Origin of the sequence: Yinghuangia seranimata, assembly GCF_029953285.1 — a bacterium.
Lineage (GTDB): Bacteria > Actinomycetota > Actinomycetes > Streptomycetales > Streptomycetaceae > Yinghuangia > Yinghuangia seranimata.
Genome location: NZ_JASAOI010000058.1, coordinates 56688 through 114358, shown reverse-complemented (window position 1 = coordinate 114358; position 57671 = coordinate 56688). Strand labels below are relative to the sequence as shown.

The 57671-nt window shown below is 72.4% G+C and carries 52 protein-coding genes and 1 riboswitch (2 of these 53 cut by a window edge); of the genes, 20 read left to right on the top strand and 32 right to left on the bottom strand.

The features are described from left to right. Positions 1–336, bottom strand: the 5' end (the start) of a protein-coding gene (locus QI554_RS34500) for an FAD-binding and (Fe-S)-binding domain-containing protein (RefSeq protein ID WP_281475897.1). Its footprint begins 2487 nt before the window's first position; the window shows 336 of its 2823 coding nt (coding positions 1–336); it begins with the start codon at positions 334–336; the stop codon falls past the left edge of the window. Positions 337–1020: 684 nt separating this feature from the next. On the opposite strand from QI554_RS34500, the gene serC reads away from it, so the two are divergent. Further along, complete coding sequence (gene serC / locus QI554_RS34495; RefSeq protein WP_281475879.1) at positions 1021–2142, top strand: phosphoserine transaminase; 1122 nt, start codon at positions 1021–1023, stop codon at positions 2140–2142. Between the two features lie 100 nt (positions 2143–2242). Beyond that, positions 2243–3541, top strand: a complete 1299-nt coding sequence (locus QI554_RS34490; protein ID WP_281475877.1) for an MFS transporter — start codon at positions 2243–2245, stop codon at positions 3539–3541. On the opposite strand, the gene QI554_RS34485 is transcribed toward QI554_RS34490, so the two are convergent. From QI554_RS34485 to QI554_RS34450, 8 genes are all read right to left on the bottom strand, one after another. Beyond that, on the bottom strand, positions 3507–4655 hold the full coding sequence (locus QI554_RS34485; RefSeq protein ID WP_281475875.1) for a hypothetical protein: 1149 nt from the start codon (positions 4653–4655) through the stop codon (positions 3507–3509). The genes QI554_RS34490 and QI554_RS34485 overlap by 35 nt on opposite strands. 77 nt (positions 4656–4732) lie before the next feature. Continuing rightward, positions 4733–5755 (bottom strand): hypothetical protein, encoded by a 1023-nt coding sequence (locus QI554_RS34480; RefSeq protein WP_281475874.1) that lies wholly within the window; start codon positions 5753–5755, stop codon positions 4733–4735. Then, positions 5742–6248 carry a SigE family RNA polymerase sigma factor gene (locus QI554_RS34475; protein ID WP_281475896.1) on the bottom strand — a complete coding sequence of 169 codons (507 nt, stop codon included), beginning with the start codon at positions 6246–6248 and terminating at the stop codon, positions 5742–5744. The genes QI554_RS34480 and QI554_RS34475 overlap by 14 nt, the downstream gene beginning before the upstream one ends. Before the next feature lie 500 nt (positions 6249–6748). Further along, complete coding sequence (locus QI554_RS34470) at positions 6749–7468, bottom strand: maleylpyruvate isomerase family mycothiol-dependent enzyme (RefSeq protein WP_281475873.1); 720 nt, start codon at positions 7466–7468, stop codon at positions 6749–6751. A gap of 135 nt (positions 7469–7603) precedes the next feature. Next, a complete protein-coding gene (locus tag QI554_RS34465) occupies positions 7604–8890 on the bottom strand; it encodes an MFS transporter (protein WP_281475871.1) in 1287 nt (428 codons plus the stop codon). Between the two features lie 127 nt (positions 8891–9017). Further along, positions 9018–9449, bottom strand: a complete 432-nt coding sequence (locus tag QI554_RS34460) for a MarR family transcriptional regulator (RefSeq protein ID WP_281475869.1) — start codon at positions 9447–9449, stop codon at positions 9018–9020. A 56-nt stretch (positions 9450–9505) separates the two neighbouring features. Next, positions 9506–10072, bottom strand: a complete 567-nt coding sequence (locus QI554_RS34455) for a hypothetical protein (RefSeq protein ID WP_281475867.1) — start codon at positions 10070–10072, stop codon at positions 9506–9508. An 86-nt stretch (positions 10073–10158) separates the two neighbouring features. Next, entirely contained in the window at positions 10159–11625 is a 1467-nt protein-coding gene (locus QI554_RS34450) for an NCS2 family permease (protein ID WP_281475865.1), read from the bottom strand. A 210-nt stretch (positions 11626–11835) separates the two neighbouring features. On the opposite strand from QI554_RS34450, the gene QI554_RS43465 reads away from it, so the two are divergent. Beyond that, positions 11836–12582 (top strand): hypothetical protein, encoded by a 747-nt coding sequence (locus QI554_RS43465; protein WP_343230843.1) that lies wholly within the window; start codon positions 11836–11838, stop codon positions 12580–12582. Between the two features lie 72 nt (positions 12583–12654). Next, entirely contained in the window at positions 12655–15057 is a 2403-nt protein-coding gene (locus QI554_RS34440; RefSeq protein ID WP_281475863.1) for a cation-translocating P-type ATPase, read from the top strand. Between the two features lie 27 nt (positions 15058–15084). On the opposite strand, the gene QI554_RS34435 is transcribed toward QI554_RS34440, so the two are convergent. After that, a complete protein-coding gene (locus QI554_RS34435; RefSeq protein ID WP_281475862.1) occupies positions 15085–18243 on the bottom strand; it encodes a sacsin N-terminal ATP-binding-like domain-containing protein in 3159 nt (1052 codons plus the stop codon). 212 nt (positions 18244–18455) lie between these two features. Here QI554_RS34435 and QI554_RS34430 point away from each other — a divergent pair, with 212 nt between their 5' ends. Then, positions 18456–19364: a hypothetical protein gene (locus QI554_RS34430; RefSeq protein ID WP_281475860.1), complete on the top strand. Its 909-nt coding sequence runs from the start codon at positions 18456–18458 to the stop codon at positions 19362–19364. A 54-nt stretch (positions 19365–19418) separates the two neighbouring features. Here QI554_RS34430 and QI554_RS34425 read toward each other — a convergent pair whose 3' ends face one another. Further along, complete coding sequence (locus tag QI554_RS34425) at positions 19419–20234, bottom strand: DUF3027 domain-containing protein (protein ID WP_425528107.1); 816 nt, start codon at positions 20232–20234, stop codon at positions 19419–19421. 266 nt (positions 20235–20500) lie between these two features. On the opposite strand from QI554_RS34425, the gene QI554_RS34420 reads away from it, so the two are divergent. From QI554_RS34420 to QI554_RS34405, 4 genes are read left to right on the top strand one after another with little or no spacing between them, the layout of a single operon-like run. Further along, positions 20501–21901, top strand: a complete 1401-nt coding sequence (locus tag QI554_RS34420; RefSeq protein WP_281475858.1) for an MFS transporter — start codon at positions 20501–20503, stop codon at positions 21899–21901. A gap of 10 nt (positions 21902–21911) precedes the next feature. Next, a complete protein-coding gene (locus QI554_RS34415; RefSeq protein WP_281475856.1) occupies positions 21912–22364 on the top strand; it encodes a hypothetical protein in 453 nt (150 codons plus the stop codon). Between the two features lie 10 nt (positions 22365–22374). Then, positions 22375–23028, top strand: a complete 654-nt coding sequence (locus QI554_RS34410) for a futalosine hydrolase (RefSeq protein WP_281475855.1) — start codon at positions 22375–22377, stop codon at positions 23026–23028. Positions 23029–23045: 17 nt separating this feature from the next. Next, a complete protein-coding gene (locus tag QI554_RS34405; RefSeq protein WP_281475890.1) occupies positions 23046–23876 on the top strand; it encodes a 1,4-dihydroxy-6-naphtoate synthase in 831 nt (276 codons plus the stop codon). A gap of 37 nt (positions 23877–23913) precedes the next feature. On the opposite strand, the gene QI554_RS34400 is transcribed toward QI554_RS34405, so the two are convergent. Together QI554_RS34400 and QI554_RS34395 are read right to left on the bottom strand one after the other, a co-directional pair. Then, positions 23914–24684, bottom strand: coding sequence for an SDR family oxidoreductase (locus tag QI554_RS34400; RefSeq protein WP_281475854.1), 771 nt, complete (start codon positions 24682–24684; stop codon positions 23914–23916). A 193-nt stretch (positions 24685–24877) separates the two neighbouring features. Next, positions 24878–25261 (bottom strand): cold-shock protein, encoded by a 384-nt coding sequence (locus QI554_RS34395; RefSeq protein WP_281475853.1) that lies wholly within the window; start codon positions 25259–25261, stop codon positions 24878–24880. Between the two features lie 175 nt (positions 25262–25436). Between QI554_RS34395 and QI554_RS34390 the strand changes: the two genes are divergently transcribed. Then, positions 25437–25682, top strand: coding sequence for a hypothetical protein (locus QI554_RS34390; protein WP_281475851.1), 246 nt, complete (start codon positions 25437–25439; stop codon positions 25680–25682). A 210-nt stretch (positions 25683–25892) separates the two neighbouring features. Then, entirely contained in the window at positions 25893–26843 is a 951-nt protein-coding gene (locus tag QI554_RS34385) for a ferredoxin family protein (protein WP_281475849.1), read from the top strand. Positions 26844–26848: 5 nt separating this feature from the next. Here QI554_RS34385 and QI554_RS34380 read toward each other — a convergent pair whose 3' ends face one another. Continuing rightward, entirely contained in the window at positions 26849–27280 is a 432-nt protein-coding gene (locus QI554_RS34380) for a DUF4234 domain-containing protein (protein ID WP_281475847.1), read from the bottom strand. 150 nt (positions 27281–27430) lie between these two features. After that, positions 27431–28312 (bottom strand): hypothetical protein, encoded by an 882-nt coding sequence (locus tag QI554_RS34375; RefSeq protein ID WP_281475845.1) that lies wholly within the window; start codon positions 28310–28312, stop codon positions 27431–27433. 619 nt (positions 28313–28931) lie between these two features. Here QI554_RS34375 and QI554_RS34370 point away from each other — a divergent pair. After that, positions 28932–31373, top strand: coding sequence for a helicase-associated domain-containing protein (locus QI554_RS34370; protein WP_281475843.1), 2442 nt, complete (start codon positions 28932–28934; stop codon positions 31371–31373). Between the two features lie 35 nt (positions 31374–31408). Here QI554_RS34370 and QI554_RS34365 read toward each other — a convergent pair whose 3' ends face one another. Both QI554_RS34365 and QI554_RS34360 read right to left on the bottom strand, forming a co-directional pair. After that, complete coding sequence (locus QI554_RS34365) at positions 31409–32281, bottom strand: hypothetical protein (protein WP_281475841.1); 873 nt, start codon at positions 32279–32281, stop codon at positions 31409–31411. Next, entirely contained in the window at positions 32281–33228 is a 948-nt protein-coding gene (locus tag QI554_RS34360) for an ABC transporter ATP-binding protein (protein ID WP_281475839.1), read from the bottom strand. Before QI554_RS34360 ends, QI554_RS34365 begins: the two co-directional genes overlap by 1 nt. Before the next feature lie 244 nt (positions 33229–33472). On the opposite strand from QI554_RS34360, the gene QI554_RS34355 reads away from it, so the two are divergent. Next, complete coding sequence (locus QI554_RS34355) at positions 33473–35122, top strand: DNA repair helicase XPB (RefSeq protein ID WP_281475837.1); 1650 nt, start codon at positions 33473–33475, stop codon at positions 35120–35122. 113 nt (positions 35123–35235) lie between these two features. On the opposite strand, the gene QI554_RS34350 is transcribed toward QI554_RS34355, so the two are convergent. Continuing rightward, the gene (locus QI554_RS34350; RefSeq protein WP_281475836.1) at positions 35236–35451 is read right to left on the bottom strand and encodes a hypothetical protein; all 216 of its coding nucleotides are present in this window, start codon (positions 35449–35451) and stop codon (positions 35236–35238) included. Positions 35452–35662: 211 nt separating this feature from the next. Between QI554_RS34350 and QI554_RS34345 the strand changes: the two genes are divergently transcribed. Together QI554_RS34345 and QI554_RS34340 are read left to right on the top strand one after the other, a co-directional pair. Beyond that, positions 35663–37816, top strand: coding sequence for a HelD family protein (locus tag QI554_RS34345; RefSeq protein WP_281475834.1), 2154 nt, complete (start codon positions 35663–35665; stop codon positions 37814–37816). Positions 37817–37962: 146 nt separating this feature from the next. Then, complete coding sequence (locus QI554_RS34340) at positions 37963–38601, top strand: HD domain-containing protein (RefSeq protein WP_425528106.1); 639 nt, start codon at positions 37963–37965, stop codon at positions 38599–38601. A 51-nt stretch (positions 38602–38652) separates the two neighbouring features. Here the strand turns inward: QI554_RS34340 and QI554_RS34335 are convergent, their stop codons facing one another. Then, a complete protein-coding gene (locus tag QI554_RS34335; RefSeq protein ID WP_281475830.1) occupies positions 38653–39024 on the bottom strand; it encodes a hypothetical protein in 372 nt (123 codons plus the stop codon). 44 nt (positions 39025–39068) lie between these two features. Here QI554_RS34335 and QI554_RS34330 point away from each other — a divergent pair, with 44 nt between their 5' ends. Next, a complete protein-coding gene (locus tag QI554_RS34330) occupies positions 39069–39341 on the top strand; it encodes a DUF4031 domain-containing protein (protein ID WP_281475828.1) in 273 nt (90 codons plus the stop codon). 116 nt (positions 39342–39457) lie between these two features. Here the strand turns inward: QI554_RS34330 and QI554_RS34325 are convergent, their stop codons facing one another. The 6 genes from QI554_RS34325 to thrC all read right to left on the bottom strand — a co-directional run bounded on the left by QI554_RS34325 (position 39458) and on the right by thrC (position 46788). Beyond that, a complete protein-coding gene (locus QI554_RS34325) occupies positions 39458–40495 on the bottom strand; it encodes an ARPP-1 family domain-containing protein (protein ID WP_281475826.1) in 1038 nt (345 codons plus the stop codon). After that, positions 40492–42114, bottom strand: a complete 1623-nt coding sequence (locus tag QI554_RS34320) for a hypothetical protein (RefSeq protein WP_281475824.1) — start codon at positions 42112–42114, stop codon at positions 40492–40494. Before QI554_RS34320 ends, QI554_RS34325 begins: the two co-directional genes overlap by 4 nt. Positions 42115–42508: 394 nt before the next feature. Next, positions 42509–44134 (bottom strand): chaperonin GroEL, encoded by a 1626-nt coding sequence (gene groL / locus QI554_RS34315; RefSeq protein WP_281475822.1) that lies wholly within the window; start codon positions 44132–44134, stop codon positions 42509–42511. Positions 44135–44478: 344 nt separating this feature from the next. Next, positions 44479–44682 (bottom strand): cold-shock protein, encoded by a 204-nt coding sequence (locus tag QI554_RS34310; RefSeq protein WP_004986573.1) that lies wholly within the window; start codon positions 44680–44682, stop codon positions 44479–44481. A 491-nt stretch (positions 44683–45173) separates the two neighbouring features. Further along, positions 45174–45452 carry a ubiquitin-like small modifier protein 1 gene (locus QI554_RS34305; RefSeq protein ID WP_281475800.1) on the bottom strand — a complete coding sequence of 93 codons (279 nt, stop codon included), beginning with the start codon at positions 45450–45452 and terminating at the stop codon, positions 45174–45176. Positions 45453–45513: 61 nt separating this feature from the next. Further along, positions 45514–46788 (bottom strand): threonine synthase, encoded by a 1275-nt coding sequence (gene thrC, locus QI554_RS34300; protein ID WP_281475799.1) that lies wholly within the window; start codon positions 46786–46788, stop codon positions 45514–45516. Between the two features lie 13 nt (positions 46789–46801). Continuing rightward, positions 46802–46944, bottom strand: a riboswitch (SAM riboswitch). A 187-nt stretch (positions 46945–47131) separates the two neighbouring features. On the opposite strand from thrC, the gene QI554_RS34295 reads away from it, so the two are divergent. Both QI554_RS34295 and QI554_RS34290 read left to right on the top strand, forming a co-directional pair. Continuing rightward, entirely contained in the window at positions 47132–48121 is a 990-nt protein-coding gene (locus QI554_RS34295; RefSeq protein ID WP_281475797.1) for a glucosyl-3-phosphoglycerate synthase, read from the top strand. A gap of 78 nt (positions 48122–48199) precedes the next feature. Next, entirely contained in the window at positions 48200–49648 is a 1449-nt protein-coding gene (locus tag QI554_RS34290) for an alpha,alpha-trehalose-phosphate synthase (UDP-forming) (protein WP_281475795.1), read from the top strand. Between the two features lie 31 nt (positions 49649–49679). Here the strand turns inward: QI554_RS34290 and otsB are convergent, their stop codons facing one another. The 3 genes from otsB to QI554_RS43460 form a co-directional block, all read right to left on the bottom strand. Then, positions 49680–50513: a trehalose-phosphatase gene (gene otsB / locus QI554_RS34285; RefSeq protein WP_281475794.1), complete on the bottom strand. Its 834-nt coding sequence runs from the start codon at positions 50511–50513 to the stop codon at positions 49680–49682. Positions 50514–50527: 14 nt separating this feature from the next. Next, the gene (locus tag QI554_RS34280; RefSeq protein WP_281475793.1) at positions 50528–51241 is read right to left on the bottom strand and encodes a LytR C-terminal domain-containing protein; all 714 of its coding nucleotides are present in this window, start codon (positions 51239–51241) and stop codon (positions 50528–50530) included. A 168-nt stretch (positions 51242–51409) separates the two neighbouring features. Then, positions 51410–51805 (bottom strand): DUF3263 domain-containing protein, encoded by a 396-nt coding sequence (locus tag QI554_RS43460; protein WP_343230842.1) that lies wholly within the window; start codon positions 51803–51805, stop codon positions 51410–51412. A 211-nt stretch (positions 51806–52016) separates the two neighbouring features. Between QI554_RS43460 and QI554_RS34270 the strand changes: the two genes are divergently transcribed. After that, the gene (locus QI554_RS34270) at positions 52017–52382 is read left to right on the top strand and encodes a cupin domain-containing protein (RefSeq protein WP_281475791.1); all 366 of its coding nucleotides are present in this window, start codon (positions 52017–52019) and stop codon (positions 52380–52382) included. Between the two features lie 100 nt (positions 52383–52482). Here the strand turns inward: QI554_RS34270 and QI554_RS34265 are convergent, their stop codons facing one another. From QI554_RS34265 to QI554_RS34250, 4 genes are all read right to left on the bottom strand, one after another. Further along, entirely contained in the window at positions 52483–53403 is a 921-nt protein-coding gene (locus QI554_RS34265) for a carbohydrate ABC transporter permease (RefSeq protein WP_281475790.1), read from the bottom strand. A 1-nt stretch (position 53404) separates the two neighbouring features. Next, on the bottom strand, positions 53405–54364 hold the full coding sequence (locus tag QI554_RS34260; protein ID WP_425528105.1) for a carbohydrate ABC transporter permease: 960 nt from the start codon (positions 54362–54364) through the stop codon (positions 53405–53407). 128 nt (positions 54365–54492) lie between these two features. Continuing rightward, complete coding sequence (locus QI554_RS34255; RefSeq protein ID WP_281475788.1) at positions 54493–55815, bottom strand: extracellular solute-binding protein; 1323 nt, start codon at positions 55813–55815, stop codon at positions 54493–54495. 371 nt (positions 55816–56186) lie between these two features. Next, positions 56187–56972 carry a DeoR/GlpR family DNA-binding transcription regulator gene (locus QI554_RS34250; RefSeq protein WP_281475787.1) on the bottom strand — a complete coding sequence of 262 codons (786 nt, stop codon included), beginning with the start codon at positions 56970–56972 and terminating at the stop codon, positions 56187–56189. A 196-nt stretch (positions 56973–57168) separates the two neighbouring features. On the opposite strand from QI554_RS34250, the gene QI554_RS34245 reads away from it, so the two are divergent. Beyond that, positions 57169–57671, top strand: the 5' portion of a protein-coding gene (locus QI554_RS34245; RefSeq protein WP_281475785.1) for an SIS domain-containing protein. 430 nt of this gene lie beyond the right edge of the window; only the first 503 of its 933 coding nucleotides appear in the window; it begins with the start codon at positions 57169–57171; its stop codon lies beyond the right edge, outside the window.

The window sequence follows — 57671 nt, the reverse complement described above, 5'->3', positions numbered from 1 at the left end:
GATCGTGCAGCGGCTGTGTGTGGACGGATCGGGCCCGAACGTCAGCCCGTACGGCGCGGCCGCCGCCCTCAGGTCGTCCAGCACCACCCCGGGCTCGACGACGGCGACCCGCGCGTCCGGATCGACCGACTCGATCCGGGTCAGATGCCGGGCGAGGTCGAGCACGACCCCGGTGCCGGTGGCCTGCCCGCCGATGCTCGTGCCTCCACCACGCGGCGTCATGGCCGCGCCGAATTCATGGCACACGGCGACCGCCGCGACGAGGTCGTCGACGTCACGAGGAGTCACGACCCCCGGCGGCACGTGCCGGTAGTTCGACGCGTCCATCGAGTACATCCCGCGCGCCTGCGCGTCGAACCGCACCCCGCCGCGCACCCGCGCCCGCAACGCCCGCGCGAGCTCGTCACGTTGTTCATGCGTGTCACGCGACACGGAAGACCCAAGATCACCCACGGGAACAGTGTGGCAAGCGGGAGGCCCGGGAGGGCAGGGACCACACGACCGAATCGCCCGCGAGGCCTCGGAAGAGCGGGATCGCCGCGCAGGAGGACGCACCCGCACGAATCAGCGGTCGTGACAACACGTCGTGCACGAGCGCGTATCCGCTGCGGGCGAGAGGCCAGGCCGACGGGCACGTCGTCACGACGGACCCGACAGGCACGACAGGCGCGGCGGGTGCGGCCAGTCCGTGGGCGCAGCGCGCCCGTGGCGCGACGTCGCCTGCCACGCGCCCCACATCCTCGTGACGCCCCGGCGCCCCACCGCCCCGGAGCTCGGCGGCCCTCACAGCCCGATCGCCCCACCGGCGCCCTGTCCGCCCCACCACCCGTCGGAATCCGTCCGTCGAGTCCGGGCCACGGGTCGGGCCCTCCGCTCCAGCGGGACATGCCCCCGGTCGAGGCTGACCGGCCGTCGGGGGCATCTCACACAGTGTCGTCGGATTGACCGGATGCTGGTCCGGATCGTCTCACTTGGTGGATTTTGACGCTCTCATGACCTGCCCCCGGCTACGCTCGCCGCGTGGCCGAGATCCAGATTCCCGAAGAGCTCAAGCCCGTCGACGGCCGGTTCGGCGCGGGCCCGTCCAAGGTGCGTCCTGAAGCGCTGAGTGCGCTCGCGGCGACCGGAACCTCGCTGCTCGGCACCTCGCACCGGCAGGCGCCGGTGAAGAGCGTGGTGCGCCGGGTGCGTGAAGGTGTACGCGACCTGTTCAGCCTCCCCGAGGGCTACGAGGTGGTGCTCGGCAACGGCGGCTCGACCGCGTTCTGGGACATCGCCGCGTTCGGCCTGGTGGAGCGCAAATCGCAGCACCTGTCCTTCGGCGAGTTCTCGTCGAAGTTCGCCGGGTCGGTCAAGGCCGCGCCCTGGCTCGACGAGCCCAGTGTCGTCAAGTCGGAGCCCGGCACGCACCCGCTCCCGGTCGCCGAGGCCGGCGTGGACGTGTACGCGCTGACCCACAACGAGACCTCGACCGGCGTCGCGATGCCGATCAAGCGCGCCGAGGGCGCGGACGAGGGCTCGCTCGTGCTGGTCGACGCGACGTCGGGCGCCGGCGGCCTGCCGGTCGACCCGCGCGAGTTCGACGTCTACTACTTCGCCCCGCAGAAGTGCTTCGCGGCGGACGGCGGCCTGTGGCTCGCCGCGTTCTCGCCGGCCGCCCTCGAGCGGGCCGCGCGGATCGGCGCGTCCGACCGCTACATCCCGCCGTTCTTCGACCTGCCGACGGCGATCGACAACTCGTCGAAGGACCAGACCTACAACACGCCGGCGCTCGCCACGCTGTTCCTGCTCGCCGAGCAGCTCGACTGGCTGAACGGCAACGGCGGCCTGGACTGGGCGGTCGCGCGCACCGGCGACTCGTCGTCCCGGCTGTACAACTGGGCGGAGAAGTCGGCCTACGCGACGCCGTTCGTCGCCGACCCGGCGCAGCGCTCGCAGGTCATCGGCACGATCGACTTCGCCGAGAACATCGACGCCGCCGCGATCGCCAAGGTGCTGCGCGCCAACGGCATCGTGGACACCGAGCCGTACCGCAAGCTGGGCCGCAACCAGCTGCGCGTCGCGATGTTCCCGGCGATCGACCCGGCGGACGTCGAGGCGCTGACGGCCTGCGTCGACTACGTCGTCGAGCGCCTGGGCTGATCCGCCCGGCGGCCGAAAACCACCGAAACAGCACGCGGCCTTCCTCTGCCGGACACCGGCGGGGGAAGGCCGCGTCGCGTACCGGAAGTACGCTCATCGGGTGAATCCTGCCGAGACGGCCGTACCTCCGACTCCCGCGACGAGATCCGCGACCGCCGCACCGGCGGAGACCACGCGCCTGGTCCGCGACCGGGCGACGTGGCTGCTGTACCTCCAGTCGGCGGTCTTCGCGTACTTCCTCTACTGCTTCGGCCCTTCGGTGCCGCTGCTCGGCGACGACCTGCACGTGAGCAAGGCGGTCGCCGCGCTGCACGGCACCGCGTACGCGGTCGGCGGCGTGCCGGTCGGCCTGCTGGGCAGTCGCCCGGTGCGCCGGTTCGGCCGCGGCCCCGCGCTGTGGGGCGCGTTCGGGTTCCTGGCCGCCGGCATATCGCTGTACGCCGTGGGCCCGTGGCTCGCCGTCACGCTGCTCGGCGCGCTGCTGTGCGGCTTCGGCGGGTTCGCCGTCGTGAACATCGTGGCCGCGGCAGTGGTGGACCACCACGGTCCTGCGGCCGGGCCCGGCGCGCTCAGCGAGGCGCACGGCATCGGCGCGGCGGTCGGCATGATCGCGCCGCTGGCGATCGGCGGCGCGCAGGCGTCGGGGCTCGGCTGGCGGTACGGCATACTGGCCGCGCCCGTGCTGATCGCACTGCTGTACGTGCTGTTCCGCACGGTCCGCATACCCGGCCACCACCGCGACGACATCGCGGCGTTGGAGCGCGCCGCGCTGGAGCGGGCCGCGCTCGACCGGCCCGCCGTGCCCGACGCCGCCCCCGCCGGCCGGCTTCCCGGCCGTTACTGGTGGGCGTGGCTGATGATCGTCTGCCTCGTCGCGGTCGAGTTCTCGTTGTCGCTGTGGTCGTCGGACCTGCTCCAGGACCGCACCGGCCTGTCGGAGGGGGTCGCCGCGACCGCGATGACCGCCGTCGTCGCGGGCCTGTGCGTGGGCCGCATCGTGGGCGGCCGGCTCGCGCTGCGCTACCCGCTGACGAGCCTGTACGCGGTGGCGCTCGCGGTGAACCTGGCCGGTTTCGCGGCGCTGTGGCTGAGCACGGTCGCGTGGCTGTCGTTCGGCGGCCTGTTCGTCGCGGGGCTCGGCATGTCGGTGCAGTTCCCGCTGGCGATGGCGCGATCGATGGAGTGCGCGCAGGGCCGCAGCGACCTGGCGGCGTCGCGGTCGGCACTGGCCACGGCGTTGGCGGCGGGCGGCGCTCCGTTCCTGCTCGGCCTGCTGGCCGACGAGCTGGACATGCGTACCGCGTTCCTGATGGTCACGGTCTTCATCGCGGTCGCGGTCCCGGCGCTGCTGCTGAGCGGCCGGGTCAGTCCGAACCCGACTTCGGCCCGCGGAACTTGATGAACGCGTACACGGTCACGACCAGCACGACCACGGCGAGGAACCCGGGCCCGTAGGCCTTGGTCGCCGGGCGTCCCGCCTGGCCCTCCTGGTCGCCGCCGCCGGCCTGCGCCGGGTCGGCGGGCGCACCCGAGCCTGACGGTTGCCCCGACGGCTGCCCGGGGGCCGCCGCCATCGCCGGCAGGAACAGCCCGTCGAGCGCGACCCTGCGGACCGTGCTGTGCACGCCTTCGCTGCCGAACAGCACCGCCTGGCCGTCCGCGGTGAAGCACACGGACTCGCCCTGCGGGAAGGCCATCTGGAACGCGCCGGGCACGTCGCCGCTGTGGTCGGCGCCGTTCTCGACCGGTTTGCCGGGCGCGGTGTACATGGTCGCGCCGCCGTAGCCGCGCAGGATGAACCGGGTGCCGTCGGGCGCGAAGGCGCCGTCGGTGACCGTGGGCGGCGCGTCCGCGACGCGCGTGAAGACGTTGACGCCGGTGGGCGACAGCGCGGCGGGCTGCTCGTACAGCCCGCCCTTGTTCTCCTTGCTGGCGATGTAGACCTTGTTGCTGCGCGGGTCGACGAGCAGCGCCTCGGCGTCGCGCGGCCCGTCGGCGTACTGCACGCGGTACTTGACCGGCTTGACGGTCGCGTCCTTCAGCTCGGCAGGCTCCGGGATGCGGTAGATCCACACCTCGGGCCACTTGCCCTTGAAGTTGTCGCCGATGTCGCCGATGAACAGCGCGGGGTTGCCGGCCTCGTCCTTGCCGACGGAGACGGCCTCCCAGTCGCGGGGTTCGACACCCTCGAGCGTGATGACCGCCTTGGTCGCGCCGTCCGCGCCGACCGCGAACAGCCGCGGCAGGTCGCCGCTGTCGTTGTGGGTCCAGAACACGCCCGGGTGCCGCACGCTCGCGATCAGTCCGCTCGACTCGGTGATGCGGTCGTCCTTGAACGCGAGCAGCTGGCTCTGTTCGCCGGCCGCGCCCGCCGGCGCGGCCCCGCCCACGACCAGGGAGACCGGCAGCACGAGCAGGACGAGCAGTGCCGCGGCCGCGCCGGCCAGGCTCCGCGACGCCGCGCGGGCCGCCTGGGACGCCGCCCGGGACGGGGCGCGCAACGGAAAGCTCATACCCGACACAGTGCCAGGACCGCGCCGGTCGCCGCTGGACCGCCGGGTCCGGTCGGCCGATTCGCCCGCCACACGGATCAACCCGGACGGGTGGAGGCCTCGGTGGTGCGCGCCGCCGCTGCGGCCCCGTCGCGGGCCACGTCCGGCCCGCCCGGATCGATCGGCGTACCGGCCGGCGACGGCGCCTCCGTCGGCGCGCCGCTCCCGCCGTCGTACTTCGGGTCCGGCGGCGGGGTGCTCGGCTTCGCCTCCGGCGGCGTCACGCCGCCCGTGTCGTCGACGCCGCCGCCGATGAGCTCGACGGTGTCGCCGATCTCGACCTCCTCGTAGAAGGCGCGCGCGCCGTCCTCCGAGTAGGTGCCGATCAGCGCGTGCTGCGGCAGCGGGTCGTCGCAGGTGTCCTGGTTCTGGCACTCGGTCGGCGCCGCGAAGTACAGGACCGCGCCGCCGTCGGTCTTCAGCTCGACGACCCACGGCACCCGGATGTTGTACGCGTCGCCCATGCCGTTGGCCTCGGACGTGAACAGCTGCGCCTCGGACCGGTTCGTCACCTGGAGGTGCGTGGCCTGCTGCACGACCTTGCCGGCCATCGTGTTCTCGTAGATGCGCAGCGGCTCGCCGGAGAGGTGCCCGGTGTCGTCGTAGAGGTTCGCGACCTTCCGCTGCAGGTCGATCTGCGCGGTCGGCTGGTCCTCGGCGGGGGCGCCGCCCGGCAGCGGTGCCGAGGTGGCGTCCGCCGGGTCACCGGACGGCGTGGCGGGACCGGTCCACGGTGCGGCGGCCTGTGCCGAGTCGGGCACGGCCGCCTGCGAAGGGCCCCGGTCGGGGGTCAGCGGGCCGACCACCACGGCGCCCACCAGCGCCGCGGCGACGAGCCCGGCACCGCTCCACATCAGGTGTCGGCGGGTCCGGCGCCGGGTGCCTCTGGCCCGTACCTCACGCGCCGACCAGCGCGGCACCGCGGGCCCGGGCAGGTCGAGGTCGCGCAGCGCGCGGGCCAGCTCGGGGTCCTGCCGGGAGCCGGCGTCGTGGCCGAGGTCGGCGTAGTCGTCGCCGAACGCGCGGCGGAACTCGCGGCCGAAGTCGTCAGAAGCGGGCACGGCGTCCCTCCGCTTCTCCCTCGCGCTCGCCGAGCAGCTTCGCCAGCGCGGCGCGGCCGCGCGACAGGCGCGCCTTGACCGTGCCGCTCGGCACGTCCGCCTCGGCGGCGATCTGGTCGACGGTCATGTCGCACAGGTGGTGCAGGACGATCGCCTGCCGCTGCGCCTCGGGCAGCTTGCGCAGCGCGATGACCAGCGCGGCGTGGTCCGGGTCGGGGCCCTCGACCGGCTGTTCGACGTGGTTGCGGCGCAGCAGGTCCCAGCCGCGCCGGGCGCGCCGCCAGCGGCTGACGGCGAGCCGCCACGCGACGGTGCGGATCCACGCCTCGGGGGCGTCGGCGGCGAAGAACTGGGAGCGGCGGTCCCACGCGCGGACGAAGGCCTCCTGGACGACGTCCTGGGCCTCGGAGTAGTCGCCGGTCAGGGCGTAGAGCTGGTGGACCAGTCGGGAGAACGACGCATGGTAGAACGCGTCGAACTCCTCCTCGGTCATCAGTCGCCCCTCGGGGTCGGGCAGACCCTCGGACGGCGACAGGACGGGGTCGGCGCTGGGGGCCGCGGCGTCGTGCGTGTCGGGGACGTCGTGGGTCGGCTGCTCGGTCGGCCAAAGAGCCGATGATCCCACAGCCCCACGGGTGGCCGTTGAGGCCGGTCCCGTTGCGAGCGCCGTCGTACCCGCGACCACGCGTGTGTACCTCCCGATCCGCTGTGTCCCACTCCATCTACTGACGAGCGGGCCTGAACGGTTGCATCGGGCGTACGAAACGGATGGCGGAACGCGGTCAGGGGGGTCAGCGCTGGATCGCGGCGCCGATCGCGACGGCGATCAGCAGGAGGATGAGTGTGGCGGAGACGATGCGGGTGCGGGTACGCGGGTTCACCCGACCAACCTAACCCGCCCGCGGGCCGTGCTCGGCCACACGTACTCGGTACTTCGGAGTGCTGCGCCGTGGGTCCCGGCCCTGGCCGACCGGTCCCCCCTCCCACGGTGGATCAGATCATCGACAACGCGAGCCTGCGGCGGAACGCCGCGAGCACGGTCAGGTCCCCGGTGCGGGAGACCACCGTCCCCGGCCGGCGGCCCCACAGGTAGAGCAGGAGATCGCCCGGTTCGCCGGTCACCGCGGCGTCGGTGAAGCCCGGCGAGCGTGAGACCTCCACCACGTCGCGGCGCAGGGTGAGCCGCCAGTGGTGGTTGTGGCAGCGCACCCCGACGGTGCGTCCGACCGCCGCGTCCCGTCCGGCCGCGTCGTAGCGCAGCGGGAGCAGCACCCGCAGGGCCTCGTCGATGCCGTCGACGGCGAGCTCGGGGTCGATCGGGCGGGGGGTGCCGGTGGCGAGCTCGACGTCGGTGCGGTGCATGGCCGCCTCGTGCGCGAGCCTGCGGTACCAGAACCCGACCGCGCCGTCGCCGTCGCCCTCGTCGTCCTCCGCGACCGGGTCGTGGCGGGCGAGTTCGGCACGCAGTTTCGCGAGCGCGTCGCCGTACCACGCCAGTACGTCGGATTTCGGCGCGGGCGGCGCCGTGTCGGGGCGGTGGCCGACCCGCAGCCATTCGGCCGCTGTGAGGTAGACCGAACCGGTGTGGCCCACCAGGTCGGCGACCGTCCATCCGGGGCACGAGGGGACGGGGGTGTCCAGTCCCGCGGCCGCCGATTCCGCCAGGCGCAGCCCCTCTTGATGGAAGAGCCGTTGGAATCTTGCGTAGTCCATGTGCGAATCGTTCCAGGATGTCGCGAACGGTGTCGATGACTTCGGTCACCCGGACGGACTAGCAGCAGACAAAGATTTGCCTTGCGCTACAACGATATTGACGATGTGTTAGATGTTGACCGCACCGTGCCGCAATCAGGCCGGAACCGGATCGGGCTGCCGCGCGGGGGACTTGCCGGCCGACGCGTCCACCAGCCGTACCGCGGGGTGCGGACGGACCGCGAAACGCACGCGCATCCGCTTGTGGCGGGCCAGCAGCAGCCCGACGACCACCGCCGCCGCAGCGGAGACCGCGCCGCCGAAGAACAGCGCCGCACGCGGCCCGTAGGCCTGCGCGATCCAGCCGACCAGCGGCCCGCCGAACGGCGTGCCGCCCATGAACACGAGCATGTACAGGCCCATGACGCGGCCGCGCAGCGCGGCGTCCACGCTCAGCTGCACCGAGGAGTTCGCGGCGGTGTTGAAGGTGATGCCGGCGACGCCGATCGGGATCAGCATCAGCGCGAAGGCCCAGTACGCCGGCATGACGGACGCGAGCACGCTCAGCAGGCCGAAGGTGAGGGCCGCGCCGATCAGCATGCGCATCCGGGACCGCCCGCGCCGCGCCGCCCACAGCGCGCCGCCGAGCGAGCCGACGGCGAAGACCGTGTTGAGCAGGCCGAAGGCGCCCGGCCCGGCGTGGAAGACCTGGTTCGCGAAGCCGCCGATGGTGACCGCGAAGTTGAAGCCGAAGGTGCCGATGAAGCCGATCAGCGCGAACGTCGCCAGCAGGTCGGGCCTGGCCCGCACGTAGCGCAGCGCCTCGCGCAGCTGGCCGGGCTCGCGCTTGACCGGCTCGACGGGGCGCAGTTCGCGCTCGCGCATGGCCAGCAGGCCGAGGATCACCGCGACGAACGACAGCGCGTTGACGGCGAACACCCAGCCGGTGCCGATCGCGGCGATGAGCACGCCCGCGAGGGCGGGTCCGGCGATCCGGCCGAGCTGGAAGTTGGCGGAGTTGAGGCTGACCGCGTTGGGCAGGTCGCGGCGGCCGACCATCTCGACGACGAAGGACTGCCGGGTGGGGTTGTCGACGGCCGTGGCCAGGCCGAGGCCGACGGCGAGCAGCCACACGTGCCACACCTGGACGACGCCGGCCAGGTCGAGCACCGCGAGGACGGCGGCGAGCAGGCCCATCACGGTCTGGGTGGCGATGAGCAGCCGGCGCTTCGGGTAGCGGTCGGCGATCGCGCCGCCCCACAGGCCGAACAGCAGCATGGGCAGGAACTGCAGTCCGGTGGTGATGCCGAGCGCCATCGTGCTGCCGGTCAGCTTCAGGACGAGCCAGTCCTGGGCGAGGCGCTGCATCCACGTGCCGGAGTTGGAGACCGCCTGTCCGGCGGCGAACAGCCGGTAGTTGCGGACGCGGAGAGAGGAGAACATGGAGGGTCGGTCACTGGCCTGGTACTGCTGCGCGGCCGTCAAGGCGCTCCCATCGTCGAGCCGTCGGGTGTGCGGGACCGGCAGGCGGTCCCTCTTGTCCGACGCCTCCGTGACGGGGGCTGTGCGCTCAGAGCTGGGCGAGCTTCTCCAGGACGGGCACCGCGGCGCGCAGCGTCGCGAGCTCCTCCTCGGTCAGGCCGTCGAGGTGCGCGGCGAGCCACGCGTTCCCCAGCCTGCGGCTCTCCGCGACCACCTGGGCGGCCGGCTCGGTCGCCGTGACGGTGATCTGCCGCCGGTCCTCGGGGTGCGGGTCGCGGCGCACCAGGCCGCGTTCCTCGAGGCCGGCGATGACGCGGGTCATCGACGGCGGCTGCACCTTCTCGTGCCGGGCGAGTTCGCCCGGCGTCATGGCGCCGCGGACCACCAGGACGGTCAGCACCGACAGCTGCGTGGGGCTCAGCGTCTCGTCGGCGCGCTGGTTGCGCAGTCGGCGGGCGAGCTTGAGCACAGACGCTCGAAGCACCGCGACCGTGGCACGGTCGGTATCGGACAAGGACACGTTCGTTAGCTTAAATCATTACCTTCGCTAACGGGTAACCGTTTCCGTCGCCGCCCTTATTCCGCCGCGCCCTCCACCGACCCCACCGGTTCCGCGGGCACGCCCGGCAGCGGTCCCACCGACTTGGGGCGCGCGGGCAGCAGCCCCTGCGCGCGCCAGTACTCCGGGTCGTGCGGGCAGCCCAGCCAGCGCGGCATGCGCCCGGCCGCGAGCTCCATCGCCTCGCCGAGGTCGACGCCGGGCACCAGCTCGACGACCGCCTCCTCCAGGTAGTGGGTCGCGTGGTCGATGTCGCACCAGCACGCGACGCTCACCGCCGCGATCACCGCGAGCACGCCGGGGCGCACCCACACGACGTCCAGCTCGAGGTCGAGCCAGTCGGCGTTGAGGCCCTCGTTGTAGAGGCCGACCGCGGTGACCAGCACGAGCGGGGTGACCCCGGCGATCGGCTCGGGGGACACCGCGTGCTCGGGCCACCACTCCCAGGTCGGCGGGTCACCGGGCGGCCGCAGCGCGTCGACCGCCGCCGCGACGCGGCGGACGTGTTCCAGCTGGTCGGCCCCGGCGCCCGGGAACAGCAGCGCCAAGGGCACGTCGTCGATGGTGCCGCTTTGCATCCCCACCCGCCCGATGGTGGCGTCGCCCGCGTACAGGCACAAGACCCGTGCGCGGAGGCCGCGGCCGACCGCCGCGCCGTCCTCGGCCCGCGCTAGTCGATCCCGAGCAGCTGCTCGACCGGGTCGATCGCGAAGTAGATGAGGAAGAACGCCGCGACGACCCACAGCAGCCACGGCACCTGCCGCGTCTTGCCGGTCGCCGCCTTGATCAGCACGAACGCCAGGAAGCCGGCGCCGATGCCGTTGGTGATGCTGTACGTCAGCGGCATCAGCACGATGGTGAGGAACGCCGGGACCGCGATCTCCCAGTCGTCCCAGTCGATGCCCTTGACCTGCGTCATGAGCAGGAAGCCGACCACGACCAGCGCGGGCGTCGCGGCCTGCGACGGCACCACGGTGGCCAGCGGCGTCAGGAACAGCGCGACCGCGAACAGACCGCCGGTGACGAGGTTGGCGAACCCGGTGCGGGCGCCCTCGCCGACGCCGGCCGTCGACTCGACGTAACAGGTATTGGACGAGCACGACGCCGCGCCGCCCGCGACCGCCGCGAAGCCGTCGACCAGCAGCACGCGGCCGATGCCCGGCAGGCGGCCGTCCTCGTCGAGCAGCCCGGCCTCGTTGCTCACGCCGATGATCGTGCCCATCGCGTCGAAGAAGTCCGACAGCATCAGCGTGAAGATGAAGATCACCGCGGTCAGCACGCCGACCTTGGAGAACGCGCCGAACACACTCACATTGCCGACCAGTCCGAAGTCGGGCGCGCCGACCACGCTGTCCGGCAGCTCGGGCGTGATCAGGCCCCACTGCCCGGCCGGGACGTCCGCGACCGCGTTGACCACCATCGCCAGCACCGTCATGGAGACGATGGAGATGAGGATCGCGCCCTTCACCTTGCGGATCAGCAGGATGAAGGTGAGCATCACGCCGAGGCAGAAGATCAGCGTCGGCCAGCCCTTGAGGTGCCCCTCGGGACCGAGCGTCACCGGGACGGTCGAGCCGACCTTGTCCGGCGTGCGGGTGATGAACCCGGCGTCCACCAGGCCGATGAACGCGATGAACAGGCCGATGCCGACGCCGATCGCCTGCTTGAGGGCGAGCGGGATGGCGTCCATGATCATCTGCCGTAGGCCGGTCACCACGAGGATGACGATCGCCACGCCGGACAGCACCACCAGGCCCATCGCGTCCGGCCACGACATCTCCGGCGCGATCTGGAACGCCACGACGCCGTTGAGGCCCAGGCCCGCGGCGATCGCGAGGGGCAGGTTGCCCGCGACGCCCATGATGACCGTCATGACCCCGGCCACCAGGCAGGTCGCGGTGACCAGCTGGGCGTGCGACAGGTGGTGGCCGTACTTGTCGTGCGCGCCGCTCAGGATGATCGGGTTCAGCACGATGATGTAGGCCATCGTGAAGAACGTCGCGATGCCGCCGCGCGTCTCCTGCAGCGGCGAGCTGCCCCGGGCCGACATCGTGAAGAAGCGGTCGAGCGCGTTCGCGCGGCCGGGCTTCGGGGGCTCGGCGCGTCTGTGCTCGGGCGCGCGGGCGGCGGCGGTCATCGGGCTACCTCGGGGTGTGCGGGGCGGGGGACGCCGGGCCGGGACTCGTGTGTTCCACCGACGGACCTGGCGTACGCGGCGGCCCCGACTGGCGGAAGCTCCAACCGGCCGGGGCCAACAGGGTGCCACGCGCCCGCCGCGCGGAACGAAACCGGGGACCCGCCAGGGGCTGCGCCGCACACCCGGGACGCACAAGTAGCCTTGCCCCTTGTGAGCACGCACGGGAACCGGCCCGCCCAGCCGGGCGACGAGTACGACGCGCAGGCGTACCCGCCCGCCGGCCAGGCGTACGGCGGGGCCTACGACGGGGCGTACGAGGGCTCGTACGACGGCGCGTACGCGTCGACCGGCCAGCAAAGCGGTGGATATCCGGCGGCGCCGTACGGCGACGGCGGCTACCCGGCACCCGGCTACGACAACGGCGGCTACGCGGCGTCCGGCTACGCCCGGACCGAATCGGACGGCGCGGACCACGACCAGGGCTACGCCGCCTATGCGACCGACGACTCCGACGGCTACGGCTCCGGCGGCTACCCGGCGGAGGGCTCGGGTGACGGAAGTCACGCCGAGCGCGCCGGGGGCGACGCGTCCGACGACCGTGCCGCCGACGCGCGGAAGGCCTCCGGCGACGACCGCGGCGCGGCCCGCCGCGACCGGCCGGACCGCGGGGCCGCGGCCGCCCCGGCGGCCCCCTCCGGCAAGCGCGTGCGCCGCCCCGACCCCGAGCCGCTGGAAGCCGACGACGTCAAGATCGTCATGATCGGCACGGTCGTCTGGTTCGTGCTGTTCCTGATCTCGCTCCCGTTCCGCGACAGCCTCGCGGAGGACGGCCACGAGTGGTGGCCCTGGTGCGCGCTCGCCGGGGCCGGCCTCGGCCTGCTCGGCCTCTGGTACGTGCGGCGCCGCCGCGACGCGCTCAGCCGCGCCGCGTACGAGCGCCGCCCCACCAAGGACTGAGGCCGCGTCCGCCCCTCCCGCACCGGTCGGAATCACCGCGGAATCCGACATTCCATGACGTAACGTCGGTCCATGACCGACGCCGGGACACCGCCGCCCGCCGAGCCGCTCGCCGGCGCACCGGCCGGGGCCGCGCTCTCACCGCGCGGCCTGACCACCGCCGAGGTCGCCGAACGCGTCGCGCGCGGCGCCGTCAACGACGTCCCGGCACGCTCCAGCCGCAGCGCCGTCGAGATCGTCCGCGGCAACGTCTTCACCCGCTTCAACGCGATCATCGGCACGCTGTTCGTCATCATCATGGTCTTCGGCGAGCCCCAGGACGGGCTGTTCGGCCTCGTCATCGTCGCCAACACGGGCATCGGCATCGTGCAGGAGCTGCGCGCCAAGAAGACCCTCGACGCGCTCGCCGTGGTCGGCGAGGCCAAGCCGCGCGTCCGCCGCGACGGACACACCGTCGAGCTGACGCCGCGCGAACTCGTCCTGGACGACGTGTGCGAACTCGGCTCCGGCGAACAGGTCGTGGTCGACGGCGTCGTGGTCGAGGCGCAAGGGCTGGAGCTGGACGAGTCGCTGCTGACCGGCGAGTCCGACCCCACGCACAAGAAGCCCGGCGACCCGGTGATGTCGGGCAGCTTCGTCGCGGCGGGCAACGGCGCGTTCCGCGCGACCAAGGTCGGCGCCGACGCGTACGCCGCGAAGCTCGCCGAGGAGGCCAGCCGCTTCACCCTCACCAAGTCCGAGCTGCGGTCCGGCCTCGACACCATCCTCAAGTACGTGACGTGGCTGATGGTCCCCGTCGGGATCCTGCTGCTGATCAGCCAGCTGGAGAGCAACGCCGGCGACTTCGGCGGCGCGATGACCGGCATGGTCGCGGGCGTCGTCACGATGGTCCCCGAGGGCCTGATGCTGCTGACGTCCGTCGCCTTCGCGGTCGGCGTCGTGCGGCTCGGCCGCAAGCAGTGCCTCGTCCAGGAGCTGCCGGCCATCGAGGGCCTCGCGCGCGTCGACGTCGTCTGCCTCGACAAGACGGGCACGCTCACCGAGGGCGGCATGGACGTCGGCGAGATCCGGACGCTCGACGACAGTGTGCCGGTCAAGGAGGTCCTCGGCGCGTTCGGCGCCTCCGACCCGCACCCCAACGCCAGCCTCCAGGCCATCGTCGACGCGTGCCCCGCACCCGACGACGACCGGTGGCGGGTCACCGGCACCGAGCCGTTCTCCTCCGCCCGCAAGTGGAGCGGCGCGAGCTTCGCCGGCGAGGGGTCGTGGTTCCTCGGGGCGCCCGACGTCCTGCTGCCCGAAGGCGACCCCGTCCTCGGCGAGGTCGACGAACTCGGCGCCCAGGGCCTGCGCGTGCTCCTCCTCGCGAAGGCCCCCGACGGGCTGACCGAGCAGGGCGCGAGCGAGGCCCGGCCCGCCGCCCTCGTGGTCCTCCAGCAGCGCCTGCGCCCCGACGCGGCCGACACGCTGCGCTACTTCGCGGGCCAGGACGTGGCCGCCAAGGTCATCTCCGGCGACAACGCCCTCTCCGTCGGCGCGGTCGCCGGCACGCTGGGCCTGCCCGGCGCCGACCACCCCGTCGACGCCCGCACGCTCCCCGAGGACCGTGCCGAACTCGCCGAACGGCTGGACGCCAACACGGTGTTCGGCCGCGTCACCCCGCAGCAGAAGCGCGCCATGGTCGCCGCGCTGCAGTCCAAGGGCCACACCGTCGCGATGACCGGCGACGGCGTCAACGACGTCCTGGCGCTGAAGGACGCCGACATCGGCGTGGCGATGGGGTCCGGCAGCGCGGCGAGCCGCGCCGTCGCCCAGATCGTCCTGCTGGACAACCGCTTCTCGACGCTGCCTTCCGTCGTGGCGGAGGGCCGCCGCGTCATCGGCAACATCGAGCGCGTCGCGAACCTCTTCCTGTCGAAGACGGTCTACTCGCTGCTGCTGTCGCTGCTGATCGGCGTCGTGAGCCTGCCGTTCCCGTTCCTGCCCCGGCACCTGACGCTGATCGGCACCCTGACGATCGGCACGCCGGCGTTCTTCCTGGCCCTCGCGCCCAACAACGAGCGGGCCCGGCCCGGCTTCGTGCAGCGGGTGCTGAGGTTCGCCGTCCCGTCGGGCATCGTGGCCGCCGGCGCGACGTTCCTGACGTACTGGTTCGCCCGGCTCAACCCCACCTCGAACCTCGACCAGGACCGCACGGCGGCGACGATCACGCTGTTCATGGTCGCGATGTGGATCCTCGCGATCGTCGCCCGCCCGTACACGCTGTGGAAGATCGCCCTGATCGCCGCGATGGGCTGCGGCTATCTCCTGGCGCTGTTCGTCCCGTTCCTCAGCACGTTCTTCGCGCTCTACCCGCAGAACCTGCCGAACTGGGGCATCGCCGTGGCCATGGGACTCGCGGGCATGGCCGTGCTGGAGGTCGGCTGGCACGTGTCGGGCTGGATCGTGAAGGCCCGGTCGGCCAAGGCCGCCTGACGTTCCAGGCGGCCTCGGCCGTTCCGGCTACAGCGGGTTGTCGAAGTCGCGTTCCGCGTCCAGCAGCGGGGCCAGGCCCGGGTCGGACAGGAGCTGGGCCACCTCGAAGCGGCGGTGCCACTCCCCCGCCGCCCAGGCCAGGCCGCGGGCCAGGCCCTCGAAGGTCGTGGCGTGGACCTCGCCGTCGACGTACCGCCACTCGGCCTCGAGCTCGGTGCCGTCCGGGCCCGCGACCAGCAGCGTGTCGTGCTCCACGTACTCGGTCGGGGCACCGGCCAGCGCCGCCAGCACCGCGTCGGGGACCTCGTGGCGGAGGCCCTCGCTCAGCACCGTGCCCGGCACCACCTCGGACACCAGCGGGAGTTGGAGGAGCTCCGCGAGCGCCGTCGCCCGGTCCGGGCGGACGGGCAGCAAAGCCCAGGCCGGGTCCTCGGACAGCAGCGCCGCGAGGTCGGGCGCGTCCGCGACGGCGCCCGAGCTGGCCTCGACGACCGTGATCCGGCCCGCGACGACCGCCCGCACCTCGTGGGGCGCGTCCACGCGGTCCATGTCGACGTCCGCCAAAGCCGTGTAGAGCAGCCGGAGTTGGTCGCGGCCGACTTCGTTCGAGCGCTTCGCGAGGCGGTCGAGGAGCTCGTCCGGGCCGCCCGGCTCGGCGAGCAGCGCGGCCAGGGTGGTCCGCACGCCCAGCGCGCGCAGGAACACGTCGTCCAGGTGCGAGTCGACCTCTTCGTACAGCCCGTGCAGCGCCGGGTCCGCGCCCGCCGCCAGGAGGCCCGCCGGCGGACGGCCGTCCAGCACGGGGTGCCCGCGCAGCCACCAGGAGGTGTACGACGGGATCTCGGCCCGTCCCCCGTCCGGCAGTTGCACGCGGGCCGGGTCGACGACCGCGGCACGCAGCGGCGGTGCCGCCAGCAGGTCGAGGGCTTCCTCCCACGCGTCGTCGGCGACCAGGTCGAGGTCGCGCACCGCGGTGAAGTTGGTGAGCACCGGCGGCACTTCGGGGTCCGGCAGGTGGTCGAGGACGTCGTCCAGCCAGTCCTCTTCCAGGTCCAGGTCGTGGTCGCACGCGTCGTGGTCGAGCACCACGTCGTCCTCGACGACCATGCCGAACGTGTCGAGCACGCCGACCGCGCGCAGCACGTCCGCGCCCCAGCGCTCGACCACGGCCGCGTCGACGACCCCGAGCGTCCCGTCGTCCACCAGGGCCGCCAACGGCCCGTCGGGCAGCATGAGTTCGCCCGCCGGGACCAGCTCGCCCCGGTCGTCGGGCAGCGGCAGCTCGGCGAGCCACGGCTCCTCGCCGGCGGTCAGGTGCGCGGCGCGCACCAGCTCCAGCACGGCGTCCGTGAAGGCGTCCGGGTCCTCGTGGTCGTCGGCGTTCGCCACGCCTTCGCGTACCGCCGGGTCGGCCAGCACCGTGCGCGGCGCGGCCGGCAGCGCGCCCAGCCGCTCAAGCAGCGCGTGCACCGCGTCGGGGTGGACGATCCGCAGGTCGAGCGGCGCCAGCACGGCGGGCTTCGGCGTCTCCGGGCCGGGCAGCAGGAGGTGCCGCGGGCCACGCACCAGGCGGCCGTCCACCAGCGGCACGGGCAGCGCGCCGAGGGCGTCGCGGTCGGCCGGGTCGAGGGCCGTGTACAGGCCGTGCCACCACTCCGGTTCGCGGTCCAACGCGGCCAGCTGGTCGACGACTTCGGCCAACGGCAGGCGGCGCACGCCGAGCGCGCGCAGCGCCGGCGACTTGTCGAGCCCGGACGGCAGCAGCCCCGGCAGCACCGGCGTCAGCGCGGCGACGAGGCCGGGGCCGGCGCCCTCGAGCAGCACCGCGTCGCGCGGGCGCAGGCCGGCGTGCGCGGAGTGCGGGGTGCCGGACGTGGCGTCCGCCGCGGCCTCCGGGTCGGCCTCCGCGGCGGCTGTGCCGGCTGCGTCGGCCCCGTTCGGTCCCGCGGTCGGCAGGAACGGCGTCTCCGCGAGCCGCTCCAGGACCGCGCGCCGCAGCAGCGCGTCGAGTTCGCCCTCCGGCGCGAGCCCCGGAACGAGCCCGAGCAGCGCGCGGTTGAACGGCGTCGGCCATTCGCGCAGCAGGCTCGCGTACACCTCGGCGGCGCGCGCGATCAGGAAGTCCCGCAGCGGGCCCGGCGCGACGTGCCGCCGCGTGCTGTCGAGCGGGAACGAGGCGATCAGCAGTGCGGGCAGGCCAAGCGGTTCGTCCGACGCGGTCGGCGCGTGCACGACGGGACGCACCGAGAGGGGACGACCCGCCGCGTCGTCGGGGGCGGAACCCGCGCGCCACACCGACCCGCCGGACAGCGGCACCGGGGCACCCGTCGCGTCGACCGGCACCGCCCACAGCACCGACCAGACGCCGCGCAGCCGTTCCTCGGTCGGCCGGTCGGCCAGCAGCGCGGCGTCCAACGGGCCGACCGCCGACTCGACCCACCAGCGCGTCTCCACGCCGCGGTCGGACACCACCACGGCGCCGTGCTCGTCGCGGCGGGTGAGTGTCCGGATCTCGGCGTCCGTCTCGACGACGATCTCGGTGAGCCCGGACAGCGTCAGCAGCAGCGCGTCGTCGATCTCGTCGAGCAGCCGGGTCGCCAGGTCGACGGCGGCGACGTCGCGCAGCGGCAGCACCACGACCGTGTCGTAGTCCTCGGGCGGGGTGCCTTCGGCGGGCAGCGGGAGCCGCAGCACCGGGACGTCGCCGTCGCGGCGCAGCACCTCGTCGGCGATCTCCGGCACCCCGGCGGCCAGTTCCTGCGCCTCGCGCAGCGACCAGCGCACACCGCCGGTCCGGGACAGCACGACCGGCTCGTCGGACACCGCCAGGACCGCCGCGAACCCCACCCCGAACCGGCCCACCGTGCCGGGGCCTTCGTCGCGCTTCGCGGACGCGCGCAGCGTGGACAGGGCGAGGACACCCTCCGCGTGCAGCGGGTCACCGGTGTTCGCGGCGGCGAGCACACCGTCACGCAGCGTCAGCCGCAGCCGCCCGGGCACCCCGCCGCGCGCGGCCGCGTCGGCCGCGTTCTGCGCCAGCTCGACGACCAGCCGGTCCCGGTATCCGCCGAGCGCGAGCTCCTCCTCGGCGTTGGCGTCCTCCCGAAAGCGCGCGGGCTGTGCCGCCCAAGCGTCCAGTACGGCCCGGCGCAGTCCGGCCGTCGCGAAGATGTCCTCGGTGCCCATGGACCCACTCTTCACGCAAGGACACCCCGAGTGCCAAATCCGGCCGCCGGATCCGCCGGAGAAAGGGCGTAGACCTGACAAACCCCCTCGGCGGGCGGCTGTCCGAACACGGCTCCCCCGACACGTGGTCACGCACCGCTGCCGACTGTCCACATCGCGCCGGACGTCCGCGCCCGGCGCCGCGGTCGGACGGGTCCGGTTGAATGGGCCGAATGATTTTCGACCGGCACGACACCACGGCCGACCGTCCCGACGCGCACCTCCCGATGCTCACCGTCACCGAGGCCACGCGGCTGCGGCAGCTCGTCACCAACTGGTTCGCGGAGCGGCAGTCGCCCATGTCGCTCGGCGGCAACCAGGTCCGGGTCTCGCAGGACCAGTACCTCCCGCTCGACAACCTCGCGCACTTCGCGCGGTCGACGCCGCCCGCCGAGTGGGCCGCGCTCGTCGACCGGCACTTCTCGGCGTTCTTCAACGCCCCGTACAGCGCCACGCCCGCCGACCAGCTGCTCCGCGACACCCGGCTGCGGCTGCTCGCCGACGACGCGCTCCCTGACGACGGCGGGTTCGACTACGTGCGCCCGGTCGCCGAGGGCCTGGTGGAGGCGCTCGCGCTGGACCTGCCCGACACCGTCCGGATGCTCCACGACGACGACGTCGCCGCGGCGGGCCTCGACGCGCTGCGCGCCGCGGGCCGGGCGAACCTGCTGGCCGAGCCGGCCGACCACGAGCTCGTCGAGCGCCCCGGCGGCGCGGTCCTGCACTACGTCAGCGGCGATTCGTTCTTCGTCGCGAGCAAGGTCCTGGTCCTGGACGACTACGCGCTCGCCACGACCGGCCGGCCGCTGCCCGAGGACGGGGCGCTCGTCGTCGTCCCGGCGCGCAGCCTGATGGTCTACTACCCGATCGCCGACGGCCACGTCGTCGAGGCGATCAACGACCTCGCCAACTTCGGGCTCGGCGCGTACGAGGACAACGCGGGCTCGATCTCCCCGCGGCTGTACTGGTGGCACGCGGGCGCGCTCACCTCGCTGACCCGCATAGACCACGCCACGCAGGAGTTCAGCATCCAGCCGCCGGACGCGCTGATGACGGTCCTGGACCGGCTCGTCGGCGGCTGACGCGTGACCGGGCAGCGGTCGGGCCGCCGCGACGCGGCCCGACCCCCGGCTCCGTCAGGAGTGGCCGAGCTCCTCGCCCGGCTCCGCGTCGTCGACCGACCCGGCCTCCGGGTGCACCCGGACCGGCTCGATCTCGTAGTCGTCGACGACCGGCGCGGACATCGGCGGCACGGCCGGCATCACGGCGGCCTCGGAGTGGCCGCCGCAGCCGAAGCCGAGCGAGACCATGTGGCCGTCGGCCGGCGCGTACTCGTTGGCGCACACGCCGAAGGCCTGCCCGAGCGGGCCGCCGATCTTGACGAGGAAGCCGCACGAGACGCAGTGCGCGGGGGCGGCCTGCGCCATCGCCGTGCGGACGCCGAAGTGCTCCTCCCACCGGTCGGCGGCGAGGTCGAGGCCGAGCGGCGACAGCACCCGGGGCCGGCCGAGGCCGAGCTGCTGCGCGACCGCGCCGGGGCCGAAGCCGACCGGCTCCTCGGCGTCCTCCGGGTCCACATCGGTGTACCCGGGCTCGAGGCGCTCGTCGTCCTCCTTGGTCGGCAGCAGGTCGCCGACCCCGAGGTCGCCGGGGCGCAGCCGGTCCTCCCAGGGCACCCAGCTCGGGGCCAGCAGGGAGTCCGGGCCGGGCACGAGAACGGTCTCGTCGACGGTCACCAGCTTGGCGCGGGGGGCGCGCGCAACGGTCACCGCCCAGCGCCACCCCTGGTAGGCGTCTTCACGGCAGGCGAAGAAATGGGTGACGACGCGGTCGCCTTCCACCTGGACGCCGAGATGTCCGCCGACCCGACCCGGGCCTGCCACATCCTCGGCCGCAGCAAGGGCAAGGTCGACGGCTTCCGCGCACAGGCGGTCGGGGGTTCGGCTACGGATCGGGGCACTCACGAGAGTGATTCTCTCTCAACCTCCGGGCGGTATGGCGAGGGCTACCCTCAAGAGGCACGGATTCCCGTCCCGGACGTGCAACCGACCACCCCTTCCGGCGTGTCGAGAGAGACGTACATCCGGCGTAGATCGGACACAGATCGGATGCATATCGGGTGTGGACCGGCCGTGGATCCGACGTATTTGCGACGGCAAGGGGCAGCATTCAAGGGGTGGGAGCCTTGCGGACTGGAAGCGAACCGAGGGTAGGCGCGATGCGTGCGCGAGGAAGCAGCACGCACGGAGCCGGGCGGTTCCGGCGTAGCGTCGGATGGGCCGGAGCGCTGCCCGGTGAGACCGCCCGCCGGTTCCGCCGCGCGTCGCACTCGAAGGGCGCGGGCGAGAGCGGGCTCGGCAAGCTGATCGAGCTGCACGCGCTCAACAACGCGGGTGACGCGCTGGTCACCATCGCGCTCGCCACCTCGGTGTTCTTCTCTGTGCCGACCGGCGAGGCACGCGACCGCGTGGCGCTGTACCTGCTGGTCACAATGGCGCCGTTCGCGCTGATGGCGCCGATCATCGGCCCGCTGCTCGACCGGCTGCGGCGCGGCCGGCGCGTGGCCATCGCCGTCACGATGCTGGGGCGCGCGGTGCTCGCCTACATGATGGCGTCGTCGATCGAGGACGCCAGCCTGGAGCTGTACCCCGAGGCGTTCGGCGTGCTGATGATCTCGAAGGCGTACGGCGTCTCCCGCAGCGCGGTCGTGCCCCGCCTCCAGCCGCGCTCGATGTCGCTGGTGAAGGTGAACTCGCGGATCACGCTGTTCGGCCTGATCGGCACCATGCTCGCGGCGCCGGTCGCGGGCGCCCTCAAGTTCGGGCACGGCACCTCGTGGATCATGTACGCGGCCGCGGTGGTCTTCGTGGTCGGCGCCGTGCTGACGTTCACGCTGCCCTCGAAGGTGGACTCGGCCAAGGGCGAGGACCGTGCGTCGTTCACCCACGAGGCGCCGGGCGTCGAGCACGAGCCGCACTTCCCCGGGCACCGGCCGCGCAAGGGCGCGCGCCGGCTGCGCAGCGTCGGCCCGTCGGTGGTGCTGGCGCTGTGGGCGAACGCGTCGCTGCGCGGCTTCTCCGGCTTCCTGATCATGTTCCTCGGCTTCCTGCTGCGCGAGCAGCCGGTCGGCGGGCTCGGCACCAAGCAGGCACTGGGCGCGGTCGTGATCGCCGCGGCGGTCGGCAACGCGGTCGGCACCGCGCTGGGCGCGTGGTTCAAGTCCAAGGCGCCCGAGGCGATCATCTTCGGCGTCGTCGCGGTCTCCGCCGGGTCCGCGGTCGCCGCCGCGCTCTTCTACGGGCTGCCCACCGTGCTGGCGGTCGCCGCGGTGGCCGGCCTCGCTCAGGCGCTCGGCAAGCTGTCGCTCGACGCGATGATCCAGCGGGACATTCCCGAAGAGGTCCGCACCTCGGCGTTCGCGCGCAGTGAGACGGCTCTGCAGCTGGCGTGGGTGGTCGGCGGCGCCATCGGCATCGCGCTCCCGCTGAACGGCACGCTGGGGATGGGTGTCGCGGCAGCGGTGCTGCTGCTCACCCTGTTCACCGCCGCCCGCCGGCTCACGACGCGCCGGACGCGCCCGGCGCGGTCCCCCGGCTTCCGGCTGCGCGGCGCCCGGTAACCTTCCGATCATGACGAACCGCCGCCGCGCCGCGATCGCGGCTGTCGCACTGCTGGGATCCTTGACGCTCGTCGGGTGCGACCTGGACACGAAGCCGTCCGCGTTGGTCACGTTGGTCGCCGGCGACGACTCGGTGCACTCCGAGGCCGCCTGCCGCAACGTGAAGCCGAGCGAGGAGCCCGCGGCCGACTGCGCGAAGGAGTCGGGCGCCAAGCCCACCGTGCTGCGCGTGTCGGAGGGCACCACGATCGGCTTCGGCGTCGAGCCGTCCGTCGCGGACACCGGGTGGGTCGTGCAGATCGGCAACCGGCAGACCGCGGTGATCAAGGACAAGACCTACTTCGCCGGCTACTCGGTGCCGTTCGGCGCGTTCCAGGACTCCGACCAGATCGCGGTCGCCGTCGTCCAGTACAAGAAGGACGTCCCGAAGAACGTCTGGCTCTTCAGCCTCAAGCAGAAGTAGCCGTCCTCCCATGCGCGTGCTGGTCGTCACCGCCGTGCCCGCCGAGCGCGACGCCGTGCTCGGCGGCGGCGCCATACCCGGGGTCGACGTGCTGGCCGTCGGGGTCGGTCCGGCCGCGGCGGCCGCGGGCACCGCGGCGGCGCTCTCGCTCGCGCCGTACGACGTCGTCGTGAGCGCCGGCATCGCGGGCGGTTTCGCCGGCGTCGCCCCGGTCGGGACGTTCGTCGTGGCGAACCGGGTGGTGGCCGCCGACCTCGGCGCCGAGACCGCCGAAGGGTTCACCCCGATCGACGAACTCGGTTTCGGCACCGCGTCGTTCGACACCGACGAGGCACTCGCCGAACGGGCCGTCGAGGCCGCCGCGCGCGTACTGTCGCACGTCGCCGTCGGCCCGGTCCTCACCGTCTCCACGGTCACCGGCACCGCGGCGCGCGCCGCCGAGCTGATCGCCCGGCACCCGGGCGCGGCCGCCGAGGCCATGGAGGGCTTCGGGGTCGCCACCGCGGCGGACGCCGCCGGCCTGCCCGTACTCGAACTCCGCGCGGTGTCCAACCCGGTCGGGCCGCGCGACCGCGCCGCGTGGCGCATCCCGGAGGCGCTGGCCGCGCTGCGCACCGGGTTCGACGCGGTCCTCCCGGCACTGCGCGGCGAGGAGGCCCGGTGAGCCCCGCACCCCTGTCCATGGCGTACTCGCCCTGCCCGAACGACACGTTCACGTTCCACGCGTGGACGCACGGGCTGGTGGCGGACGCCCCGCCGGTCGAGGTGACCTACGCGGACATCGACGTCACCAACGGGCTCGCCGAACGCGGCAGCCTCGACGTGCTGAAGATCTCCTACGCGGCGCTCCCGTGGGTGCTCGACGAGTACGCGCTGCTGCCCTGCGGCGGCGCGCTCGGCCGCGGCTGCGGCCCGCTGGTGCTGGCCCGCGAGGCCGTCGCCCCCGCCGACCTCGCCGGGCGCGTGGTCGCGGTGCCCAGCGAACGGTCCACCGCCTACCTGCTGTTCCGGTTGTGGGCGGCGCGCGCCGTGCCGGGCGGCGTCGGCGAGATCCGCGTGCTGCCGTTCCACGAGATCATGCCCGCGGTCCGCGACGGGCTGGTGGACGCCGGACTGGTGATCCACGAGGCCCGCTTCACGTTCCACGAGTACGGGCTCAGCCGCCTCGCCGACATGGGCGAGGAGTGGGAGGCCGACACCGGCCTGGCGATCCCGCTCGGCGCGATCGTCGCGCGGCGTTCCCTGGACCTCCCGGCGCTGGCCGCCGCGGCGCGCGCGTCGGTCGAGCACGCGTGGGCCGACCCGGAGGCGTCCCGCGCGTACGTGCACGAGCACGCGCAGGAGATGAGCCCGTCCGTGCAGGAGCGGCACATCGGCCTCTACGTCAACGAGTTCACCCGCGACCTGGGCGACGAGGGCTACGCGGCCGTGCGCGGCCTCCTGGACCGCGCGGCCGACGAAGGCCTGGTGCCGAGGGTCGCGCCCGGGCTGCTGGCGTTCCCGGGCGCGTAGGGCCTCGGCGTGTGGGCCCGTGGGTGGGGGCCCCGCATCAGACCAGCTCGGTGGCCAGGTAGTCCTCGAACGTGCGGGTGCCCACCAAGGCGCCTTCCAGCGTCAGGTTCTCGCCCGCGCGGTACGCCTTGCCGATCTTTCCGGGGATGCGCACCGGCAGCTTCACGCGCTTCTTGCCCGTCGCGGCGAGGTACCCGGCCGCGAGCTCACGGACGTCGTACACCGTCGGCCCCGTCAGGTCCGGCACCAGCCCGGCCGGCTCGCCGAGGGTCAGCTCCAGCATGCGGTCGGCGACGTCGCGGGCGTCCACGGGCTGGAAGCGCAGCCCGCCGGGGACCGGCAGGAACGGCATCTTCGTCATGGACCTGACGATGTTCAGCGCGAGGTAGTGGAACTGCGCGGCGCGCAGTGTGGTGTACGGGATCCCGGACTCGGCGATCGCCCGCTCGGCGCCGTGCTTGGCGCGGAAGTAGCCGATCGGCATCGTGTCGGCGCCGATCACGGAGATGTAGACGATGTGCCCGACGCCGGCCTTCTTCGCGGCAGCGACGAGGTGGCCGGTGGCGACGTCGTCGCCCTTCGGGCCGCCGGCGAGGTGCACGATCGTGTCGACGCCCGCGACCGCCTCGTCCACGCCCTCGCCCTTGAGGAGGTCGCACGCGACGTACTCCACGCTCTCGTCGGCGGGGCGGGTGCCGCGGGTCAGGACGCGCACCTTCTGCCCGGCCTCGACCAGCCGCGGGACCAGCAGGCTGCCCAGCGCGCCCGTTCCGCCGGTGACCAGGATGTTCTTCGCCGTGTTCGTCATCGTGAGCTCCGGTGCCTCGTGGCCGGGGCCCCTGCCCCGGCCGGTTCGAAGCACTGACGGAGCGGGTGGCGAAGGTGTGACAGCGGAGGTCTTTTTCTTCGCGGGAGTGTTTTCGCGGGAGATCTTTCGCGGGAGATTTTTCGTCGCTGGGGCTTCATGGCGGGCCCGGCCGCGTCGGCCGGGCCCGGCGAGGTCAGCTCTCTATCTGGTCGGCGACGGCGCGCAGCAGCTCGGCGACCTTGTGCGCGGTGGTCTTGTCCGGGTACCGGCCGCGGCGCAGTGTGTTGGACACCCCGTCGAGGACCTTGATGACGTCCTCGACGATCACGGTCATCTCGTCGGGCTTCTTCCGGGTGGCGGCGACGACGGACGGGCGCGGGTCGAGGACGCGCACCGACAGCGCCTGCTCGCCCCGACGGCCCTCGACGATGCCGAACTCCACCCGCATCCCGGGCTTGAGCGAATCGACACCCTGCGGCAGCGCGGAGGAGTGGACGAAGACGTCGCCGCCGTCGTCGCGGGAGAGGAAGCCGAAGCCCTTCTCGGTGTCGAACCACTTGACCTTGCCGGTAGGCACGGGAGACCTCGATTGTGTCGGGACGTCGCCATCTGGACGGTCGGACCTGGCAGAACCATTGACCGGGTGCGGCGCGTGGCCCCCCGTTCACTCAACCAGGCTAACGGTCGCGACCGACGCGGCATACGGGGATACCCGGGCGGGAACGCCCGCGCGGGCCAAGTACCGTGGGACGGTGAGCACCCTCGAAACCTCCCCCGTGGCGACCCGCCCGGCACGTGCCGACCAGGCCGTCCGGGTCGGTGCCGTGCTGTTCGGGATCGGCACCGTCGCCGTCGTCGTCACCCTCGTGCCGTTCCTGATCGGCACCCACCCGTTCCCCCGAGCCGTCTACCTGACCAGCGCGCTGATGCCGCTCGGGTTCGCGGTGGCCATGGGCGGGCTGGTCGCGACGGTGGTGGGGCAGCGGCGGCGGGTCTGACGTTCGCCCTGCGGGCTTCTTTGCGGGGCCGGTCTTTTTTCCGGGCCGCTCCTCACGGAGCTTTCACGCCACGCGGCCCCCGGGGCTTCGCTCTTTCGGGGTGTCCGCTTTGCTTGGGAGATTAGGTTAACCTAACCTAAGTCCCTGGCAGCTTCGGCACTCTCGTGCGGACGACGCTGCGCCGCACCGCAGCCTGTCCGGGAGTCCGACGTGAACACACCGCAGCCACGTGGCGGCGCCGACCGCACCGGTCGCCCGTCCCCCTGCGCCGCCGTCGCCCGCGCCCTCGGCGAGTCGGTCCTCGGCAGCGCACCCGAGACCTGCGACGCGTGGCTGCTCGTCGAGCACCCCGGGCCCTGGCCCGCGTACGACATCCCGGCCAGTGTCCCGCGCGATGTGGCCGAATTCCTCGACCGGCTCCCGGCGTTCCGCATCCGCCCCCAGCTCGTCCGCCGCCCCGGCGCGCGTCGGCCGGTACCGCCGCACCAGATCTACGTCGCGTACTCCGGCGGCCCGCGCGGCGCCGAGGTGTGGCTGGAAGAACGCGAAGTAGCCGATTTGCGCGAGCTGTTCGATCTGGATCTCGGCGCCGTCTCGCGCGGCGAGCGACCGCGTTGGGGAACGCCCCGCACCGACCCCGTGCTGCTGGTGTGTACGCACGGCAAGCGCGAGCCGTGCTGCGCGCGGTTCGGGCGGCCGACCGTTCGTGCGCTGCACGACGCGTACGGCGAACCGGTGTGGGAGACCACGCACGTCGGCGGCGACCGGTTCGCGGCCAACGTGGTGGCGCTGCCGCACGGGACGTACCACGGCATGGTCACCGAACCGGCCGCCGCGGAGGTCGGTGCGGCGTGCCTGCGTGGTGAGGTGTCGCTCGCGCACTACCGCGGCCGCATGGGAGTGCCTGCGGCGGTGCAGGCCGCGGAATGGTTCGCGCGCAACCACACCGGCGCGGTGGAGGTCGGCGCGGTACGGCCGTTGGCGCACGTCGACGGGGTCGACGGCGGCGCGACGGTCGACCTGGTCGCCGGGGGGCGGCTGTTCCAGGTCACCGTCCGGACGGCACGTACCGGATGCCCTCGGCTGACCTCTTGTTCGCAGGGGGCGGTCACCGATCCCGACGAGTTCGTGCTCGATGAGTTGCGGGAGCTTACGGCGTAGGTGGGTTACACCGTCGGCTGGACCGGCTCCTGCTGGTCGCGGGGCACCGGTACCCGCGTGCCCTCGGGGGGCGTGCCGTAGTGCTCCCAGACCGAGTTGAGCTCGTTCTGGTAGTACAGCGCGCTGAGCCCGGCGATGAAGAACAGGATCAGGCCGATCCACGGGTTGCACGACGGCCGCATGCCCGCGGCCTCCTGGTCCTGCGCGATCCGCTGGCCCAGGCGGTACGTCGACACGAACGGCGGCACGATGATGATCCACCCGACGAGGAAGGACATCATCGACCAGAAGGGGTTGACGTCGACCCGGTGGTCGAAGTCCTTCGTCTCTCGGTTGATCTTGTACGTCCAGACGAAGAAGTAGACGCCCAGCGTGATGAACGGCCAGATGAGCCAGACCAGGAAGATGTTCTTGCGCTTACCGATGGTGCCAGTCACGGGAACCCGACCGATCTTCGACGAGTGGTGGTCCCCGCGCCTTCCCGGGTGGCGACGACGGTCATGCGCCCGCTAGGCCGAACGCGGGACTGAGGTCACTCTGTTGGCTCTCGTCGGCGGGCTTCGTGGGCTTCTTCTTGGGTTTCGCCCTCAGGCCTCGTCGTCTGCCGCTTGTGCACGCATCAGGCGCACCAGGAGGTAGACCGCTGCGGCCGCGCCGAAGATGCGCGGCATCGTGGGGATCAGCTCGTCGAAGCGGTGCACGGCCTGCGACCGGGTCAGGTCGACACCCACTTTGCCGGTCGCCCGCAGCCACAAGGCCGTCGCGAAACCGGCGACGGTGACGGCCGGGATGGCGAACGCTGCCATGCGCTTTTCGCGGTGCGCCCAGACGCCTGAGGTGAAGACGACCATCAGCCCTATGACGACGACCACCGCCGACGAGACCATCGCGCCGACGACGAGCAGGACGATCGCGATCAGCTCCCGCAACGACGCCTTCAACGGGATGCGCTTCACCGGCTCCGGGCCGACGATCTCGGCGCCTTCCCAGTCCGAGGCCTCCCCCGGCCGGATCCCGATCGGGTACGCGGGCCAGCCGATCAGCCCGTCACCGATCGGCTGCGCGGGAATCGCGTCCACGGCCTGCGCCTCCGAGCCGTCCCGCTGCGAGGGGACCGGCGTGGCGTCCGGGCGGAAGCCGATCTGTGCCGCGATCGTCGCCGTACGGGAGCCTCGGACGGAGGCCCCACCCGACTCGCCCATGCCGGCTCCGGCGGGTGCGTTGCGGGCCTGGTAGTCGGGGGCGCGGAAGACCTCGTTCGCGACGACGGCGTCGGGCGTGCCGATCTTTCCGAGGATCGCGCGGACGGACGACGGGGTGTCCGAACCGGCGCGCTCGCGTTCGATGTTGATCTGCGTACGGAGTCGGTCGACGAGACGTGCGCGGTCTGCGGGGCGCAACTTGCGCTGCGCGGCGTCGCCGACCTCGCCCAGGTACTGCAGGACCAGCCGGTCGCACTCGAAATCCATGTCCGGCCTCTCGTGTTCACCCGGGTGGGCCAGCAGTTGGACCAGCACATCAGCTTACGGGCCGGGGTGGTTGCTCGACGATGACTTCAGCCGAACGAGGGACCTTTGGGTGGGGCTGTTGTCGACGGCACCTGGCTGCACCGTTCCTGACCTGGTTTTTGGTGGTGGCCTGACGCCCCTCCCGCTCTTGGATTTTCCGCGCGGACGGCCCGCGCCTCAAGCCGAACCTGGCAACGTTGGTTCTGTTGGCCTTGTCCTGTTGCGGCTTGACCCGCGGGCCGTCCGCGCTGAACCACCTCGCACCTGGCGGGAGGGGCGCGGGGTGTGGTGGCTCTTTGGGTTCGCTTGCCCTGCCGGGCTGCGGTCGTTCTGTGGGTGCGGTGCGGGTTTTCTTGCGGGGTTTTGTTGCGCTGCCGGGCTGCGGTTCCAGCGTGGGGCCGCGCCTGCTGACTCGGTCGGGGGCACGGCCTCGACCCCCCATCACTTTGCCGTCACGTATGCGAATCACTAGAACTCCCTCATTGGGGGGTGTCCGCGTCACACTTGCGTCACCGCATCACGCCCGGTCCCGCCGGAGGTCCCGCGCGTGATGGTGGGGTCAGGCCCTACCGTTAGTGGGATGACCACGTCGACCCAGAGATCCGCCGGTGGGCCCGCCGGTGTCCCGGACGGTGCCGGGGTGCCGCGTACGCTCGCTGAGGATCTGCGGTCGCGGACGGACGCCGAGCTGGCCGCGCTCCTGCGGGCCCGGCCGGACCTGACCACGCCGGTGCCGGTCGATCTGACGCAGTTGGCGACGCGGGCCACCACTCGGGCCTCGGTCGCTCGGGTGCTTGAGCGGCTGGACCGCTTCACCCTGCAGGTGGTGGACGCGGCGGTCGTGCTGCCCGAGGGCTTTTCCTATGCGCGGCTGCGCGAGCTGATCGGCGACGACGTGCCGCAGCTGCCCGGTGCTGTTCGGGCGCTGCGTGAGCGGGCGCTGTTGTGGGGTCCCGATGACGGCTTGCACGTGGTGCGTACCGTCCGTGACCTGGCCGGTGCCACTCCGGCCGGGCTCGGTCCGGCGTTGGCCGTCGCGCTGGCGGGGACGGGGCCGGCGCGGTTGCAGGACGTGCTCGCCGGGCTCGGGCTGCCGCCTACCGCTGACGCGGTCGGTGCGATCGCCGCGCTTGCGGACCTCTTCGGCGACCACAAGGCACTGGCCGCGCTGCTCGAGGGTGCGCCGCCGGCCGCTGTCGAGGTCTTGGACAAGCTCGTCTGGGGTCCGCCGACCGGCATTGTGCGCGGGGCCGACCGGCCGGTGCGCGCGGACGAGGCCAATACGCCCGTCGAGTGGCTGCTGGCCCGTGCGCTGCTGGTGCCTGCTGGGCCGCAGACCGTGGTGCTGCCCCGCGAGGTCGGCCTGACGCTGCGCGGCGGCCGGGTGCACCGCGATCTTGAACCTGAGCCGCCCGCTCTGGGCATCGTCGAGCGCGACGCGCAGATCGTTGACGCGGCCGCTGCGGGTGCGGGGTTCACGGCGGTGCGCCGGATCGAGGACCTGCTGGAGCTGTGGAGCCTTGGTGGGCCCGCTGTCCTGCGCGCGGGTGGGCTCGGTGTGCGTGACCTCAAGCGGGTCGCCGCGCAGCTCGACGTGACCGAGGCCGAGGCCGCTCTGTGGCTCGAACTGGCGTACGCCGCGGGTCTGGTCGCGGGTGATGGCGAGGCCGACGAGCGCTGGCTCCCGACGCCTGCCTATGACACCTGGCGCGGCCGTCCCGTGGCTGAGCGCTGGTCGGTGCTGGCCGGTGTGTGGCTCGAGACCACGCGCGTGCCCGGCCTGGTCGGCACCCGCGACGACAAGGACCGGCCCGTCAACGCGTTCGGCCCTGGTGTCGACCGCACCACCGCTCCTGAGGTCCGGCACGCGCTGCTCGGTCGGCTCGCCGGGCTTCCGGCCGGCACCGCGGCTCCGGCCGCCGATCTGCTCGCCGACCTGGCCTGGCATCGGCCCGTGCGCACAGCACGTCTGCGCTCCGAGCTGGTGGACCGCACCCTGGTCGAGGCCGAGCTGATCGGGGTGACCGGACGGGGCGCGCTGGCGTCCGCCGGGCGAGCGCTGCTGACCGGCGAACTCGCACGTGCCGCTGACCTCTTGACGCCGCTGCTGCCTACACCGCTGGACCACGTGCTGCTGCAGGCCGACCTGACCGCGGTCGCGCCCGGTCCGCTGGTGCTCGAGCTCGCGCAGGAACTGCACCTGGCGGCCGACATCGAGTCGACCGGCGGGGCGACCGTGTACCGCTTCAGCGAGTCGTCGGTGCGGCGTGCCCTGGACTCCGGCCGTACTGCTGCCGATCTGCACCGGCTGTTCACCACGCACTCGCGCACCCCTGTCCCGCAGCCGCTGACCTATCTGGTCGACGACGTCGCGCGGCGGCACGGTCGGCTGCGGGTCGGGGCCGCTTCGGCCTATCTGCGGTGTGACGACGAGGCCGTGCTCAACGAGTTGCTCGCCGACCGGCGTGCGCACGGGCTGCGGATGCGTCGGCTCGCGCCGACCGTGTTGGCCGCGGAGGGGGCGCCCGACGCGGTGCTGTCGACGCTGCGGTCCCTGGGGTACGCGCCTATGGCCGAGTCCTCGACCGGCGACGTGGTGGTGACCCGACCCGACGCGCTCCGCACGCCGCCGCGGTCCTTGCCGCCGCGCGTCACGGGCGAGCCTCCCGCTCCGGGGGCGACGCTGATCGACGCCGCGGTCACGGCGATCCGGGCCGGCGACCGCGCCGCGACCAGCCGCCAGCGCGGCACCGGCGACGACGAGGCCCCCGGCGAGCTCCCCCGCACCTCGGCCGCCGAGACCCTGCTCGCGCTGCAGGCCGCGCAGGCCGACCGGCGGGCCGTGTGGATCGGGTACGTGACCCGCGAGGGCCGCGCCACTCAGCGCATCATCGTCCCGTTGGGGCTTGAGGGCGGCTACGTGACCGCGCAGGAGCACACGGCGGGCGAGCTGCACACGTACCCGCTGCACCGCATCACGGGGGTGGCGCCGGTGGAGGTCGCGGAGCCCGCCGACTCGTAGTCGGCGGATCAGCCCTCGCCTTTGTGCCCGTCGGGCTACATCTCCCGGCGTCCCACGCGCCACACGGCCAGCGACAGCATCACGACGACGAGCACGATGGCGACGATCGACGGGACCGCGAAGTCCCCTGGGGCGGCGCCGTCGAGCAGGTCGGTCTCGGCGCCCGCGAGCCGCGACGGCTCCCAGTGGCGCAGCGGCTTCCACAGCCTCGGCAGCGGCGACAGCACCAGCGCGACCATCGCCGCGCCGAACAGCGCGACCGGGCGGCGCAGGAACGCCGCGGCGCCCGCGACCAGGCTGAGCGCCATCAGCAGGTACAACGTCGAGAACAGCCAGCCGTACAGCATCCGGTCGGTCGGCACGGGGCCGAACAGCCACCGCACCTCGGCCCACACGATGGCGCTGCCCAGCAGGTTCGCGATGCATACCGCGGCGGCGCTGACCGTCCAGCGCGGCACCACCAGGTCCCACGCCCGCCTGGTGCGGGTGCGGTAGAACGCGGCGAGTCCCGGCCGGTGGTCGAGCGCGAGCGCGGCCGCTGTGGTGCTCAGGGCGACGAGCAGTCCGATCTGGCCCGACACGCCCACGTACGCGGTCACGCCGTCGTCCGCGCTGGTCTCTCCGGCGGACAGCGAGGCGTCCGCGCCGAGTGCGTCGAGGATCTCCCGCAGGTGCGCGACGATCGGCGGCCCCGCGGCGCCCAGCAGCGGGTACGCGATGAGCAGCAGCAACCAGCGCCGGGTACGGGTGAGCCGCAGCACCTCCAGGCGCCACAGCCCCAGCGGCCGGCGTCCCCGCGCTGCGGCCGTCGCCGTGCGCGGCCGCTGCATCGGCTTTGCGGCCGCCTTCTCGGCGCGCGTGCCGGCGGTCGTGGCGGACCCTGTGGGGGCCGCTCCGGGTCCGGGCATCACGCGGCCCCCGTGATGGACAGGAACGCGCTCTCCAGGTCCGACTCCTCGGGCCCGACGGAGATGACGCGCTCGCCGCTGCGGTCGAGCACGCCGAGGATGTGCCGCTCGCCCTCCTCGACGCTGCGGGCCTGTACCCGCACCAGCCCCGGCCGCACCGACGACACCCGCACCACCCAGTTCTCGGCCGCGAACGTGCGGCACAGCGCCGCGCCGTCGTCGCGGACCCGGATCAGCCACGTAGGCCGCATGTGTTCGGCGACCAGCTCCGCGACCGGGCCTTCGTACAGCAGCCGCCCGGTGCGCAGCACCCCGACGTGGTCGCACACCCGCTGCACGTCGGCCAGGATGTGGCTGGAGAACACCACCGTGGTGCGCCCCCGCATGCCGGCCACCAGGTCGAGGACCTCGGCGCGGCCGCGCGGGTCGAGCGCCGAGGTGGGTTCGTCGAGGATCATCAGCTCCGGCTCGGCGACCAACGCGGTGGCGATGCCCAGCCGCTGCGTCATGCCGCGGGAGAACGATCCCGCGCGCCGGTCGGCGGCGTCCGACAGCCCGGCGCGGTGCAGGGCGGTCTTCACGCACTCGGGCCGCAGGTCGGGGTTCACCAGCCGCCCGGCCAGCTCGACCACCTCTGCGGCACTCAGCCACGGCTCGAACTCGGGGACGTCCGTGCACACCGCGATGCGGTCGAGCGGCACCCCGAACAGCACCTCGCCGGCGTCGGCGCGGCGCATGCCGGAGATGAGCGAGAGCAGGGTGGTCTTCCCGGCGCCGTTCGGCCCGACCAGGCCGTACACGCTGCCGCGGGGCACGACCAGGCCGACGTCGAACACGCCGGTGCCGCGACCGTAGTCGCGGGTCAGCCCGTGCGTACTGAGCGCCGGGCCGGGGTCGGGAGCCGCGGGAGCGCCGGGGTGTACCGGCAGCGGCGGGAATTGCGCCATTGAATATCAGGGTAGGAGCGGCGCACTCGGCTGCGGTTCCTACTCAAGGAGGGGTCTGCCGCTCATCCCTGCGCAGTACGGTCCCGTAGGGCTGCTTCCCATGGGGAAGATCTCCGCGTGGGAGCGGTTTTCGGCGGTTTTCCCCCGTCTCGCCGACGGCGTTCGGAACACGGGTCGCCGCCCCGTGGTTCACACTGGACGTTCCTCGTTCGCCGTAACGGCGCCCCCCATCGAAAGGCCCCGCGTGCCAGAGCCGACCTCCGGCCCCCTCATCGTCCAGTCCGACAAGACGCTGCTGCTCGAGATCGACCACGAGGCCGCGGCCGACTGCCGCCGCGCGATCGCGCCGTTCGCCGAGTTGGAGCGGGCGCCCGAGCACGTGCACACCTACCGGCTCACCCCGCTGGGCCTGTGGAACGCGCGCGCGGCCGGGCACGACGCCGAGCAGGTCGTCGACGTGCTGCTGCGCTATTCGCGGTACCCCGTGCCGCACGCGCTGCTGGTCGACGTCGCCGAGACCATGGGCCGGTACGGGCGGCTCACCCTCGCCAAGCACCCCGTGCACGGCCTGGTGCTGACCACCACCGACCGGGCTGTCCTCGAAGAGGTCCTGCGCAGCAAGAAGATGGCCCCGCTGGTCGGCCAGCGGGTCGACGCGGACAGCGTGGCGGTGCACCCGTCCGAGCGCGGCCAGATCAAGCAGGTGCTGCTCAAGCTGGGCTGGCCGGCCGAGGACCTCGCGGGCTATGTGGACGGCGAGGCGCACCCGATCGAGCTCGCCGAGGACGGCTGGCACCTGCGTCCGTACCAGAAGGAGGCCGTCGAGGGCTTCTGGCACGGCGGCTCCGGCGTCGTGGTGCTGCCCTGCGGCGCGGGCAAGACGCTGGTCGGCGCGGCCGCGATGGCGACCGCGAAGGCGACCACGCTGATCCTGGTGACGAACACCGTCTCGGCGCGGCAGTGGAAGGCCGAGCTGATCAAGCGGACGTCGCTGACCGAGGACGAGATCGGCGAGTACTCGGGCACCCGCAAGGAGATCCGGCCGGTCACGATCGCGACGTACCAGGTGGTGACGACCCGCCGGAAGGGCGTGTACCCGCACCTGGAGCTGTTCGACTCCCGCGACTGGGGCCTCATCGTGTACGACGAGGTCCACCTGCTGCCCGCGCCGATCTTCCGCTTCACCGCGGACCTCCAGGCCCGCCGCCGGCTCGGCCTGACCGCGACGCTGGTGCGCGAGGACGGCCGCGAGGGCGACGTGTTCTCACTGATCGGCCCCAAGCGCTACGACGCACCGTGGAAGGAGATCGAGAACCAGGGCTACATCGCCCCCGCGGACTGCGTCGAGGTACGGGTCACGCTGACCGACGCCGAGCGGCTCGCGTACGCGACCGCCGAGCCCGAGGAGCGCTACCGGTTCTGCGCGACGACCGCGACGAAGACGCGGGTGACGCGCGAGCTGGTGGAGCAGCACACGGGCGAGCAGACCCTGGTCATCGGCCAGTACATCGACCAGCTCGACGAGCTGGGCGAGACGCTGAACGCGCCGGTCATCAAGGGCGAGACCCGCAACACGGAACGGGAGCGGCTCTTCGAGGCGTTCCGGCAGGGCGAGATCTCGGTGCTCGTGGTCAGCAAGGTCGCGAACTTCTCGATCGACCTGCCCGAGGCGGCCGTCGCGATCCAGGTGTCGGGCTCGTTCGGGTCCCGGCAGGAGGAGGCCCAGCGGCTCGGGCGCGTGCTGCGGCCGAAGGCGGACGGGCGCGCGGCGCGGTTCTACTCGGTGGTGGCGCGCGACACGATCGACCAGGAGTTCGCGGCCCACCGGCAGCGCTTCCTCGCCGAGCAGGGATACGCGTACCGCATCGTCGACGCGGACGACCTGCGCGGCTGAGAGTCGCAAGTCGCGAGTCGAAAGTCGAAAGAGGCCCCGCACCCGTTCCGGGTGCGGGGCTTTTTCGTTCGGCTGGTTCGGCTGGTTCGGCTTGGTTCGGCTTGGTTCGGCTGTCAGTCGACGGCGTACTCGCCCATGAAGACGACCTTCGCGGTGGTGACGGCGAACACGCCTACACCGCGTGCCGTGACGGCGGCGACGTGTCCGGTACGCGCGAGCGCGCCGGGGTGGGTGGGGCTCTCGGGGGTGGTGCGGGCCACGGGGTCCCCGCCGCGAGCGGCGGGAAGCCGGGGGGCCTGCCGGTTCGGGGGGTGGGATGCGGTGGCCATGTCTTCAACATTACGTTTTCGGACATAAGGGGTGCGTCGGTAGAAGGTCGTCACTGTGCTGTCCGGAGTTACGCCGGAGGGATGACCGGTCCCCCGACGGAAATCAGGGTTGGTCGGGGACCCGCGCCGGGTTTAGGCTGGCGCATTCCGCTGCCGCGTAACCGCACTGCCCCTCAGGGTTGGGCGCCGGCCAACGCCGTCCGGAGTTTCCATGTCATCTGCACCGGGGTCGATCGACCCTGCCGCCGATCCGCACATCGACCCGCGCACCGACCCGTTCGCCGACCCGACCGCCGACCCCGAGGCCGCGCTCGCCGGCGAGCGCGCGCACCTCGCCGCGTCCCGTGCCTGCCTGCGCCGCATGCGCGAGGAGACCGAGGCGATCGACCTGCGCGACGTCGGCGGCAACGACGTGTCGAACAAGATCGTCACCAGCCTCATCCAGACCCGCATCGCGGCCCTCGCCGACCTCGCCGACGTGCCGCTGTTCTTCGGCCGCGTCGACGGCCGGTTCGCGGACGCCCCCGACGTGTCCACCGGCACCGCGCCCGTCGAGGTCCGGGCCGACCCGAGCCGCCCCGTCGAGCGCTTCTGGATCGGCCGCCGCCACGTCCACGACCACCTCGGCGACCCGATGGTCGTCGACTGGCGCGCGCCCGTGTCGCGGTCGTTCTACCGCGCGACCCGCATCGACCCGCTCGGCGTCGAGCTGCGCCGCCGCTTCGGCTGGACCGGCGGCGAGCTGACCGCGTTCGAGGACGAGCACCTGACCGACCCCGGCGAGGCCGACGGCAAGAGCGCCATCCTCGCCGCCGAGATCGAGCGCCCGCGCGTCGGTCCGATGCGCGACATCGTCGCCACCATCCAGCCCGACCAGGACGAGATCGTCCGCGCCGACCTCGGCCAGACCGTGTGCGTGCAGGGCGCGCCCGGCACCGGGAAGACCGCCGTCGGCCTGCACCGCGTCGCGTGGCTGCTGTACGCGCACCGCGACCGGCTCAACCGCAGCGGCACCCTCGTCGTCGGGCCGAACCGCTCGTTCCTCGACTACATCCAGCAGGTGCTGCCCGCGCTCGGCGAGGTCGAGGTCGGTCAGACCACCGTCGAGGACCTGGTCGCGAACGTCCCCGTGAAGGCCGCGGACACCCCCGGGTCCGGGCGGCTCAAGGGCGACGCGCGGATGGCCGACGTGCTGCGCCGCGCCGTGTGGTCCGGGCTCGCCGCACCGACCGAGGGGCTCCTCGTGGTGCGCGGCTCTCGGCGCTGGCGGCTGCCGTCGTACGAGATCGAGGAGATCCTCGACGGTCTGCGCGGCCGCGACGTGCGGTACGGCGCCGCGCGCGACATGCTCCATCAGCGCCTCGCGCACGGGATCCTCGTGCAGATGGAACGCGCCGGCGAGTCGCCCGACGACCGCGTGCAGGACGCCGTCGCCCGCTCCAAGCCGGTGCGCGACATGGTGAACGCCCTCTGGCCCGCGGTCGACCCGGCCAAGCTGGTGCTCCGGCTGCTCTCCGAACCGGAGTTCCTCGCCGAGCACGCCGACGGGCTGCTCACCGCCGACGAACAGGCCGCGATCCTGTGGGCGAAGCCGGCCCGCGGCGTCCGCACCGCGCCGTGGACCCCGGCGGACGCCGTCCTGGTCGACGAGGTCGCCGACCTCGTGTCGCGCACCGGCAGCGTCGGCCACGTCGTCGTCGACGAGGCCCAGGACCTCTCCGCGATGCAGTGCCGCGCGATCGGCCGCCGCTGCACGACCGGTTCGGCGACCGTGCTCGGCGACATCGCGCAGGGCACCACGCCGTGGGCCGCGACCGACTGGTCCGAGACGCTGCGCCACCTCGGCCGCGCCGACGTCCGCTACGAGGAACTGACCCAGGGTTTCCGCGTCCCGCGCGAGATCCTCGAGTTCGCCTCCCGCCTGCTCCCGCACATCGCGCCGGGCCTCGCCCCGGCGAGTTCGGTCCGCGAGGCCCCCGGCTCCCTCGACCTGCGCGCCGTCGACGATCCCCAGGCTGTGGACAACACCGCCGCGACCGAGGCCGCCCGACTCCTCACCCACGAGGGCTCGATCGGGCTGATCGCCGCCGACGCCCAGATCCCCGCCCTCGCCGCCGCCCTCCGCGAAGCCGCCCTGGACTTCCGCCAGTTGGGCACCGAGGCCGACGAAACCCGACTCAACCTCGTACCGGCCTCACTCGCCAAGGGCCTCGAGTTCGACCACATCGCCGTCGTCGAACCCGCGGCCATCGTCGAGGCCGAACCCCAGGGCCTGCGACGGCTGTACGTCGTTCTCACGCGCGCCGTCTCCGGCCTGACGATCATCCACAACCGCCCCCTCCCCGACGAGTTGTCGGCCGCCTGACCCGGGACGACGCGGACCGATCATCGGATATGCACCACGGTCCGCCAACCGCCTCAGCCGCGGGCGGCGCACCGGCCGGGATGCCGGGAAAAGCCCGGGTCGGCTGGCATGCTGAGGGCGTGGAACGCATCCAGGAGACCGCCACCATGACGTTGCAGGAACGCTGGGCCCGGCTCGTCGAGGGCTCCGGATCGACGGCCGCGGCCGTCGGCGAGGATCTGATCGGCCGGTACTCGCAGCCGCACCGGCGCTACCACGCCACCGGGCATCTGCTCGCCGTGCTCGACCTCGTCGACGAGCTGGCCGAGGACGCCGACGACGCGGACGCCGTGCGGCTCGCCGCGTGGTTCCACGACGCGGTGTACGACCCGGCCCGCGCCGACAACGAGGAGCGCAGCGCCCGCCTCGCCGAACGCGCGCTGCCCGAGGCCGGGTTCGACCCGGGCCTGGTCGCCGAGACGGCCCGGCTGGTGCGGGTGACCGCCGAGCACGCGCCGTCCGAGGGCGACCGCAACGCGGCCGTGTTGTGCGACGCGGACCTGGCGATCCTGGCCAGCGACCGCGACCACTACGACGCGTACGCCGCCGCCGTGCGCGAGGAGTACGCGTTCGTCCCGGAAGAGGCCTTCCGCGGCGCCCGCGCCGCCGTCCTGCGCGACCTGCTCGAGCTGCCGCGGCTCTTCCACACGCCGCTCGGCTACGCGCGGTACGAGGAGGCCGCGCGCCACAACCTCCGCACCGAGCTCGACCGCCTGGAAGGCGGCATCCCCCGCCAGCAGGCCTGACCGGGGACCCGGGTGGGGCCGGTGCACTCCGGCCCCACACCTCGAGGCGGCCTACTCCGCCTCGGCCATCGACAGCCAGCCGAGCGGCGCGACGGGCGCGGCGTCCTTCTCGCACACCCACGTCGGGTCCTCGCCGAGCTCCGGCTCCAGGTAGAGCTGGTGCGCGTCGGGGGTGTCGTCGTGCCGCGGGCAGGACGGCCAGCGCACGCCCGCCGCTTCCAACGCCTCCTGGACGTCCTGCGCCACCAGGCCCGGCGCGTACGCCGCGCCGTCCGGCCACTGCTTCACCCACCAGCGGCGTTCGGACACCGCGTCCTCGACCAGCGACACGAACTCCGGCTCGGCGGCGCCGCACGCGGCGAGATCACGCAGCACCAGCGCGCGGGCCTCGTGCAGGGCGGTTTCGATCACGTCGTTTTCCACCCGCCCATTGTCCGTCGGGTGCGCGGAACCGGCATGATCGAGGCGTGACGGTACTCATCGACCCGCCGACCTGGCCCGGGCGCGGCCGCATGTGGTCGCACCTGGTCAGCGATGTGTCCTTTGACGAGCTGCACGCGTTTGCGCGCCGGCTCGGCGTCCCCGAGCGGGGCTTCGACCGCGACCACTACGACGTGCCGTCGGACCTGTACGACAGCGCGGTCGCCCTCGGTGCCGAGCCGGTCGGCGGCAAGGAGCTGCTGCTCCGTTTGCGGGGCGCCGGCCTGCGGAGACGGAAGCCGCCGCGGACCAAGGCCTGACGCGCCGGCGGAGGACGCACTCCGCCCCCGGCGCTACGCCGAACGGACGGGCGTGCGGCCGGGCGGCGGATCCACTCCGCCACCCGGCCCCGTACCTCGCCCGCCCACGGCCGTTGTCAGACCGCCGCGGCGCGTGCCGTCAGCGACGCGTACACCGGTGTGTCCCCGGCGAGGGCGTACGCCCCCACCAGCGTGTCGCCGAGCACCTGCCCGACGGCCGTGTCCTCGTGCCGCTGGTCGACGCCGACCAGCAGCGTCCGCGCCCCCGCCTCGGCCGCGGCGGCCTCGGCGAGGGACTGCTCGCGTGTGTCGGCGTCGCGGACCGCGGCCGCGAGGAGGGCGAGCGGGTCGGCCCCGTCGCCGCCGGATACCGGCCCGAGCGGCACGCGGGTGCGTGCGTCGGCCGGCACCCCGGCCGCCTCGCGGCGGACCGCTTCGGCGCCGTAGCAGAACCGGATCAGCGGCTCCCACATCGCCCGCCAGTAGGCGTGCGACGGGGCGCGCTCGACGCCGACGACCTGCCCGTCGAGCAGCACGACCGCCCCGATCTGGTCGTCGACGAGTTCGAACTCGGCGACGAACTGGTCGAGTTCGGTCGCGAACCGGGCCAGGAACCGGATCAGGTCGGCCACGCTCCCGGATCCCGAGGACGCGTTGAACGCACTCACCGCCGGCCACAGCCGGTTGTACCCCGGCGCGGCCGGCAGGTCGGAGGCCGCCTCGCGCAGCGAGGGCGGCAGCACCGCCAGCCTGTGCCGGCCGGACCGGATCAGCCCGCCCTGGGTCTGCTGCACGCACATGGCCGCGGTGTACGCGAGCTGCGTCCCCGGCGCGACCAGCGTGGCGCGCGGCATCGCGTGGTCCTGCGCGGCCTGCGGCACGATGACCGCGAGGTGGCACGGCACCAGCGCGACGCCCGGGCCGCCGTTGCCGAACCGCAGCGTGCCGTAGTTGTCCGTGGAGATCGCCAGCTCGCGCGGGTCGCCGAGATCTGCGGTCGGCGCGTCGCCCGCGAGCAGCGGCAGCACCTGCATCCGGCCGACGCTCTGCACGCGCCCGGGCGCGGTGCCGCCGAGCAGTTCGGCGACGGTCGCCGAGCCCGCCGCGGCGGTGACCTCGGCCGGGTCCGCCTTCCTGGCGAACGGGTTCCTCATGGGGACACCTCCTCGGGCGCCTCGTCGGTCGTTGTCCGTACGTCGTCGGCCGCAGTCTCGGGCAGCGCCCGCTCGGCCACCCCGGCGATCCGCAGCAGCAGTCCCGCCGCGGCCTCCGGGTCCACCTCCAACAGCAGTCGGCAGGCGGCCAGTTCGAGGCTCTCCAGGCGCTGCAGCGCGGCGACCGGAACGGCCTCGCCGAGCGCCCGCACGCCGCCGGTCTCCGCGGCGAGCACCGGGTTGAGGTGCACGACGGGGGTACGGACGCCCAGCCCGCGCGCGGCGTCCAGCGTCTCCGCGAACCGCCCCGCGGGCGTGTTCTCGTACCCGTCGCCGACCACCACGACCAGGTCCGGCCCGGTGGAGAGCGCCGCGATCAGCGCCTCGGTGGGTGCCGTGGCGCCGCCCGGGTGCACCAGCCCCGACGCGTCGGCCCGGCCGCCGAACCACTCCTCCGCGACCACGTCGGCGCCCGCCCGGAACGCGTCCCGCAGCGCGAGCGTGACGGCGATCGGCCGCAGCGGCTGCGTCTCGGACCCGGCCATCGAGCCCGACCCGTCGAGCAGCAGCGCGATCCGCCGCCCGCCGAGCGCCAGTCCCGCCCCGACCTGCCGCGCCCGCGCGGCGAGGGCGTCCGCGACGTCGGCGGTCAGGCCGCGCTCGAACGCGTACAGGTACAGCCGCACCGCGTCGTAGCGCGTGAGGTCGACCTCGACCTCCACGGCCGCCCGCTCGGCGGTGGCCTGCACCGCGAGCCGCTGCCCCGTGGTCAGCCGCGCCTTCGTCAGCTCCAGCACGCGCGCCGAGGGCACCTCGCGGTGGAAGCGGCCGCGCAGTCCTTCGAGCGTCTCGTACGGCAGCGCCCGCCCCGCGTCGAGGTCGGTGCGCGCCTCGCCGTAAGCCCGCAGCCCCGGCCGCGTGTACGGCCCCGGCGCACCGAGCAGAAACGCCACGCACTCCCGCACGACCGCCGCGTCGCGGCCGCCCGTCCACCGGTCGACCTCACGGGCGAGGATGCCGCGCTCCTTGTCGGTGAGCGGCTCCCCGGAGAGCTCGCGGGCGAGCACCGAGCGCAGCACGCCGGACATCCGTGCACCCCACGCGTGCCGCAGCGCGACCGCCAGCTTGCGGCGGTACGTGACCGACCACCGCTCCAGCGCGGGCGCGCCGAGCAGCGTGCGCAGGATGAGCTTGCGCACACGCGCGTTGTTGACCCGCTCCGCGGCGAGCGCTCCGTAGAGGTTGAGCATGCGCGGCACCGTGAGCTGGGAGACGGCGCGCCGCACCGCGGCGTTCTCGTCGAGGGCCGAGTCCTCCGCGGGCGAGGACAGCAGGCGCAGCGCACCGCTCTGCCGCGCGCGGTCGGTCATCGACGGCCCGGCGACCAGCGCGGCGTACAGCGCGCGGTCGAGCTCGGACATCGCGGTGTGGGCGTCGCGCTCCAGCACGAGCTGCTCGTCGCGCGTGTTGTAGAAGGTGGCGCGGCCGGTCGCGCCGGCCGCGACGTCGAGGAACGCGGCGACGGTGCGCACGGCGGCGGAGTCGGGACCGGCGGCGAGCACGCGCTCGACGGCGGTGGACGTGGTTGCGGACACGGCTGTGCCGAGTGTCGTGGTCATGATGGCGGCTCCCGAAGAGCGCCCGGGGAAGGATGCGGGTCCCGTGTTTCCTGATTAACAGTCAGGTGTGGTCAGCGTTCAAGGCTGATTACTGGAAGGACGCGCAGGTCCCCGGGCGCGGAACGTGGGTGCTCGCGGGTAGGTCGCAGGTTCCGTAAAGGGATTTGAACCCTCGGTTCGCTCCCCATGGGGGAACGTGTCTACCGAGACTGAAGGAACGTGTAGTTCCCGCAAGCACGTTCACGATGCTAGAAGCGGGCGCGGGCGCCCGGCCACGGGTTTTCCGCCCCGCCCGCCCCGCCCGCCCCAACCGGTTCCGGAAACGCCGAAGGGCGGCACCCCCTTGCGGGGGTGCCGCCCTCGTGAGGCGAACAGCCGATCAGCTAACGCTGGATCAGAAGTCCATGCCGCCCATGTCCGGCGCGCCGCCGGCCGGGGCGCCGCCCTTCTCGGGCTTGTCGGCGATGACGGCCTCGGTGGTGAGGAAGAGCGCCGCGATGGAGGCGGCGTTCTGCAGCGCGGAGCGCGTCACCTTGGCCGGGTCGATGATGCCCTCGGCGACCAGGTCGACGTACTCGCCGGTCGCGGCGTTGAGGCCGTGACCCGGGGTCAGGTTGCGCACCTTCTCCACGACGACGCCACCCTCGAGACCGGCGTTGACCGCGATCTGCTTGAGCGGGGCCTCGACGGCGAGCTTGACGATCGCGGCACCGGTGGCCTCGTCGCCCTCGAGCTCGAGCTTGTCGAACGCGGCGGTGGACGCCTGGAGCAGGGCCACGCCACCACCGGCGACGATGCCCTCCTCGACGGCGGCCTTCGCGTTGCGCACCGCGTCCTCGATGCGGTGCTTGCGCTCCTTGAGCTCGACCTCGGTCGCCGCGCCGGCCTTGATGACGGCCACGCCGCCGGCCAGCTTCGCGAGGCGCTCCTGGAGCTTCTCGCGGTCGTAGTCCGAGTCGGACTGCTCGATCTCGGCGCGGATCTGGTTCACGCGGCCCGCGACCTGGTCCGAGTCGCCCGAACCGTCGACGATCGTCGTCTCGTCCTTGGTGACGACGACCTTGCGGGCGCGGCCGAGCAGCTCGAGGCCGGCGTTGTCCAGCTTGAGGCCGACCTCCTCGCTGATGACCTGGCCACCGGTGAGGATGGCGATGTCGCCCAGCATGGCCTTGCGGCGGTCGCCGAAGCCCGGGGCCTTGACGGCGACGGACTTGAAGGTGCCGCGGATCTTGTTGACGACGAGCGTGGCCAGGGCCTCGCCCTCGACGTCCTCGGCGATGATCGCGAGCGGCTTGCCGCTCTGCATGACCTTCTCCAGCAGCGGGAGCAGGTCCTTCACCGAGGCGATCTTGCTGTTGACGATCAGGATGTACGGGTCGTCGAGGACGGCCTCCATACGCTCCGGGTCGGTGGAGAAGTAGGGCGAGATGTAGCCCTTGTCGAAGCGCATGCCCTCGGTGAGCTCGAGCTCGAGGCCGAAGGTGTTGCTCTCCTCGACGGTGATGACGCCTTCCTTGCCGACCTTGTCCATCGCCTCGGCGATCATCTCGCCGATCTGCGGGTCGGCGGCGGAGATGGAGGCCGTCGAAGCGATCTGCTCCTTGGTCTCGACGTCCTTCGCCAGCGCGAGCAGCTGCTCGGAGACGGCCTCGACGGCCTTCTCGATGCCGCGCTTGAGGGCCATCGGGTTGGCGCCGGCCGCGACGTTGCGGAGACCCTCACGTACGAGCGCCTGGGCCAGGACGGTCGCGGTCGTCGTGCCGTCACCGGCGACGTCGTCCGTCTTCTTCGCGACCTCCTTGACCAGCTCGGCGCCGATCTTCTCGTACGGGTCCTCGAGCTCGATCTCCTTGGCGATGCTCACACCATCGTTGGTGATGGTGGGCGCGCCCCACTTCTTCTCGAGCACGACGTTGCGGCCCTTGGGGCCCAGCGTGACCTTGACGGCGTCGGCGAGCTGGTTCATCCCGCGCTCAAGGCCGCGACGCGCCTCTTCGTCGAACGCGATGATCTTGGCCATGTGGTGAGGTCCTCCCAGAACGGGGTGGATGTAGAGGACCGGCGCCGACGCCCGCGACGGACGACCCGGCTCCGCGGGGATCCTTCCCCCACGGCCTCCGGACCTCGCCTGCCCGGTCCTTTTGTCACTCTCACATCCAGAGTGCTAACGCCAATGATTAGCACTCGACCTACCCGAGTGCAAGCGGACCCGGGCACGTCGCGGCCTCGCGCCGCCGCCGGGACCTCGCCGGCACTCCGCTCCGGGACAGCGACGAGGCCCGGTCTCCGCACGGGAGACCGGGCCTCGGCCACGTCTGAAGAAGAACAGAGAGAAGAGCAGTATCCGAAGAGCGGCGATCAGGCTCAGGCGGTCACACGGACCATGTCGGCCTGCGGGCCCTTCTGCCCCTGCGAGATCTCGAACTCGACCCGCTGTCCTTCCTCAAGCGTCCGGTACCCGTCCATCTGGATCGCGCTGTAGTGGACGAAGACGTCCGCACCACCGTCGACCGCGATGAAGCCGTACCCCTTCTCCGCGTTGAACCACTTGACGGTGCCCTGAGCCATTCCTAACTCCCCTGTTACTGGCCCTTTCACGGAAACTGCGCGCCGCAGCTCCGGGTCGTTCGCTTACTTCTTGACCGACTGAGTGAAGTCAGCGCAGGGCAAGCAGGTTCGCGAGTTGTTGCCGCGCACCAGATCCAGTACGTGGAACCGTCCGACCGCGGCTGAATGTATCCGCATGGATGCCCGACGCAACAGGTCAAACGGACGAGAAATCCGACAGGAATAAAGGCGACCTATCGCCTTAACCCTCGGCAAACACCGCATTACGCTCTACCATAAAAGCGACAAACAGCTCAATTCGGATGTGATCCCGGCCACGGGATTGTGTGGCCGTTGCCGCGACATCTCCGGAAAATGCGGGTGCATGTGGCACGGTCCCACGGAATCCGCGCTTCCGAATCCGGCGCTTGTGCGGCATCCGCACTATCCGATCATGAAAAAGCCCGCCCCCCGGCCCGGCCGGGCGGCGGACTTCAACTTTATTTGCAGGATCAACAACCGCCGGCGACCGCGGGGATCACCGACACGCTGGCGCCGTCGGCGGTCGCGGTCTCCAGACCGTCGGCGAAACGCACGTCGTCGTCATTCACGTAGACGTTCACGAAGCGGCGCAGCTTGCCGGTGTCGTCGAGAAGCCGCGCGGCAATGCCGGGGTACGCCTTCTCCAGCGAGTCGATCACCTCGGCCAGCGTGGCACCCTCGGCCGAGACCTCGGCCGCCCCGCCGGTGTACGTGCGCAGGATGGTCGGGATACGGACGGAAACGCTCATCGTTGTCGCAACCTTTCAGTCAAACCGTAGGACCGCAGCACCGCAGCACGGCCGTGGGGGCTCAGGCCAGGCCCGCCGCGCGGAAGGCGTCGAGGCTGGGGCGGATCGTCGCGGTCGCGCCGGTGGTGGCCTCGATCGCGTCCAGGGTCTTCAGGCCGTCCCCGGTGTTGAGGACGACGGTGCTGGCCTCGGGGTCCAGCTGCCCCGTCTCGACCAGCTTCTTGAGGCAGCCCACCGTCACACCGCCGGCCGTCTCGCCGAAGATGCCCTCGGTGCGCGCCAGCAGCTTGATCGCCTCGACCACCTGCTCGTCGTTGACGTCCTCGACCGCGCCGCCGGTGCGCTTGCACACGTCGAGCACGTACGGGCCGTCGGCCGGGTTGCCGATCGCCAGCGACTTCGCGATGGTGTTCGGCTTCACCGGCCGGATCACATCGTGCCCGGCCTTCCAGGCCGCCGAAACCGGCGAGCAGCCCTCGGCCTGCGCACCGAAGATCTTGTACGGCGTGTCCTCGACCAGGCCGAGCTTGATCAGCTCGCGGAAACCCTTGTCGATCTTGGTCAGCTGCGAGCCGGACGCGATCGGGATCACGATCTGCTCGGGGATACGCCATCCGTGCTGCTCGGCGATCTCGTACGCCAGCGTCTTGGAGCCCTCGCCGTAGTACGGCCGCAGGTTGACGTTGACGAAGCCCCAGCCCTCGCCCGCCTCGTCGCCGATGAGCTCCGAGCAGAACCGGTTGACCTCGTCGTAGTTGCCCTCGATGGCGACCAGCTCGCCGCCGTACGCCGCCGCCGTGACGACCTTGCCGGCCTCCAGGTCGGACGGGATGAACACGCACGACCGCAGGCCCGCGCGGGCAGCGGCCGCGCCCACCGCGCCGGCCAGGTTGCCGGTCGACGAGCAGGACAGCGTGGTGAAGCCGAAGTTGCGGGCCGCCTCGACGGCGATCGCCACGACGCGGTCCTTGAAGGAGTGCGTCGGGTTGCCGGAGTCGTCCTTGACGTAGAGCTCGCGGATGCCCAGCTCGCGGCCCAGGTTGCGGGCCTCCACCAGCTTGGTGAAGCCGGGGTTCAGGTTGGGGCGGGCGGCCACGTCGGCCGGGACGGGCAGCAGCCCCGCGTACCGCCAGATGTTGTTGGGGCCCGCCGCGATCTGCTCGCGGGTCACGCCGCCGGAGAAGTCGTACGCGACCTCCAGCGGCCCGAAACAGAACTCGCACGCGAACTTGGGGCCGAGGTCGTACCGCTCGCCGCACTCGCGACAGGACAGCGCGACGGCCACGCCGAAGGCGCCGGGGGAAACGGGGGTGTGAGCGATCGTGGGTGTAGCCATGGCGAGGCCTCTCTCCTCATCTTCCCCACGGGGGTTCCCGTAGGACGGACTTGGCACCAGTCCGCCGGGGGCCCCGCGTGCGACGCACATGGGTGTACCGATCGGATGGTTGCCGGGGCTTCAACGGGCCGTTCCCTCTGCCCCTCTGGATGAGCTCTATGACGGGCTGTGCCGCTGGTCACCCAGCGGTCGCACCGTGTTTGTGTGAGCCGACGTGCGATCGTCGTATCACGTGTCCAAGACTGTAACCGAAGCCGTGGCCGGTCGATCATCGGCGTCCGCCACGCGAGACGATGTCTGATAGGAACACGCGTACGACAAGCAACGACAGGGGAACCCCACAGTGCTGCCCGAGGTGAGCCGCTGGCTGGACCGGCGGTCGTCGACCGCCGCCGACTGGCCGGTGCCCCGGCTCGTGGAGGCCAAGCGCGCCGCCCGGGCGAAGCACCGGATCAGCGTGGTGCTGCCGGCCCTCGACGAGGAGCCCACCGTCGGGGAGATCGTGCGCACCATCCGCACCGAGCTCATGGACCGCCACCCGCTCGTCGACGAGCTCGTGGTGATCGACTCCGGCTCCACCGACCGCACCGGCGAGGTCGCCGCGCGGGCCGGTGCGCGTGTCGTGCACCGCGACGACATCCTGCCCCGGCTGCCCGCGCTGCGCGGCAAGGGCGAGGTGCTGTGGCGCTCGCTTCTGGTCACCAGCGGCGACATCGTCTGCTTCATCGACGCCGACCTGCGGGGCTTCTCCGCCGACTTCGTCTCCGGCATCATCGGCCCGCTGCTGACCGACCCGTCGGTGCAGCTCGTCAAGGCGATGTACGACCGGCCGCTGGAGATCGGCGACACCGTCGTCCCGGCCGGCGGCGGCCGCGTGACCGAGCTCGTCGCCCGCCCGCTGCTCAACATGTACTGGCCGGAACTCGCCGGATTCGTGCAGCCGCTCGGCGGCGAGTACGCGGTGCGCCGCGGCCTGCTCGAACGGCTGCCGTTCCCGTGCGGCTACGGCGTCGAGACCGCGATGCTGATCGACGCGCTGAACCTGGTCGGCCTGGACGCGATGGCCCAGGTCGACGTCGGTGTGCGGCGGCACAGCCACCAGGACGAGGCCGGGCTCGGCCTGATGGCCGGCGAGATCTGGCAGGCCGTCCTGGAGCGCCTGCACCGCACCGGCCGGGTGCGCCCCGGCACCGGCCGCCTGAACACCGTCTTCGCCCAGTTCGAACGGGACGAGGAAGGCTTCCAGGTACGCAGCCACGACGTCGCCGCCCACGAGCGCCCGCCGATGATCACGATCCCGGAGTACCGGGCCCGCGACGCGCTCGCCGGCTGACGGAGGCATCAGCGCCCCGTTGGCCGCCCCGAAGCGTGTCAGGGTTTGTCGAACCGGGTGGCTGGCTAGGTTGGGGACATGAGCCCCAACGCCCCAGCCCGGGTCCTCGTCGCGTCCAACCGCGGTCCGGTGTCCTTCCGGGCCGAGGACGACGGGTCACTCTCCGTGCACCGCGGCGGGGGCGGCCTGGTCTCCGGACTGTCCGCGGCCGGCCAGGGCACCGGCGCCGTATGGGTCTGCGCTGCACTGTCGGACCCGGACCGCACGGCGGCGCGCGAGTCGCCTTCCGGGCGCATCGACCTCGCCGGGCACGACACCGGCGGGCTCGCGGTGCGGCTGCTCGACATCGACCCGGGGACGTTCGCCCGGGCGTACAACGCCATAGCGAACTCGACGCTGTGGTTCATCCACCACCTGCTGTACGACACCGCCACGAAGCCGGTCTTCGACGGCCGCTTCCGCAAGGAGTGGACGTCGTACGACGCGTACAACGCCGCCTTCGCCCAGGCCCTGGCGGCCGAGGCCGGCGAGGGCGCCAAGGTGGTCGTGCAGGACTACCACCTCACGCTCACCCCGCTGATACTCCGCCGGCTGCGGCCCGACCTGCGCATCGGCCACTTCTCGCACACCCCGTGGGCCCCGCCGGACTACTTCCGGCTGCTGCCGGACGACATCTCGCGCGCGGTGCTGGAGGGCATCCTCGGCGCCGACCACGCCGGATTCCTGACCCGCCGCTGGGCGTCCTCGTTCCTGGACTGCTGCGAGCAGGTGCTCGGCGCGGACGTCGACCGCGCGGCGATGACCGTGACCCACGAGGGCCGCCGCACCCAGGTCGCCGTGCACGCGCTGGGCGCGGACGCGGACTTCCTGCGGGAGCGCGCCGCGCGCCCCGACGTCGAGGCGCGGCTGGCCACGCTGCGCGACGCGGTCGGCGACCGCAAGGTGGTCGTGCGCGTCGACCGCACCGAGCTGTCCAAGAACATCGTGCGGGGCCTGCTCGCCTACCGGGACCTGCTGCGCGGCCGCCCGGAGTGGCACGGCCGCGTGGTGCACATCGCGTTCGCGTACCCGTCGCGGCACGACCTGCCCGAGTACCGCGAGTACACGGCGGCGGTGCAGCGGATCGCCAAGGAGATCGACGACGAGTTCGGCGACGACACGTGGCAGCCGCTGATGCTGCACGTCAACGACGACTTCCCGCGCTCGCTCGCGGCCTACCGGCTGGCCGACGTCGCGCTGGTCAACCCGATCCGGGACGGCATGAACCTGGTCGCGAAGGAGATCCCGGTGGTCTCCGAGCACGGCTGCGCGCTGGTGCTGTCGCGCGAGGCCGGCGCGTACGAGGAACTGGGCTCGGACGCCGTCGTGGTCAACCCGTTCGACGTCACCGCGACCAGCGAGGCGCTGCACGAGGCGCTGTCGATGGACGCCGGCGAGCGGCGCGCGCGGACGAAGAAGCTGGCCGCCGCCGCGACCGCGCTGAGCCCGCAGCAGTGGTTCCTGGACCAGCTCGACGCGCTGGACTGACCCCCCCGGGACACCCACGCGGCGCCGGGCTCTATGCCTCCAGCGCGTCGGCGAGCGCGGCCAGCAGCGCCGCGACCCCGGGCGGGCCCGGGACCACGAGGTCCGCACGCTCGGCCAGTTCGCGCACCTCGGCGGACGCGCTGCACACCGTCAGACCCGCGACACCGCTCCCACGCAGCGTTTCCACGGCGTCGAACGCGGCCAGGTCGCCGAGGTCGTCGCCGGCGAACAGCACGGCCGCCGCGTCGTGTTCGGCGAGGAAACCGGTGAGCGCGCGGCCCTTGTCCATACCGGCGGGCCGCAACTCCAGGACGTACCGGCCGGGTTCGACGACCAGGCCGTGCCGTACCGCGAGCTCGCCCAGCGGCGCGCGCAGCTCCTCCAGCGCGGCGTCCGGGTCGGGGGCACGGCGGGTGTGCACGGCGAGCGCGCTCCCCTTGTCCTCGGTCCACGTGGTCGCCCACATGCCCAGCGACGCGAGCAGCCCGGGCAGCTCGGCGCGCACCCGGTCGACGCCCTCCGGCACCTCGGGCGCGAGGACGCGGCCGCTGACCGCGTCCCACCGCTCCAGCCCGTAGTGGCCGAGGACGGTGAGGCGGTCCAGGCCCGGCACGCCCGCGAAGCGGCCGTAGGCGACGGCCACCGCCGCGGGGCGGCCGGTCACGACGACGACGGCGGCCAGGTGCGGGGCGAGGCGCGACAGCGCGACGACCGCGTCGGCGTCGGCGCGCGCCGCCTCGGGGTCGTCGACGATGGGCGCGAGCGTTCCGTCGAAGTCGAGCGCCACGACCGCCCGCCCGGGGTCGTCCAGCAGGGCGGCGAGTCCGGTCTTGCCGGCTGGGGTGGTCGGCTGCGGCAGCTCCATAACCGCCAACCTATCTACCCTTTGGGCCTTTCCGTCCCCAAGACTTTGCGAACCAATGGTGGATTCTGCGTGTCCACCACGATGACGACCAGTCGGGTCTGCGAGATCCCCGCGAACGTCGGCTTGACGCGCCGCACTTCCGGGAAGGCCGCGGCCAGCCGCTTCGCGGCGGCCTCCTGCCCGGCCGGGTGGTAGACGGTGGTCGCGGGCACGGCGCCGTGCCAGTCGCCGGTGCCGGTGACCCGCCATCCGGCGGCGGTCAGCCGCTGCGCGAACGCCTTCATCGAAGCCTGCGTGCGGCCCTGGCCGAGGACGACGACCTCCCCGGAGCCGGTCCGGGCGTCGGGCGGGGGCACCGCGGCCTGGCCCGCGGCGGCCGCGGCGGGCGGGGGCAGGACGGCGGCCGGGCTCGCCGCCGCTGCCGGCGCGTCGTCCGCGCGCGGATCCGGGTCACCCCACGAGCCGCCGAACCCCGCCAGCAGCACGGCGGCCAGCGCCGCGGCGACCGAGACCGCGATGGTCGCGGTGCCCGCGGGGCCGAGCCGTTCCAGCGGACGCCGCGCGGCGCCCGTCCCGAACGCCGCGTCGGCGAGGTGGTCGGGCCGCCGCCACACCCCGCCCGTCCGACCGAACCCGGCGAACGTCCGGCCCGGATCGGTCAGGTCCGGCAGGACACGGCGCCGAGCGGGGCGCGGTCCGGACAGGCGGGGCGGACGGGGAAGGCGCATCGGCGTCTCTCCGGGGTCGAGAGAGAAGAGGAAGAGAAGGGACGGGAGAGAAAGAAGGGGCGAGGGCGAAACGACGCGACGACGCCCGGCGGGGACGACGCGCGGGCGTGAACGGCGTGAGCGAACGGAGCGGCGAACCGCCACCGGGTCCGGGTGGGCGGGCCGGCGTCAGCCCCCGTGCCGACGCACGGCCGAACGCGCCTGCTGGCGCGCGGTACGCAGCCTGCGCAGGCGCGAGACCAGCATCGGATCGTGTTCGAGCGCCTCGGGACGGTCGAGCAGCGCGTTGAGCGCCTGGTAGTAGCGGGTCGGCGTGCACCCGAAGCGGTCGCGGACCGCGCGCTCCTTGGCTCCCGCGTGCCGCCACCACTGGCGTTCGAAGTCGAGGATGTCGAGGTCGCGCTCGGACAGCCCGGACTCCGTGCGCTCGGCACCGGCCGGGTCGAGCGCCGCCTCGGCGTCGACGCGACGCGGCTCCGGCGCCTGCGGCGGGACGACCGCGACCTCTCCGCCCAGCGGTATCGAGATGGTCGCCTCGCGCGCTTCGGTGTCCCGGTCGTTCATCCTCGTCGCCCCTCTTCCTGCGTCGCGGCCCCCGCGTGGCGGGCCCGCGCCTCCGTGCCGTCATTCTGCCCGGCCGCTCCGACGCCACCCTGCACCGCCACATCCAACAGGCCGGGAAAACCACCTGATTCACCCGCCTGCCCGGCGACGCGCTGTAGGGTACGCGCCCCGCGGTCAGACCGGGCTCAATCGGGCACTAAGCTCCAGCCCCATGTCCACCTCTGACTCCACGTCCCACGGCACGTTCGCGGTTCACATCCCCGACGCCGAGCTCGAACCCGACCCGCTCGACCCGGCCCAGATCGTCTCCGGTTCGCCCGAGGTCTCCGGCAAGCTGCTGTGGGAGTCCGAGGACGGCAAGATCCTGCGTGGGCTGTGGCAGATCACCCCGGGCGTGGTGACCGACACCGAGGCGAACGAGATGTTCGTCGTGGTCAGCGGCCGCGCGACCATCGAGGTCGAGGGCGGCCCGACGATCGAGGTCGGCCCCGGCGACGCGTGCGTGCTCGAAGAGGGCGCGAAGACCACGTGGACGGTCCACGAGACGCTGCGCAAGGCGTACGTCATCCAGCTCTGAGCGGTAACACGGACGAGAGGCCGGGCGGGCGCATCGGGGGTGTGCCCGCTCGGCCTCTCGGGTTTTTTCCGACCCGGCCCGGTCCTACCGGGCGCGGGGCTTACTTGATGGAACCGGCGGTCAGGCCGGACACCACGTGCTTCTCGATGAACGCGAACAGGATCACGACCGGCACGATCGCGATGACCGATCCCGCGAACAGGTACTGCCACTGCACCTCGTAGGCGCCGAGGAAGCTGTTGATGCCGACCGTCAGCGGCTGCTTCTCGGGCGTCGTGATGAGCGCGAGGCCGACCACGAACTCGTTCCACGCGGTGATGAACGCGAAGATGACGGCCGTCACGATGCCGGGCATGGCCAGCGGCAGCGTCACACGGCGCAGCGCACCGAACCGCGACGCGCCGTCGATCATCGCGGCCTCTTCGAGCTCCACCGGGATCGAGCCGAAGTACGCGGTCAGGATCCACACCGCGAACGCCAGGTTGAACGCGCCGTTGACGAGCACCAGCGCCCACACCGAGTCCAGCAGGTCGGCGTTGTAGAACTCGCGGTAGAGGCCGACCAGCAGCGCGGTCGGCTGGAACATCTGGGTCACCAGGACCAGCAGCAGGAACGCCCCGCGGCCCCGGTAGCGGCGGCGCGCGGTGTAGTACGCGGCCGGCAGCGCGACGAGGATCACCAGCACCGTGGACAGCCCGGCGACCAGCAGCGACACCTGGAGGTTGTCGCCGAGCGTGGAGTCCTTCCACACGTTGACGAAGTTCGACCACTCGAACGTCGAGGGCAGGTAGCCCGGCTTGGTCAGTTCGTCGCTGGGCCGCAGCGCGCCGATGAACATCTCGGCGTACGGCGCGACGAAGATCAGCGCGACGGACCACGCGACGACCGCGAGAGTCCACTTCCTGCCCCAGCCCCGCTCGCCGAGGAACGCGGGACGCGTCCGCTTCTTGTCGGCGCGCTTCCGGTCGGGACGCTTGTCCGCCGGCGGCTCGGTCTCCTGGGTGACGACGAGGTCCGCCATGTCAGTCCGCCTCCTTGTTCCAGCGGTTGACGCCCAGGTACAGCAGTACGAGCACGATGATGATGCCGAAGTTGACGACCGACAGGGCCGCGCTCTCGCCGATGTCGCTGGCCTTGATCTTGTACATGAACGTCGTCGTCGTGTCGGTCTCGTAGCCCGGTCCGCCCCCGGTCATCGCCCAGATGATCGGGAACGAGTTGAAGACGTTGATCAGGTTGATGACGACGGCCACCAGGATCGCCGGACGCAGCAGCGGCAGCGTGACGCTCAGGTAGGTGCGCCACGTCGACGCGCCGTCCATGCGGGCGGCCTCGTACACCTCGCCGGGGATCGTCTGCAGGCCGGCCAGCAGCGTGTAGGTGGTGAACGGCAGCGACACGAACACCGCGACGCCGATCATCCACGGGAACGCGGTGGACGGTTCGCCGAGCCAGTCCTTGCCCTCGTCGATGACGTGCAGGTCCACCAGCAGCGTGTTGATGGCGCCGTAGCTGTGGTGCAGCATCCAGCGGAACACGATCGCGGTCATGAAGACCGACGCCGCCCACGGGATGATGAGCGCCCACCGCGCCACCCGGCGTCCCGGGAACTGCTGGTTGAACAGCTGGGCCAGGGCCAGCGACAGCACGATGGTGATGCCGACGACGCAGACCACCCACACCATGGTGTTCCACAGCACGTGGGTGAAGTCCGGCTCGTCGAACAGCTTCTTGTAGTTGTCGGTGCCGTTCGAGCCCTTGACGATGCCGCTGCGGCGGATGCGCAGGAACGAACTGCGCACCATCTCGACGACGGGCCAGAGCACGACGAACGCGATCAGGATGATCGCGGGGCTGATCCACGGCAGGGGTCCGAGCGCGGTGCGCAGTCGGGCGGAAAAGGGGCGGCGGGCGGCGGGTGCGGCCTGGCCGTCGTCCCCGGACGGTTTCCGCGACGTGGGTGGTGACGCGGTCTCGCGCACGGTGAACTCCTCCCTCGGGGCGAGGGGGTCGGTCGCGGCCGCGCCGCCCGGGACGCGACGGGCGCGTCCGGGGCGGCGTGGCCTCGGTCAGGACGGGTGGAGCGGGACGGGAAGCGGGAGCAGCGGGGCTACTTCTGCTGCTGGACCGCGTTCTCGGCTTCCTTCTGGAGCTGGTCCAGGACGTCCTTGGGCGACTTTCCGGAGACCGCGAGGCCCAGCTGCTCCTTGATCTTCGGCGAGAGCACGTCCCACGCGGTGTCGTTCAGCGGGTAGAACTTCGCCTTCGGCAGCAGGTCGATGTACGGCTTGAGGCCGGCGTTCGCCGGGTCGGCGACCATCTTCTGCATGACCGACTTGGTCACCGGGGCGAACGAGTTCTCCTGCTGGAAGCGCAGCGAGTTCTCGGTGTTGAAGGCGACGTCGAGGAAGGCCCGGATCTGGTCCTTCTTGCCGTTCTTCTTGAACGCCATCACCCAGTCGCAGACGCCGAGCGTGGAGTCCAGCGGGCCGGTCTTGCCGGGGATCGCGGCCGTGCCGAAGTTGAGGTTCGGGTACTTGGCCTTGATCTGGGTCAGCATCGTCGGGTTGCTGTTCACCATGCCGACGGTGCCGCCGTAGAACTCGGTGTAGACGTCCTTGCGGTTCTTGGTGCCCGGGTTCGGCTCGGTCAGGCCGGTCTTGACCAGGTTGTCGTTGACCCAGTTCATGGTGTCGACGTTGGCCTGGCTGTTGACCGTGTACTTGTCACCGGTCTTGTAGCCGCCGCCGTTGCCGAGCATCCAGTTCATGAACTCGCCCTGGGCCTCCTCCTTGCCGAGCGGCAGGCCGAAAGGCGTCTGCACGCCCGCGGCCTTCAGCTTCTCGGCGTCGGCCTTCAGCTCGTCCCACGTCTTCGGCGGGTCGGTGATGCCGGCCTTCGCGAAGAGGTCCTTGTTGTAGATGAGCTGGCGGGTGCTCGAGGTGAACGGGATGCCGTACTGCTCGCCCTTGACCGTAGCGGCCGGGAGGAACGAGTCGATGAAGTCGGCCCGGGTGGCGTCGGACATGACGTCCTTCACCGGGTAGAGCAGGTCGTCGGCGACTTTGTCGGCGTATCCGCCGGTCTGCAGGATGTCCGGAAGCTGGTTGTTCTGGACCATCGTCTGGACCTGCTTGTCGATGTCGTCCCAGTTGATCACCTGGAGATCGACCTTGATGCCGGGGTACTTCGCGTTGAAGCTGGAGATGACGCCGCCCCAGTACTTCTGCGTGCTGCCGTCGCCGCTGCCGTAGTCCGCCACGACCAGCTTGATCGAGCCGTCCTTGGGCGCGGGCGCCGCGCCTCCGCTGCCGCCGGGCGCGGCCGAGGACGGGCTGTCGTCGTCCTTGTCGTCGCTGCTGCCACCGCACGCGGTCAACATCATCGTCGCGGAGAGGCCTATCGCGGCCGCCGCCATCAGGTGACGCTTCACCCTGAAACCACCTTTTCCACCGGAGACACGACTTGGTTCGCCGTCGGCTCCGGGAGGACGGAGCCGCCTGCTTGGTCTTGCGCATAAGTGTTTGCAACGTGATCGCAGTGCAAACTTTTAAGCAGTGACGAGCATCTTGGGACTCCGCCGGTACGCAGTCAACACCCCGTTCCGGAAAAGGTCTACACCAATTTGCCGAATAGTTAGACGCGATCTTGTCGACATGGCTCCAGGCATGCCGCAGAGACCCACAAACCTGGGCGAATCGGACTAAAAACGTAAGGTTTTCGATCGATAACGATTGAGCGCTGACGCTCCGTCAGGGAACCCGGCGGGGAACCGGCCCCGAACGGGTGCGGCCGAAGGCCGGATCAGACCCGGACGACCCGCACGCCGGCCTCGGTGAACCGGGCTACCACAGCGTCCGGCGCCGCGGAGTCCGTCACCAGCGTGTCGATCGCGTCCACCGGGCAGATGCGCGCGAACGCGCGCCGGCCGAGCTTCGACGAGTCGGCCGCCACGATGACCCGCTCGGCACCGGCCGCCATCAGCTGGTTGATGCTCGCCTCGCCCTCGTGGTGCGCGCTCGCGCCGTGCTCCACGTCCACCGCGTCGACGCCCAGCATCGCCACGTCCAGCGCCACCTCGCGCAGGATGCCGGTGGCCAGCGGGCCGATCAGCTCGTACGACTGCGGGCGCGCGACACCGCCGGTGACCACGATCTTCACGTGCCGGCGCACCGCGAGCTCGCCCGCGATGTTCAGGGCGTTGGTCACCACCGTCAGCGACGTCGCGTCGCCGTCGGCGTGCAGGTCCGCGCGCGTCACCAGGGCCCGCGCCACCTCGGTCATCGTCGTGCCGCCGTTGATGCCGACGGTCTGGCCGGGCTGCACGAGCGCCGCGGCGGCCACCGCGATGCGCTGCTTCTCGGACGCGCGGCGGGCGGTCTTGTAGCGCAGCGGCAGGTCGTACGAGACCGAGTGGGCCACCGCGCCGCCACGGGTGCGCGTGAGCATCTGCTGCTGCGCGAGCTGGTCGAGGTCGCGGCGGATGGTCGCGGCGGACACGTCGAGGGCCTCGGCGGCCTCCTCGACCTCGAGCCGCCCCTCCTTGGCGAGCAGCTCCAGGAGCGCGCCCCACCGCTCGTACCGGCTCACCGTGACCTCCCTGTCGCCCCCGTCGTCGGGGTTCATCCTGCCCGGTCCGGCCGGGTCCGCTCACAGCGGGCCCGCGGGCACGCACACTCTGTGGAGCACAGCCTATGGCGTTCTTGCAGTTTTATGCTTTCAACTGCTATTCAATGAGCACATTCGAGCAGTCCGGGAACTATCCGGCCCCTTGGAGGCAGCGCCGATGACGCCGAGCCAGACCACGGACGGCCCCGCCGTCGGAGCGGGACACACCGTGGCGGAGATCGCCACACAACCCGATCTCTGGGCACGCGCGGCGGCCCTCGCGACCGACAAGGACAACCCGCCCGAGGGCCTCCCGGCCCCCGGCGAACGCGTCGCCGTCGTCGGCTGCGGCACGTCCTGGTTCATCGCCCAGGCGTACGCCGTCCTGCGCGAACAGGCCGGCCACGGCTGGACCGACGCGCTCGCCGCGTCCGAGTACCCGCACACCCGCGGCTACGACCGCGTCGTCGCGCTCACCCGCTCCGGCACCACCACCGAGGTCCTCGACCTGCTGGACCGCCTGCGGGGCAGCGTCCCGACGACCGTGATCACCGGCTCCCCGGGCACCCCCGGCGTCACCGCCGCCGACCACGCGATCCTCCTGGACTGGGCCGACGAGCAGTCCGTCGTCCAGACCCGCTTCGCCACCACGGCACTCGCCCTCCTGCGCGCGCACCTCGG

Bases quoted from the DNA above. Each gene is read 5' to 3' on its own strand.
- QI554_RS34450 (WP_281475865.1), bottom strand. From the start codon at position 11,625: ATGACCGCCGCCGCCCGCGCGCCCGAGCACAGACGCGCCGAGCCCCCG.
- QI554_RS34280 (WP_281475793.1), bottom strand. From the start codon at position 51,241: ATGCGCCTTCCCCGTCCGCCCCGCCTGTCCGGACCGCGCCCCGCTCGG.
- QI554_RS34360 (WP_281475839.1), bottom strand. From the start codon at position 33,228: ATGGCGCAATTCCCGCCGCTGCCGGTACACCCCGGCGCTCCCGCGGCT.
- QI554_RS34365 (WP_281475841.1), bottom strand. From the start codon at position 32,281: ATGCCCGGACCCGGAGCGGCCCCCACAGGGTCCGCCACGACCGCCGGC.
- QI554_RS34265 (WP_281475790.1), bottom strand. From the start codon at position 53,403: ATGGCGGACCTCGTCGTCACCCAGGAGACCGAGCCGCCGGCGGACAAG.
- QI554_RS34325 (WP_281475826.1), bottom strand. From the start codon at position 40,495: ATGAGGAACCCGTTCGCCAGGAAGGCGGACCCGGCCGAGGTCACCGCC.
- thrC (WP_281475799.1), bottom strand. From the start codon at position 46,788: ATGGCTACACCCACGATCGCTCACACCCCCGTTTCCCCCGGCGCCTTC.
- QI554_RS43460 (WP_343230842.1), bottom strand. From the start codon at position 51,805: ATGAACGACCGGGACACCGAAGCGCGCGAGGCGACCATCTCGATACCG.
- QI554_RS34420 (WP_281475858.1), top strand. From the start codon at position 20,501: ATGCGTGCGCGAGGAAGCAGCACGCACGGAGCCGGGCGGTTCCGGCGT.
- QI554_RS34440 (WP_281475863.1), top strand. From the start codon at position 12,655: ATGACCGACGCCGGGACACCGCCGCCCGCCGAGCCGCTCGCCGGCGCA.
- QI554_RS34470 (WP_281475873.1), bottom strand. From the start codon at position 7,468: ATGGACTACGCAAGATTCCAACGGCTCTTCCATCAAGAGGGGCTGCGC.
- QI554_RS34375 (WP_281475845.1), bottom strand. From the start codon at position 28,312: ATGGATTTCGAGTGCGACCGGCTGGTCCTGCAGTACCTGGGCGAGGTC.
- QI554_RS34290 (WP_281475795.1), top strand. From the start codon at position 48,200: ATGAGCCCCAACGCCCCAGCCCGGGTCCTCGTCGCGTCCAACCGCGGT.
- otsB (WP_281475794.1), bottom strand. From the start codon at position 50,513: ATGGAGCTGCCGCAGCCGACCACCCCAGCCGGCAAGACCGGACTCGCC.
- groL (WP_281475822.1), bottom strand. From the start codon at position 44,134: ATGGCCAAGATCATCGCGTTCGACGAAGAGGCGCGTCGCGGCCTTGAG.
- QI554_RS34310 (WP_004986573.1), bottom strand. From the start codon at position 44,682: ATGGCTCAGGGCACCGTCAAGTGGTTCAACGCGGAGAAGGGGTACGGC.
- QI554_RS34340 (WP_425528106.1), top strand. From the start codon at position 37,963: ATGACGTTGCAGGAACGCTGGGCCCGGCTCGTCGAGGGCTCCGGATCG.
- QI554_RS34405 (WP_281475890.1), top strand. From the start codon at position 23,046: ATGGCGTACTCGCCCTGCCCGAACGACACGTTCACGTTCCACGCGTGG.
- QI554_RS34350 (WP_281475836.1), bottom strand. From the start codon at position 35,451: ATGGCCACCGCATCCCACCCCCCGAACCGGCAGGCCCCCCGGCTTCCC.
- QI554_RS34320 (WP_281475824.1), bottom strand. From the start codon at position 42,114: ATGACCACGACACTCGGCACAGCCGTGTCCGCAACCACGTCCACCGCC.
- QI554_RS34305 (WP_281475800.1), bottom strand. From the start codon at position 45,452: ATGAGCGTTTCCGTCCGTATCCCGACCATCCTGCGCACGTACACCGGC.
- QI554_RS34415 (WP_281475856.1), top strand. From the start codon at position 21,912: ATGACGAACCGCCGCCGCGCCGCGATCGCGGCTGTCGCACTGCTGGGA.
- QI554_RS34410 (WP_281475855.1), top strand. From the start codon at position 22,375: ATGCGCGTGCTGGTCGTCACCGCCGTGCCCGCCGAGCGCGACGCCGTG.
- QI554_RS34485 (WP_281475875.1), bottom strand. From the start codon at position 4,655: ATGAGCTTTCCGTTGCGCGCCCCGTCCCGGGCGGCGTCCCAGGCGGCC.
- QI554_RS34270 (WP_281475791.1), top strand. From the start codon at position 52,017: ATGTCCACCTCTGACTCCACGTCCCACGGCACGTTCGCGGTTCACATC.
- QI554_RS34345 (WP_281475834.1), top strand. From the start codon at position 35,663: ATGTCATCTGCACCGGGGTCGATCGACCCTGCCGCCGATCCGCACATC.
- QI554_RS34400 (WP_281475854.1), bottom strand. From the start codon at position 24,684: ATGACGAACACGGCGAAGAACATCCTGGTCACCGGCGGAACGGGCGCG.
- QI554_RS34475 (WP_281475896.1), bottom strand. From the start codon at position 6,248: ATGACCGAGGAGGAGTTCGACGCGTTCTACCATGCGTCGTTCTCCCGA.
- QI554_RS34435 (WP_281475862.1), bottom strand. From the start codon at position 18,243: ATGGGCACCGAGGACATCTTCGCGACGGCCGGACTGCGCCGGGCCGTA.
- QI554_RS34465 (WP_281475871.1), bottom strand. From the start codon at position 8,890: ATGTTCTCCTCTCTCCGCGTCCGCAACTACCGGCTGTTCGCCGCCGGA.
- QI554_RS34430 (WP_281475860.1), top strand. From the start codon at position 18,456: ATGATTTTCGACCGGCACGACACCACGGCCGACCGTCCCGACGCGCAC.
- QI554_RS34370 (WP_281475843.1), top strand. From the start codon at position 28,932: ATGACCACGTCGACCCAGAGATCCGCCGGTGGGCCCGCCGGTGTCCCG.